The organism is Rhodopirellula maiorica SM1 (genome assembly GCF_000346295.1).
In the GTDB taxonomy this organism is placed as follows: Bacteria; Planctomycetota; Planctomycetia; order Pirellulales; family Pirellulaceae; genus Novipirellula; species Novipirellula maiorica.
Map to the genome: position 1 here is coordinate 1 of NZ_ANOG01000261.1, position 42,758 is coordinate 42,758.

The following is a 42,758-nucleotide window of genomic DNA, read 5'->3' on the forward strand; positions in this document are numbered from 1 at the left end:
TAGCCACGGTTCCGACATCTAACCGGGGCTAGCGCCCAAACGGCTAACGTTGCCTATTGTGAAAACGAAAAAAGCGGCGATGTGCGTGTTGCACATCGCCGCTTTTTCGAAATCAGTAGGGCTGACAGGAATCGAACCTGCACTCCAGTAAAGGAACTGGATCCTAAATCCAGCGCGTCTGCCAGTTCCGCCACAGCCCCGACGTGATTGGGTGATGATAGTAAACAAGACGGCGATGCCGAAAGCCCGCCGTCGTGATTTTATCAAGCAAAAATTAGACTTCTTCGGTCACGACGGTAGGAACGACCCAAACCTTCAATGCCGCGTCGACTTCGCTGTGCAAGTGCACCTTGACCGTGTACAGACCCAATTCCTTCAGTGGACCTTCCAAACGGATTTGGTCTTGAGCCAAAGTGAATCCGGCACCCTTGAGGGCATCGACGATCTCGTGGGCACCGACGCTGCCGTACAAATGGCCTTCGTCGTTGGCGTTGGCTTCGATCGTGATCGATTGCTTGCCGAGCTCGTCCGCCATGTCGCGGTAGCTCTTGAGCTTTTCGAGTTCGATCGCACGCAATTTCTCGCGATGCTTCTCAACCATTCGCTTGTGATGGTCGGTGGCAACGGTGGCGAGTCCTTGGGGAAGTAAGTAGTTCAACGCGTAGCCGGATTTGACTTCGACGATGTCGCCTTGCTTGCCGAGGTGTTCGACATTGTGGATCAATAGTAGCTGAATGCCACCGTTAGCGCCTTTGGGCAAACGTTTAAATGGTCGCTTGAACGATCGACCGGTGCTTGTCTTTGGTTTCGGCATCACAAAACTCGAGTGAACAAATAGGTGGTGTGTATGGGTGGATTGATGGGTTCTTAGGGGCCGTTCGTTTTAGAACGGGATGTCGGGATCGTCGTAACCAGGCCCGTTGCCGGTCGGTTGTGCTTCTCGCTGGCCTGCGGGATTGCCCGCTGGTCGGGATTGGGTGTCGCGAGAGGTGTGTGAATCTTGGTAGTCGTGCGAGTCGTAGCTGTTTTCCTGGACCGTATCACGTCGTTGCGGTTGGCTTCGTTGACGCGATTCACCACCGCCTCCTCCACCGCCGCCGCTCAGCATTTGCATCCGTTCGCCGATCACCCGCAGCTTGCTGCGTTTTTGGCCATCGGTTTCCCACATGTCAAGTTTTAGTCGGCCTTCGACAAGGATTGGTGAGCCCTTGCTCAGGTATTCGCTTGCGACTTCTGCGGTCCGGCCCCAAAGTGTCACATCGACGAATGTTGTTTCCTCGACCCATTCTCCGCTAGCTGACTTTCGGCGATCGTTCACGGCAATCGTGATCTCGGTGACGGCGGTACCCCCTTGGGTGTACTTCAGTTCGATGTCACGCGTGATATTGCCTACAAGAACGACGCGGTTGTAGCTTGCCATGATATTCCCCGAAACATTTTAAAAGTCGAAATGTTTTGCTCAGTCATTTGCGTCGCGATGCTGACAACGTGTCCGATGACGCTCTAGATGCAAAAGATGCCCTATTCGCCATCCTACCGCTGCAGCCGTACGCAAGCAAATGCTAGGCTTCGGAGCTGACGACCGAATCGTCTTCGGCTTTGGCGTCATCCGAGCTGTTGTTGTCGGAATCGTCCTGCTCGTCTTCGCCGTGGCTGGAAACGCTGAAGGATTCGCCGCGAGCGTTTGCAAGCATTGGCTCAACCAAACGGTGGTCCAACTTGAGTGTCAATTCACGCAAGACAGGTTCGCAGAGTTGGAATGCTCGCTCGATCTTGACGAGGTTCTCGCCTTCGATCTCGAAATAAGTCAACCAATAGGTACCCTTTTGGTGCTTATCGATTGGGTAGGCGAGTCGTTGTTCCATCCACATCCGGCTAACGAGCACGTTGCCTTCGTTTTCGGTGATGATTTGTTCGATCTGCTTGCTGACGCCGCCTGGATCGCGAGCGTATTGGTTGCTATCGAGGATGAATAGCGTTTCGTAAGTGTTTTTCGCCACGGTTTTATCGTCTCTCTACGGTCTGATGGGTGCGTTGAACGCAGCGCTGTTTCGGAAAATGCTTCTATTTTTAAGCGGTATGTTATCGAGGTGGTGTGATTTTGCCCAGCACCGTATCGCATTCCGCATTGGGGTCCGCAGCGTTGGGTTCGGACCGTCGTTTCGCAACGTCAGTCGTGTTAACGCATTGGGGTTAACTTCTTACTCACTTACTGAGTCGTGCAACACTTAGGGGCTTGCAACGTTAGGGCGAGGGTTTGGTTTTGCCTTTAGGCTTTGCCGAAACCTTGCTGTTGTACTCAGTCATGGTTTGCGTAATCCCGTTGGTTGCCCAGTCCATTGCGGCATAGGCAGCTTGGGTTGTCGCTTCATCGATCGTTTGCTGTTCGCTTTTGTTGAACCTTCCCAGCACATAATCGACCACTTCCCATCCCTCGGGAGGACGGTCGATCCCGATCTTCAGTCGTGGAAACGACTCGGATCCAAGATGCCGGATAATGTCCGCCAACCCCTTCTGGCCTCCTGATGACCCTGAGGCTTTTAGCCTCAGACGCCCGCAGGGAAGATTGAGATCGTCGCAGATCACAACGATTTCTTCGGGGGTTAGTTTGAAAAAATCAATCGCCTTTCTCACGCTCTTGCCGCTGGCGTTCATGAACGTCTGAGGCCATAGAATCGCGAGTTTTTCGCCGCGGTGATTTCCTTCGGCCCAAAGTCCTTCGAAGCGAACTTTCGAAGGGCTGGCCGAAATCAATCCCGCAATTTTGTCCGCCGCCATGAAGCCGACATTGTGTCGTGTTTGTTCGTATTTCTGCCCAGGATTCCCCAGGCCGACGATCAATTTCATGGCAGTAGATCGAAAGATCAGTGTGTGCTGACCTTACTAGTCTTCCTCGTCCTTCGGTCCGCCCTTGGCAATCACGTCAGGCTCGGAAGCCGCTTCATCCGAGTCGCTCTCGGCCTTCATCGCACGTGGCTCTTCGACATGAGCGACGACGGTGTCGGCAGGCGTGACAAGTTCCACGCCGGCAGGCAGTTCCAAGTCGCCTGCGGTCAGCGATTGACCGAGGTGAAGCTCTGAAACGTTCAGCCCGATGTTCTCTGGAATATCGCCAGCCGAGCAGCGGATGTCGACTTCGTGATGGTTTTCCAACAGGATGCCGCCTTCGCGAACGCCCACGGGATCGCCGTGAACGTGGATGGAAACGGTCACGTCCACTTTTTCGGACAAATTGACCCGCATCAAGTCAAGGTGCAGTACTTCGATCCCCAACGGATCCCACTGCATCGCGCAAACCATCGCGGTTTCTTTGATTGCACCGGCGAGCTCGACCGTCTTGCCGTGATGGCGCAAGAGGGCTTTGACTTCGTCCGATGGGACCGATAGCGACTCAGTCGCTTCGCCGTGTCCGTACAATACAGCGGGGATTCGACCGCTCTGACGCAAACGCCGAGTGGCAGCGGAGCCTGTTCGCTCACGCTTCTCGACCTGCAATACGTCTGTCATGGCTGGATCAACCTTCCAGTCAAATTGTGATTCATCAATAAATTTCGGTAAACGCCGAACGCCGGCTCCACAGCCTCCGAGGCCGGGTCGTATCAAAACGGACGCGGCCGGAGGAAGCGCGTAAGTATGCGGGTTTCGCTTCCTCACGCAAGCCCAAAGAGGGCGTTTGGCACAAGCATTTCTTGTTGAATCTTCACATTCATCAGCGGATAGGCCTGTCGCAACGATTTTTGCAGCCGATTGCGACCGCAAAAACCGCACCACTCACGCCACGGTTCCGGTTTTATCACACGGTGTTCGAGCGGTTGTGTCCGATTCTCTGTCCAATGGGCATTAATGAAGGCCTGCGTCCCGCTAATGCGTAAATGCCGCAAAAACGCCCTTTTCTGCCCTGCCGATCCACAATCCGATCGGAGTTTCACCACAGGGACGTAGCCGTTTGCGGAGGACGGCCGGGTCGTGTCCGGTGCCTCGGACCTTAATCCGGTCAGCATAGTGTTTGCGTTGCCGGAGTTCGCGGCGAAGTTTTCGTTCGTCGCAGCTGCCCGACCAAATTACTTCGCCGACCGCCGCGATCGCTTGGATTTTTTCCATACTGGCGTCGTCAATTTCGCCGTCGCTGGTCAAAAATCCGGTCGGGCCTCCGAGTGTTTTCAGTCCGTAGGTGCGAGCAAAAAACTCGGTCAGCCCCGCGGCGCGAACCGCCGCATCAGGATCGATGATCCACTGCCCTGGCTTCTTGGCCGAAGCGACGCGAATCGAATCGATTTGACTTGCCGGCGTCGCTCCCGCGTCGAACCGCCGAAAGCTTCCATCGCTGCGAACCGCAAATGCGGATACCGAACCCGGCTGCAATTCGGCTCGCTGCAATGCGTCGCCGAAGATCAACGATTGTTCTCGGACACCGCCCGAAAGTGAAATCCAAGATCGATGAGTGTGTTCACCGAGGTCGATCTTGGCTGCCGGGGCTAATTTGATGATCGCCGCCGGAGCCGCTTCAATCCGTGGCAAGATTTGTGGCAGCGAAGGTTGATAGTCGTCGGGACGCGTGGTTCGTTTGCCGTCGGCGCGTCGATCGGGATCGATGTGGATCGCGGCATTCGCAGGAATGTCGATCTTCAGCACGTCTTCGCAAACGGTTTGGAGGATTCCTGCGGTCCCCGAAGTGCCGGACATCGCAGGATCGGATGTACCGGACATTGTTTTGCGAAGATTCGCCGTTTTGCGAAGATTCGCCGCCGTGTACTGCTGGATCACCGGATCCATGTCGACTGCGACCACACCGCCGTTGGGGGCACTGCGGCGTGCCAGTTCGAGAGCGTCACCACCGATGCCGCAGCACAGGTCGTACACCAAGTGATCGCCGAACCAGCTCGACTTTAGCTTCGCCACCTGCCATGCAGTCGCTTGTTGCAGTGCACGGTCGGTGGCCCACCACACGCCGTCGCCCAGTTTTTGCCGAGCTTTGCGTTGTAGCCGTGCGATCGCAATCAATTCGTAAAACGCGTCGCTGCCGAATTGGTGGCGAAGTCGTTTTACGACCTTGGCGTCCGAGCCCGCTGGCGTTGACGACGCAAGTTCCGCTATCGCCGCTTCGAAAGCGGCAATCTGTTCCTCAGGAAGACAATCGTGCATCGGCATTGGGTCACAGCAGACGCAGGATGTCGTTGGCGAACACCACCACCATCAACAGCAAGATCATCAATACACCTGCCATTGTCAGCCGCATTTCGAGCTGTTCGTTAAGCTTTTTGCCTCGAATCGCTTCGGCGATCAAGAACATCATGTGACCGCCATCGAGCGCGGGAATCGGCAGAAAGTTCAGGATGGCAAGGTTCATGCTCAACATCGTCAAGAACAACAATTGAGGCGAGATGCCTCGCTCGGCTTCCTGTTTGGCCAGGTCCATGATCGCCAACGGCCCACCGACGTGACGCATCTTCACACGTCCTTGTGTTGCCATTCGCAAGAAACGAAAGACGTCACGCAATCGTCGCTCGGCCTCGCGAAGTCCTAGTGACAAAGCATCCGTCACCGAACTGGCTCGTTGAATCGATTCGCTGGCGGTGAGCCCAAGTCCACGTTCGAACCAGACTCGATCGTCTTGCTGCACAGTGACTTGCGTTTCAACCACACGTCCTTTGGGGGATCGCGTCGCCAACACTTGCAACTGGGTGCCTTCGGGCAGGTATTGAATCGTTTCGATCAGCGACCCCCACGGTGTTGGGCCGTCTTTTTCCCAGCCTTCGCGTAACTGAGCGACCAAAGGCTCGAATTCCGCGTCCTGCAGCGGTGGCATCAGTTCGGCATCGGGCGTGATCAAGCGAACCTCTTGGATTTCGTCACCGGGTTGCAGTTCAAGCATCGGATCCGAGCCATCGCCGGCCAACAAATCGGGCAACACGCTCGCCACGACGGGCAGTGGACGATACGAGAACCCGAACCGGTTGATCGCGATTTCACCCGAAATTTGCGAGTCTGGGGCGTGAGTTTGCAGTGCGGCCTGCGGGGCGAGCTCGACTTCGATCGTGCGTGCTTCGCTGCCTTCGCCACGCCGCAGCGTCATCGTGACCGGTTCGTTCGACGAAATCAGTTCCAGCGGCAACTTGTAGGCATCAATCTCGGTGTCGCCGTTAATCGCCGTGATCACATCGCCGACTTCGATCCCTGCCTTCGCCGCTACCCCTTCATCGACTAGCCCGGTAATCGGGCTGATCGCCCAGCGCGCGCCGAGCATTTTGGCTTGTTGTGGCGGCAAGTCGACTTGGTGCTCGCTGCCGTCGACCCGCTCGAGCGTCAACGAGATGGTCTTGGTTGGATTGGAGTACAAGTAGTTGAAAAACGGTGTCGAGGGGACGATCAAATCGTTATTAATTTTCTTTCCGTCATAGGCAACGATTTTTGACCCCGCATCCTCACCGCTCAGCACGGTGGCGGCGATACTGCCAGGCATCGCGACGGTCTTTGAGCTGAATTCAAGCGAGGTGGGGCTGACGATCCCGATCATTCGCACGTCGGCGTTTTCGGGGTGAGACGCTGTTTTTAGGTTGTATTTTCGAATCCCCTCGTCATAGCGAATCGCCAAACTGATTGGCTTCTCGGGGTTGTCCAAGCCTTCGGTCAAAATCGCCATTCGCATTTCGCGAAAATGCATCTGGTCATCGCTCAAACCGCCCACCGAAACGACTTGCCCGCCCGGTTCGATGCCGGCCTGCCACGCCGGGCCGCCGGGGGTCACCCCACCGATGATCGACGGGTTGTAGGTGACGCCATAGCCATAGGCGATCGCCGCAAACAACACGCCGGTGATCAAATTCATCACGACGCCGGCGCTGATAATGATCATCCGTTGCCAAACTGCTTTGGCGGGGAAGCTGCGTGGATCTAGTTTTTCGGGGGCGGTGTCGTCGCCCTCTTCGTCCGCTTCGGCGGCGTCCTCTTTCATCCGAATCCGCTTCGCTTCCTCTTCGGCTTTCCGCGGATCGTCATCCTGGCCAAGCATTTTGACGTAACCGCCCAGCGGGATAATCCCGATGCCGTATTCCGTCTCGCCGTATTGGAATTTGCCCAGCGTTCGCGGGAATTTGATCGGGCCGATTTGAATGGGAACATCAAATCCGACGTAAAACTTTTCGCATTTCACGCCAAACGATTTGGCCGCGACAAAGTGCCCGAGTTCGTGAACGAAAATCACTAGCCCAATGCCCAGTGCGACCAATCCCCATTGCCAGGTCTGGGTCGCCAAAGAGGTAAGTACGCCAGCTTCGTCAGTGGCAGCCAACGGCAAAAATTGGGCAAGTAAATCGATAAACATATTTAATTAGGGTTTAGGTTGCATATTGTTTGCGAACTTCGGCACGGGCCCATCGATCCAGCTCCAATAACCGGGTTAACGACGGTTGAGGCTCGAAGTGATGATGTTCCAAAGTCCGGCGGCACGCGGGCACGATGTCAGTAAAGCGAATTTTTCCTTCCAGGAACAGGCCGACCGCTTCTTCGTTAGCGGCATTGACCACCGAACCGGCGGTTCCGCCCACACGGGCGACCTCGAAACCGAGCTCTAACGCCGGAAATCGCTCACGATCGACCGGCTGTAGCGTCAGATCCCATTGTCGCGTTCGGTCCAGTGCCGGCGTCTCGCACGCCAGCCGTCGGGGATAGGTCAACGCGTACTGAATCGGCAGCCGCATGTCTGGTGGACTCATTTGAGCAATCACCGACCCGTCCTCGAATTCCACCATCGAATGGATGATCGATTGAGGGTGAACCACCACTTCGATCGATTCCGCGGGAATATCGAACAACCAACGAGCCTCGATGACCTCGAGCGCCTTGTTCATCATCGTTGCCGAATCGATCGTAATTTTAGGACCCATATCCCAAGTCGGATGGTTCAGTGCCAATTCGGGCGTCGCGTCATGCATCTGTTGAATTGACGCATTGCGAAACGGGCCGCCGCTTGCCGTCAGGATCAATTTGCGAGGCTTGCACGTCTTTTCGCTGCCGGAACTGCTTTCTTTGTCTCCCAAGCACTGGAAAATCGCAGAATGTTCGCTGTCGACCGGCAACACCTCCGCACGCGGCACACCGGACGACTTTTTTGCTAGCGTTGATTGTACGAGCGAGCCGGCAACGACCAGTGTTTCCTTGTTGGCTAGCGCGACCCGTTTGCCGCTTTCGATCGCCGCTAACGTGCTTTCCAGGCCAGCGCGACCGACGATGGCGGCGACGACGACGTCGACTTCGGGGGCCGAGGCAATCTCGACGAGCCCGTCAGCTCCGGTTTTAATTTGCGACTTCGCAAGCGACGTGCCCGCCGCAAATTCAGCTGCAGACTCGAGATCTGACAGCACAATTTGCCGGGGGGGACGTTTGAATTGTCCCGCTAATTCACCAAGCAGTCGGACGTTGCGGTGACCCGATGCGGCCCACAAATTCCACGTCTTTGTTTCGTCGATCCGGTCCAGATGGTGCAAAACGTCAATCGTCGCAGTGCCAATGCTGCCGGTCGCACCGAGAACAGCCACATTGATGGCCGGCGGCGACGGTGATTCCGAGGTGTCCTGTTGGTCCAAGGTAGCGGGTCCCGAACCAGAATTGGCGAGTGGGCGGGGAAAGGAAGCTTCGTCAGAGTTCGCTGGCACGAGAATTTTTTTGGCGGAGAAGGATGATTTCAGTGCAAGACGAGTGAACGATTGCGGCGGTGGTGGTGTAGTCAAAAGACGGAAACGAAGGGATCGCCGGACTTCCGGAACCTTCGTTACGATCGATCACCCCATCTGGTTCCGCCCAACATAGGCTTGCCGTTGGACGTGGGCAATCAAACAATACGTAATAAAATACTGTTCAACGCATCATCTCGTCTGTTTTTTGGGGGCAAGCGACCCGGCAGCTTGATCGATTTATCTCGATCTCCCGCGTCGGCGTCAGCTTGCAAGCAGAAAGCTTACCCCACATTTTCGGCCGGATGACATACGAAATCTCTATAATCGAGCCCCCTCTTTGGTAACGCAATGACCGACGATAAGCGAAAGAAATCGAGCAACAACGAACCACGAAGCGGCGGAAATATGTGGTTGGTGCTCGCGGCGATCGTCTCCGCCGTACTGTTGAGTACGTTTTTGTTCAGTAATAACAGTCACCGTTTGCGTTATCCGGACCTCTTGGTCCTGTTGCAAAAGGAGGCAGATGCTCGCAATTCCGAGACTGCGTCGGCAAACCCGGACGAAACGGCCGAGCAGGCTGGTACCCCGTCAGCAGCGTCGCAGTCCGATGCGGACTCGGCTGATTCCGCCGACGCCGAATCCTCCGACGCGGATGTAGCCCAATCCGGCGACGATGATCAAACGGCGCCATCCGATTCGGCCGCGAACGATCCTCGGACGCTGGTGGTTTCGTCGATTAGCGATCCAACGAAGAAAGTTGAATACAGTCGCCCTCAGTACATCAAGGTGTCCGAAGAAAAGATTACCGGCACGGTGATGTACCGTCCGCTCGGGGCAAAGCCAGCTGTCAAACCAGAGCCGATTCAATTTGAAACCATTCACGCCTCAGGAAACGAAACCGAGGATCGTCGCCTCGCCGAATTGTTGACCGCATCGGGAGTGGTTTGGGACAACGATCGTCCAAGTCGCTTTTTCGAGCAACATTGGCCTGAGTTGCTGATGATTGGCGTGTTGGTGATGCTTGGCATCATGATGCTTCGCCGAATTGGTGGTGTCGGGTCGCCGATGTCCTTTTCGCGAAGCCGTGGAAAATTGTATGGGCAAGAAGAATTGCCACTCACGTTTGCCGACGTGGCGGGAATCGAAGAAGCGGTGGACGAGGTTCGCGAAGTCGTCGACTTTCTGAAAAACAGCGACAAATATCAAGCACTCGGCGGCCGCATCCCCAAGGGAGTCTTGTTGGTCGGACCTCCGGGGACCGGCAAAACGCTACTGGCCAAAGCGATTGCGGGCGAAGCAGGAGTGCCATTTTTTAGTCTTTCGGGTAGCGACTTTGTTGAAATGTTCGTCGGCGTCGGAGCGGCTCGCGTCCGTGACATGTTCCAGCAAGCGACTAGTCGGGCGCCTTGCATCATCTTTATCGACGAGCTGGACGCTTTGGGAAAAAGCCGTAGTGGCAGCGTGGTCGGTGGGCACGATGAACGCGAACAAACGCTCAATGCGTTGTTGGTCGAAATGGATGGATTTGATTCCAATTCGGGCGTGATCATTGTCGCGGCCACCAACCGCCCGGAAACACTGGATCCTGCGCTGTTGCGTCCGGGACGATTCGATCGCCACGTCTTGGTCGATCGCCCTGATGTCGCCGGTCGCGAGGAAATTTTGAAAGTCCATGTCAAAAATGTGCGGCTGGACGAGAAGGTGGAACTACACGACATCGCGTCGATTACACCCGGTTTTGTCGGAGCCGATTTGGCCAACCTCGTTAACGAGGCGGCGTTGTTGGCCGCGCGTGCGGAAAAACAAACCGTGGGAATCGAGCAGTTCAATGAAGCGGTCGAGCGTGTGACAGCGGGTTTAGAGAAAAAGAACCGCGTCATGAACGAAGACGAAAAAATTCGAGTGGCGTATCACGAAGCCGGACACGCAATCGTCGCAGCAGCTCTGCCCAATACCGATCCCGTTCATAAGGTCAGCATCATTCCTCGCGGGTTGGCGGCACTCGGTTACACCATGCAGCGTCCTGAGTCGGATCGCTATCTGATGACCAAAACGGAACTGGAAAGCAACATGAAAGTGTTGTTGGCCGGGACGTTGACCGAGGAAATGACGTTCCAAGACATCAGCACCGGAGCCCAGAATGATCTCGAGCGTTGTACCGAGATTGCACGTAGCATGGTGATGGATTACGGAATGAGCCGGATGGGGCGAATCAATTTTCGCCGTAGTTCGCGATCCGCGTTTCTGGCCAGCAGTGGTGGCGACGGCTATCAGATGAACCACAGCGAAGAAATGGCCAAGATGATCGACAAAGAAGTCGCGCGGATCATCGAGGATGCACTGGTGCAAACTCGCGAAATCCTGGAACAACGCCGCGAAGTGCTCGAGGCGGTCACGCAGCGATTGTTGGATGTCGAAGCAATCGACAGCGACGAACTGATGCGGTTGATCAAAGAAAATTCGCGTGGCCCTTGGTTGGTGCCCGGAACTGTTACCGAGAAACCCAAGGCGGTGATGCCATCGGTCGAAGGCGACAAGGCGAAAGCCGAGGCCCCGTAATCCTCTGCCAACCAATCTATGTCACAGTCATACAATGTCACTGTCATACAATGTTTTTACATTGTTTTGATTTGCTGCGAACCATTGATTGTGAGGAGCATGGTTAGATGATCTTCGTAAGCAATCGCGAAGCAGGTTGCGATTGCATCGTGTTCTTACTGAAGGAGATCTCGTCATGTTCGCTCAAGTTCGTGTTTTGTGGGTGTTGGCCGCCGTAGCCGCGGCCAGCCTTTTCGCCGCCCCAGTCGCCTCGTCAGCCCAAGTCGGATTGGATGTCGGTGTGTCCAGTCCGACGATGCAAGCGGGCGAGAAATCGATTAACTATATCCGCATCGCCTTGAGCGGTGCCGAGCTTCCGCAAACCGAGAAACGGCCTCCGGTAAACGTCGCCATCGTGATCGATACCAGTGGATCGATGAGTGGCCAGAAGATCATTCAGGCTCGCAACGCGGCGATCGCCGCGATCAATCGACTGCAAGACAGCGATATCGTTTCGGTCGTCCTGTACAACTCGTCGACCGAGGTGTTGGTGCCAGCGACCAAGGCAACCGATCGCAAATCGATCATCGCCAAAATCCGCGGAATCCGTGCCGATGGCAATACGGCACTCTTTGCCGGTGTCAGCAAAGGAGCCGCCGAAGTCCGCAAGTTTCTTGGACCCGATTCGGTCAATCGTGTGATCTTGTTGTCCGATGGGATCGCCAACGTCGGCCCCAAAAGTCCTCGTGAATTGGAACGACTCGGCGCGTCGCTGGTCAAAGAAGGGATCAGCGTCAGCACGTTGGGGTTGGGGCTTGGATACAACGAGGACCTGATGAGCAAATTGGCTAGCGCGGGAAGCGGAAATCATATCTTCGTGGAATCGGCCGATGATCTTATCGCGGTGTTCAACAGCGAATTCAAAGATCTGATGAGCGTTGTGGCGTGTGACTTCGAGATCGTAGCGACCGTGGCCTCGGGCGTCCGTCCAGTTCGCGTTCTGGGCACCCAGGCCGACATCACTGGCAACACAATTCACATTCCGCTGGCGCAGTTGTATTCAAGGCAAGAACGCTACTTTGTTTTGGAGGTCGAAGTGGATGCGGGCGAATCAGGCGAATCACGCCCGCTGGTGGATGTCTCGGTGAAGTACCAAAACATGACATCTGAAACGATGGACAAATTAACGAGTAGTATCGCGGTGCGTTTCAGCGACGAGAGTGCGGATGTCCAGCGTGATCGGGATCTGGAAACGTACGCTTATTGTGCGGTTCAAATCGCGAATGAAAACAACATCCGAGCGACAGCGCTGCGAGATGCCGGACAGGTCGATGATGCTAAAAAATTGCTCAACCACAATGCAAAAATGCTGCTGCAGTGTGCGAAGGAGTGCAAAACAAACAACGTCGAATTGGTCGTGCCCGAATTGGAAAAGAACATCGAGGTGAACCGATATCAGGCGTTGAATGTCGATAACAACCGCGACTGGGCTCGAAACCGCAAAGTCATGCGAGGGTATCAAAACGAAATCCAGGCCCAGCAATCCTATTCGATCGAGGTGCCCAAGAAATAGTGCCACCAAAGCGAGTCAAGAATCGAGGCGGTGGCGTTTCGACTAGAATCGAATTCGGCATGCCACATTCTCGTTCCCGACTTCACGCTCACCATTTCCGCCTCTTGCCATGACGCACCGGCTACTGATTGCATTGATCGTTTTGATCGCCGCGCCGCTGGTGCTGCTGGGGTGGGGGGCCTCGTCATTACTCCGCCGGCAACGTGAAACCGCGCAGCAGCAATTGAACACCGTGCTGCAATCTCGCTTGCTCGAAATTGATCAATCGCTTGCTGAAGTGCTCGCAGGACACGCGCGACGGATCAGCGAAAAACTCGATCGGCCTGGAAATCCAATCGACAAGTTCGAACAGATCACGCGGCACGATCCGGTCGTTCGCCAGTGCTTTTTTGCCAATGCAAGAGGCGTGATCGTCTATCCGCCCAAACCGGTGGCCGAGGATCCCGAGGCGATTGCAATCTACGCCGCCTTGCCGGCAATCATCGCCAGCAACCCGGATCTGGAAATCAGTGAAGAATCTCGGTCCAAAGCCGATACGCCGTCCACGAAACTGCAAACGCAAGTTCAAGCCGCAGTGGCGAAGCCCGGCGGCAAATCCACCAGCAAAAACGCTGCGACGACGACGCGGTGGCAGGTTTGGTACATGGACGAAGGCAGCCAATTGATTTTGTGGCTACTGAAAAGCAACGGCGATTCAATCGGCGTGTTGTTAGAACGCGCCCGTTGGGTGTCCGAGCTGATTGCGGCGCTGCCGGACGCCAAGTTGGTTGCGATGCCCGAATCACATATGAAAACGCAGTTTTCGAAACAATCGGATTCAATCAGTTGTACTTCGCTTGTCGACGAGGCGGGGCAGATCGTCTATCGCTGGGGGAACGATTTGGAAACGACGGATGATCCGATCGTAGCTGTCCCGCTGTCGCCACCGCTATCGAGTTGGCAACTTCAGTACAACAATGCCGCTCCGTTGGTGGTTCAATCCAGTTCACTTGCGACGATCTTGTCACTCTCGGGATTGGCGGTGATGTTGTTGGCTCTGGGGACGTACGTGATGACCAGTGTCCAGCGACAGATGCACGTTGCACGCAGTCGCGTCAGTTTTGCGGGGCAAGTGTCACACGAGCTGCGGACGCCATTGACCAATATCCGCTTGTATGCCGAGTTGGCCGAATCCGATTTAGAGAACTTGCCCGACGATGACACTCGAGAAACGATTCTGCGACGATTGCGTGTGATCGATAGCGAGAGCCGACGGTTGGGGCGATTGGTTTCAGGGGTTTTAGAAATGGTGCGTGATGAACGAAATGTTCGCGCACCGTCGCGTACTACGACTGATGTCGACGACGTGATCGACCAAACGTTGGCCCAGTTTTCGCCTCGTTTCGACACGTTGGGAATCGAAGTTCAACGTGATGCCCGCGTTGCGAAACGTCTTTACGTCGATCCCGATATATTAGAGATGGTGCTGGTCAATCTGCTCAGCAACGTCGAAAAGTATGCTGCTGCGGGCAAGTTTGTCCGCGTGGCTTCGTGGATCGAGGAAAACGAATTGGTGGTCACGGTCGCCGATCGCGGCCCTGGCATCCCACGGCGTTATCATCGCAAGATCTTTCGTCCGTTCTTTCGCTTGGATGATTCGATTCATGCGCCGAGCGGGACCGGGATTGGGTTGGCGATCGCCAAGCTTGCCGCTCAGCGGCATGGCGGACGATTGTTGATCACCAACGTCGACGTTGGAACCGAATTCGAATTGAGGGTTACGGCTGATCAAAGTTACTCCGATCACACTTGAGCTTGATCCTTCCAATGCCTCTAACGCACCAAAGTCAGCAATCCGATGCAACTGAAAATCTTGATCGCCGAGGATGATCCTCATACCCGTGCCGCGCTCGCGGAAATCTTGCGGTCCGAAGGCCACTCGGTCGCCGAAGCCGCCGATGGGCATCAAGCAAAATGGTTGTTCGATCGCGATCGACCGCAATTCGCCTGTTTGGATGTGATGATGCCAGGGCTTAGTGGGTATGATCTTTGCCGTCACTTCCGCAGCCTCGATCCGGCGATGCCGATCTTGTTTATCACCGCCAAGGCCGAAGAGATCGACAAGGTCGTGGGGCTCGAATTAGGCGCAGATGACTACATCGCCAAACCGTTCGGCGCAAAAGAAGTGGTGGCACGAATCCGAGCGATTGCGCGGCGAAGTATTCGCGACTGTGAAATGACCACGGATCCTATCTCGCTTGCCGAACATGATTTTGACATGGGGGCGCTTCGCGTGATGCCCAAGAAACTGCGGGCGATGCGGGCGGATGAGATGATCGAGTTGACTGTTCGCGAGCTGCGAATTCTTCAGCTGCTTGCCAGCAAGCCTGGGGAAGTGGTCGATCGCGACGAGCTCTTCCGCATCGCTTGGCAAGAGATGCATCCGCTCAATACAAGAACGCTCGATCAAACGATCAGCCAATTGCGAAAGCGAATCGAAGCGGATCCCAAACATCCTCGAATCATTCAAACTGTCTATGGTGTCGGCTATCGATTCGAACCCGAAACCACCGCCCCAAAATAACTCCGGCGCTTTACGTGCCGCCGAACAGAAGCGAACCGTCCTTCCTGCCCCCATCATCTTCCTGCCAAAACAATCACCGGCGTTGCTCTCGTGACACGTCGCCGCTGCTCCGATGAGTATTGGTTTAGCCACATGGAATCAGCGCCGCGAAGGCGGCGGGCAGGAAATATTTGGTGTTTTCCTGTTGGCCGTTTGGGCGCTAGCCCCGGTTGAATGTCGGAACCGTGGCTAGCGGGCTGTTGATTTAATGAGCCGCTCGCACGTCAGCGGCCGGGTTCCACGCATTACCCGGTGCCTTACGGCCCTCGGCTCACTAATGCAATTTGCATTTCGACTAAATCAACAAGTCGCTAGCACCAAAGTGGCTAATTTGCTGAAAGACTCTCTTCTGCGTACTTAGTGATCGATGTCGCGGGAAAATAATTCGAGTAGGTTTCAGCTAATTATACTAGAATAAACCACGCGGCACTCGCTGTGGCTCGCATGACGGCGTGGTAGGACCGTTACAATCCGAATAAGGTCGCAGGCAATGATGTTAATACCGTTTTTTGCCTCCGCCCAGCTGAGTTCTTGGTCACAAGATCACAATTGATCTGAAAGGGTTTGAAGTATAAGGAACCGCCTTCTGGAGAGTTTGCTATGTCCGGTCCAAGTGTCTTTTGCCGTCTTCAGGTTACCGGTCTATTGGCGATTCCTCTCGTTTGCATGTCGGTTTGTCTCTCGTTGTTTGTCCAAGACGCAAGCGTTTGGGGTGTCGAAATCGCACCCAAGTCGACCGCGACGGTTGACCATGTTCCCGATGCGAATGTGCCGGATGCGAATAGGCCGGATGCGACTGCGATTGGCTCGATGCATCCGGTTGATGCTTCGCTTGCGACCACCACGTTTGAGTCGCTGGATCAAGCGATCCAAATTGATAGTGATTTTTGCGGCGGACGCTTGAGCGAGTGCTTCGAAATTACCCCCACTCGATTTCAGTTGGTGGTGCGTCCCGAACGCAAACCGATCAATAATAGTGCTTGGTATGCCTTTCGTGTTCGTTCTAACACGGAGCGTCGCATTAAACTGCATCTGAGTTACCAAGGTGGGACGCATCGCTACACGCCGCGGATCAGCAATGATGGTCGTGTTTGGCGAGATGGTCAGCACTTGGTGTCGTCGGTGCATCCGAGTGGATCCGAGGTGGTGTTGCAGTTGGACGTGGGGCCCAAGGAATTATGGGTGTCGGCGCAAGAATTGATCTCTAACGAAGACACCGAGCGTTGGACCGAAGAACTGGCGATGCTGCCGCACGTGAACCGATCGGTGTGTGGACGCAGTGTCCAGGGGCGACCGATTTCCAAACTGGTCATTGGGGACCCGCAAGCCGAATCGCCTGGCTACGTGTTTATCATGGGGCGGCTTCATCCGCCGGAAACCACCGGAGCGATCGGGGTGATGCGGTTTGCCGAGGCGATTGCTGCGGATACCGAACTGACTCAGCGATTTCGCCGCTCGTTCCATGTGGTGGTCGTGCCCAATGCGAATCCCGACGGAGTCGACCAGGGGCGATGGCGATGCAACGCCAATAGTGTCGATTTGAATCGCGACTGGGGACTGTTCAGGCAACCGGAAACGCAGGTACTGCGGCGTGAGTTGTTGGATCTGAAACGACGCGGACGCAATTCGCTGTATCTGGTCCTTGATTTTCATTCCACGTATGAAGACGTGTTTTATTTGACCGAAGACGTCGACGATGCGTTTCCCAAGAATTTCACCGCGACCTGGTTAAATCGATTCGATGAACGATTGCCCTCGTATTCGGTGAACCTCGACAAGACTCATAATTCAAAACGAACGACCTCGAAAGCTTGGGTCGATCGTGTGCTGAATGTGGCCGCGGTCACCTATGAATTTGGTGACAATACCGATCGCGATTCGATCGCCCACCTGTCTCGTGTCAGCGCCGAAGAAATGATGCGAACGCTGCTAAGGTATCGCGAGTAAATCGTGTCGGTCGTCGCTTCGTTAGCGGCCTTCACGCAATCGGTAACCGAGAAAATTGTCCAGCTCGGGTTCCGCTTCGATCTCTTTGACCGTTTCTTCGATGTCGTATTCGACGCGGCGAAATTCAACCACTTGTTCGTCGTACACCACGTAGCAGCTTCGTGGGTCACCGTCACGTGGTTGCCCGACACTGCCGACGTTGATCATCAAACGCTGCGTTTTGTCGGAAACCGAATAACCGCCCGCCAATTCCATCGGCCGGATGAAACGCATGTCAGGCGTAAAAATCCCCGGTACGTGCGTATGCCCTTGGAAACAGAGGTGCGGGATCATGGAAAACAGCTTTTCCATTTTTTTGCCATTTTGAGTGTCTTCGGGAAAGACGTACTCGTTGGTGGGGCTGCGCGGCGATCCGTGCACGAACAACACTCCCCCTCGCGGACGGTGCGAGGCAATTTGCACAGGAATTCCATTCGCCGCCGGCTTGCCTCCGGTCCGTCACGGCCGCATTCCAGTTGAGCGCGGGTCCAAAAGATCGCCTGTTCGGCGGCAACATTAAACCCCTCGGGGTCGAACAACGCACTGCTGTCGTGGTTGCCCAACACGCAAAAGTCGAACTCGATCGCTTGGTCCAAACAGGCACATGGCTGAGGGCCATATCCGACGACGTCGCCGAGACACACGATGCGATCCACGTTTAGGGATTCAACGTCTGCTAGGACCGCTCGCAAAGCGGCAAGATTACCGTGGATGTCACTAAGAATGGCGGTCCGGGTCAATTTAAAAACTCAGGTTGAAAACGAAGGAACGGTCTGTCCAGCCAAGAATAATCGTAATCTTAACCCTAAAACCGTTTTCGCGTCACCTAGAACGGTTTCTATCGCCCGTGCTTCAACCGATCTCCCAATGCGTCGGACAATTCCGCCACCGCGTAAATCTTGTTCGCAGTGCTCTCGCGGTCGTAATCGACACGCCGGTAGGTCACCGTTTTCGCCTCGCTATCTAGGATCGCGTAACACGCTCGGTTGTCCTCGTCGCGTGGTTGGCCGACACTGCCCACGTTGACCAACGCTTTGTTCGGGCCGATGTGGTAAACGTGCTCGCATTCGTCGGGCGAAATGAACTCGCATTCGGTCGTAAAGACGCCTGGCAGATGGGTGTGCCCCATAAAACAGACGTGTTCGATCTTGGCGAACAGCATCTCCATTTTGCGTTGGTTGAAGATGTCTTCCGGAAAAACATATTCGTTGGTGGGGTCGCGGGGCGATCCATGGACAAAGCGAAATTCGCCCTCATCGATTTGTCGCGGCAATTCGCCCAAAAAGTCCCATCGCGTGTTGATCTGCTGAGCCGAACCAGGGCCGTTGTCCAATTGGTCTCGCGTCCAATAGATCGCCTGCAGTGCCATCGGGTTAAAACCCTCGGGATCAAATAATGCCGCCTGATCGTGATTGCCAAGGATCGTCGAGTGACAGCTCTTCATGACGAGATCGAGACATTCGCAGGGATTGGGGCCGTAGCCGATGATATCGCCAAGACAGTAAATCTCGTCGACAGGAATCGTCTTGATATCAGCCAACACTGCGTTCAGTGCTTCAAGATTTCCGTGAATGTCACTGATCAACGCGCGTTTCACTAAATGACTCGGTGGTGGAAAGCAATGGAATTGGAAAGACGCTTGAGTGGACGAAAATTCAGTGATTCAAGATCTCGCCGCGGAGATCGGATCACCCTTCCTCTCACATTCGCCCCTTTGTGCAACAATTGGGATGCGAAGGCCAAGCCCGAAGTGTAGTTTAATGCGTTTTTTTGGGCAATCCCATCAAATTTGCTTCTCGCGAATTTTCCTCGCCTCGAAGCCGTTCGGTCCGGCATTATCAAGTTTACCGAATCGGCTACATTGTGGGGATGATAGGCTTTGATGCGGCATGCGATTGCGTCGATCGCTGCTTCCGATTTGCCCATTATCCGCAATCTCACTCGCTTCTCGAACGTATCGCAACCCATGACAGCTGGAAATCCTCGTGAATTGCCGATTCAATTGGCTATCGAAACCACGGGGCGGACCGGCTCGGCAGTCTTAATGTGCGGCGACCGTGTGTTGCGAAATGGTCAAATGGGTGAGCAAATACGCACGGCAGCAGCCATCGGCCCCTGTCTCGACGAAATGCTGGCGTGGTGCCGCAGCGAGAAAAAAACGATCGATTTTATTTCCGCTGCTGCTGGGCCCGGCTCCTTTACCGGGCTTCGCATCGGGGTCACGGCGGCAAAGATGTTCAGTTATGCGTTGGATTTGCCATTGGTGGCGGTCGATTCGTTGGCGTCGGTAGCGGCGGTCGTGTTTTCTGAAAACCCCGATCTGCAGACGCTACGGGTCGGTTTGGATGCCTATCGAGGCCAAGTCTTCACCGGACACTTCCGTCGTGATCAGGTTTTACCACCGCTCGGCAAGATCCCCGCCTTATGGACCCCCTTGCCGCCGGCGGTCGAAATCGTCAGTGGCGACGAGTGGGCATCTATCCTGGCGTCGGCGCAGCAATCGCAAGAAGCCGTTGCCGGAGACGTCAAGCCGTTTGCAAAGTTCACTGGGCCGTTATTGCCTCGCTCGGCAGCCGACGCGTTCGGAGTGGGATTGGTCGCACTTCGAGCCGCCGAACAGTCGATCTTTACCGACCCAATGGCCTTGGTGCCCCGCTACCTCCGGCCCAGTGCCGCTGAAGAAAAGGCGGAGACCCAGGTAAAAGGTTGACCCAGGGAAAAGGTTGACGTCAGCGGCGGGGTGCTAAGCCGGCGATCTCGGCTGGCACAGTTAGGGGGGCAATTTTCTCTATTGCGTTGCCAGCGGGATCCTGCCTAATCTCCAAAACGACCTTCATAGTCTGAACCCAACCGTTTCCCATCCTGAGATGATGAATTGCCATGGAAGGCTACTCTAAATCGTTCGAGCGATCCTGTCTTTTACGGATTGCAACGACCCTGTTTGTCGTGCTCAGCTGCGGCTCGAGTGCGACGCTTTCGGCGGCTGAGGCTCAATGGATTTGGGCGGCCAACACCACCATCGACACCCCGATTGCGGTCGGTGAGACGTGCTTGTTTCGCAAACCACTGAACTTAAAAGTTCCCGCCAAGGGCCAGATCGAGATCGCCGCGGATGACGAGTACGACCTGTACGTCAACGGGCGCAAAATCGGCAGCGGTCAATCCGCACGCCAGATTGATGAGTATGACATCACCGACCATTTAGAAGTCGGTCGCAACATCATCGCGATTCGTGTCGTCAACACGCATGGCGACAAAGCGGCCTTGGCGGCTCGCGTGTCCGTTTTGCCGGACGGCACCGACAAGTGGTATACCTTCAGCAGCGATGCATCTTGGCGAACCAGCAGCGAAGAAGTGGCCACTTGGGAAACCGTTTTGCATAACGACCGATTGTGGGGCAACGCATCCTCGTTTGGTGAACTTGGCCGATACCGTGCCTTGGGATCAAGACGAAGATGTTCAGGTCGCCGAACAAACCGATCAACGCGAACGGTTTCAAATCCAACGTGGCTTTGGCGTCCAACGCGTTTTGGATGACGAACAAGTCGGATCCGTGATCGCGATGACCTTTAACGAGTTTGGTCATATCATTGTTTCGCAAGAAAACGGACCTCTGCTGCTCGTCTTTGATCGCGATGAAGACGGGGTTCCCGAGTTCGTGCGGACTTATTGTGACAAGGTCAAATCATGTCAGGGAATCCTGGCACTCAACGGCGAAGTTTTTGTCACCGGGGATGGCCCCGACGGACATGCGCTTTATCGACTAACCGATGTGGACCGCAATGGTTCATTGGAAAAAGTCCGTGCGATTGTCAAATTCAAAGGATCCGCCGGAGAACACGGTGCCCACGGATTGCAGCTCGGTCCCGATGGAATGATCTACGTTTCTTTGGGCAGCCACACGCATGCGATTGGCAAAACGGGGCCTGGTGAAACGTACAACGATACTTACGAAGGCGACATTCTGCCACGCTACGAAGACCCCAGCGGTCATGCCGTCGGCGTCAAGGCACCCGGCGGAACCATCATTCGTACCAATATCGATGGTTCGATCGTCGAACGTGTCGCTGGCGGAACTCGCAATGTTTACGACTTGGCCTTTCACTCCTCAGGCCACATGTTTGTTCATGATTCGGACATGGAAGCTGACATCGGTACGGCTTGGTACCGTCCGACGGCGCTGTTTGATGTAACCGAAGGCGCGGAATTCGGCTGGCGTACGGGATGGGCGAAATGGCCCGAACACTTCGTCGACCGATTGCCCAATTTGTTGGACACTGGACGAGGCAGCCCGACCGGAGCGATCAGCTACGAACACTACATGTATCCGGTCCGTTATCAAAACACATTGTTCCTGGCGGATTGGTCCGAAGGCCGGATTTTGAATGTGCGGCTTAAAAAACGCGGCTCCGGCTTTATCGCCGATAGCGAGGTGTTCCTCAAAGGCCAACCGCTGAACGTGACCGATTTGGATGTCGGACCCGACGGTGGGCTGTATTTCAGCACTGGCGGCCGTGGCACCTCGGGCGGCGTGTACCGAGTCGTCTACAAAGGCCAGATTCCTGAACGCATGAAGCATCTCGGCAGCGGGATTGCCGCCGCCGTGCGACAACCTCAGATCGGATCGGCATGGGCGCGTCAAGAAATCGCGTCGATCAAACGCGAACTGGGCAGCGAATGGGGACAATTGGTCGCCGGAGTTGCCTACAGCGACGACAACCCGCCGCACTATCGTGTGCGTGCACTCGATTTGATGGAACTGTTTGGTCCCGTTCCCAACGAAGAACTGATAATGGAACTGAGTCGTTCTCCTAATGAAGCGGTGCGTGCTCGTGCCGCCGCAGTGATGGGAATGCACCCGAGTGCCAAAACCGGCCCACGGCTTAGCGAGATGTTGAGCGATCCCGATCCAGGCGTCCAGCGAGCGGTGTGCGAAGCCATGCTGCGTAGCGACAAAATGCCTGAAACGGTCGATCCCATTTTTGAATTGCTGGCGTCGGATGATCGCACTTTAGCGTTCACCGCACGTCGCGTGCTCGAACAAATGCATTTAGGACTGTGGCGTGACGAAGTGCTCGCCAACGACGATACGCGAATTTCGGTGCTTGGCATGTTGGCGTTGATCAACGCCGATCCGACCGAAGCGAATGCCATCGAGGTGTTGGCACGGATTAGCGAAATGATGACCGGATTTTTGAGTGATGCCGATTTCGCCGATGCACTACGTGTCGCCGAAGTGGCACTGCACCGTGGGAAAGTTCCCCCCGCAAAGGTCACGGCGTTCCGCGACCAGATTGCCGAAGAATTCCCGGCGGGCGACAACCGGATGAATCACTCGCTGATTCGTTTGGCCAGCTACTTAGAGGCAGAACAAGTTGCCGATCGCGCGTTGGCATTTATTGAATCCGATGCGCCCAACGAAGACCGTTCGTTGGTGGCGATGTGTCTGCAATTTTTGGCAAAGAATTGGGATGCCGAGCAACGCTTCCGAATTTTGAAGTATTACGAGAACGCCGCTGGCCAAGCGACCGCCGGGTCATTGTCGATGTATCTGGCAAACGTGACCAAAGATTTCGCTCAATCGCTGTCGGATGAAGACGTCGCGGCGATTTTGGAACAGGGCAGCGTTTGGCGCAACGCCGCGCTCGCTGCTATCTTCAAATTGCCTCGCCCGATCGACAAAGACACCGCGAACACGTTGATCGAACTTGATCGCAAACTCGTTCAAGAGCCTCAGCACGGGGACGTCGAGCGGCGGCTTCGAACCGGCATCACCGCGATGTTGGCGACCTGCAAAGACCAAAGTGCGGGTGACTACCTGCGATCGGTTTGGCGGAGCGAACCCGATCGACGCAGCGTGGTTGCAATGGCGCTTGCCCAAGATCCTGACGGCGAAAACTGGGACTACCTCGTTCGCAGCTTAAACATCTTGGACGATCAAACCTCAGGCGATGTTCTCTCGGCCCTCAAATCGGTGGCTATTGCGACCGATGACCCGATGGCGCTTCGTCAATTGATCCTGTTGGGAGTTCGTGCCCAAGAGAATGGACAAGGATTCGAACCCGTCGAGCAACTGCTTGAACATTGGACCGGGATGCAGCGACCCGAAGGAGCGAAGATGTCGATGGCTCCTTGGCAAAAATGGTTCGCCAAGACTTATCCCGATCGCCCCGAGGCTGTGTTGCCCAATGCCGATGATTCACGCTGGGATCTCGACCAACTGTTGACGTACTTGGAAAGCGATACGGGCAGCTTTGGCGATTCGGCCCACGGCCGCGAAGTGTTCGTCAAGAGCCGGTGTGATCAATGTCATCGCCAAGGCAGTACCGGCAAAGCGATTGGCCCCGACCTGACCTCGGTCGCTCGGCGGTTTACCAAGCGAGAGATTTTGGAATCGATTTTGTATCCGGCTCATATTGTCAGTGACCAATACGCCAGCAAGAAGGTGTTGACACTGGACGGCAAGATCCTTGTCGGCTTGGTGACCACGCAAAGCGACGGGACGCTGTTGGTGCGTGACAGCAACAATCGAATCTCGAGTGTCGAAGAGTCTCAGGTTGATCAGATCTTGCCAAGCACTAGCAGCATCATGCCTAGTGGTTTGCTGGACGATCTAAGTCTGAAAGAGATTGGTGATTTGATGAGTTACATGGGAGTGATCCCCGAGCTCGAAATCGCCAGCAAAGAAGACAATCTTCGCTAGCAGGTTTCATCGACACGTATCGAGGTAGCGAAACTCGCCAAGAGTTTCGGCCCAATTACTTAATCGCCGAAAGTTACTTTCGGCGATTTTTTTTCCCGACAAATCCCAACCCGACGCGTCAGCGAGGGACCGAATCATGATCGGGATTCCATCGCTTACGCGTTTCGATGTTCTTCTTCGGGCCAAAGGCCCAGCGATTTGCCTAGCCTGGCCCAACGGGCCAGGTTTTCGATGCAAAGAAACCCAAGGGCCAAAGGCCCGGCCATTTTCTAGCCGCCCTCATTATGTTCCAGCAAACGGCCGGGCCGTTGGCCCTTCCATTCATTGGTTTTCTTGGTCCCAGCCCGTTGGGCTGGGCTAGGTAAACGTCCGGGGCTTTGCCCCTAAATACAAACGCGCAGCTTCAAAAGGCGTGTCCGATTCTAATTCTGCTGTAACGCGCGGACCCGGCGGCGATAATCATCGGCTTTGGCAAAATCGATGACGTTGTCAGGAATGGGGGCAAACGCGGGCAGATTCATCGACAAACAATGCAGTTCGCCCTGCAATTCTTTTAGACTGCTCATGTCAACCGTTTTGATCGTGTGTTTCGGCAGCAAGCGAGCGTAAGTGGCGCGTGCGGCGGCTACCATCTCTGGCGGATCACTGTCAAACGTGGGAACCAGCACCAAGTTGTTGGCAAGGATCACGTTCGTGTACGCACTCCATGACGTTCCGTTTCGTGGCGGGATGTCGATGCGTATCACTTGCATCGGTTGCCCGTCCACTCGCACGCGTTGCAAGCGGGCAGCGTTGCGTTCCAGGATCGCTGCATTGATCGGATCCAATCGCGGGTCGACTCGAGCGACCACGACTTGATTCGGCGATAGAAAGGTGGCGAACATGTCGACATGTCCTGTCGCTTCGTGTTGCAAAGGTTCCAGTACCACCAATTCGGTCAGATTGCAGTGCTTGGTAAACTCGTCAATCACCATTTTTCGGCGTTCTACTTCTGGGTCCAGACCAGGCCATGGTTTGGGAAAGCTGATGCGGTTGTCTTCAAAGATCCGCTGCGTGGTTAATGCTAACCGGCGGCCATTGCTGAGCAGGTTTCCACCTTGGATGGTCCATGGAACCGACACCAATTTTGATCCGGTGCGGTCGGCCCAGACAATCGGCAATGCATCGTCTTTGGGGCGAGCGCCCTCGTAGTAGAAATCGATTGCTTCGGTACCCTGTTCGCCTTCGGCCAACAACGGACCAAAGTCACGCATCCAAATCGTGTTTAAGTCAAATTCACAAAAGTAGACGTGATCCGTGGGAACGTGTCCGTTGTCAATCCAATCGACCGCGTCAACAAGCTGTTGCGGGTTGTTACAAAGAATTAGCAGGTTGGTATGACCCGCCGTCGTTTCGACAATCTGTTGCAGTGTCGCGGCATGATGCGATTGCCAATCGCTAACGCTCAGCACGAGAGCACGCTGCGATTCAAACTCACCGGCTAATCGTGGATAAGGACGATGGAGGTTGGCTTTGCCAGCCTCCACCGCCATTTGAGCAAGCATTGTGGGAGAGAAACTCTGAGCCAACCCCGGTTCGTTTGCAACCGCAAACGCCGTGGCTAACACGGCCCCAACCGCGAACCGCAACAATGACTTGACCATAAATCTCGGTGCTCATCTCAGTGCCATTGAAGACCCCTGGCGTGTTAGGGTCGTACCGTATTTTTCCATCGGACCGTAGCGACAGCGGGTTTTCGAGCATGCCGGCACGCTCTGCAAACACCATTGTCCAGGGCATCGATGTCACCATCGACTTGCCAGTGCATGGCGACGATCCGTTTGGAATTGTAATTGCCACCAACAACACGGCTATCGGGCAAGGACAAAGAAATGCAGAAATGGGATAGGTCGAGCTCCAATCTGTTGCCTGCTTCGCAAACAGGGGAACAAACGTTCCATGGTCGCGTTTAGGTTTGTCATTGTCGCCCGCGGTTGATGCTGTGGCATAGGATTGACGATGCAGGGACGATGGCGAACACGCCGTTTGTGGAATTTTGTTGCAATCGGGTGAACGCAGCGATAGATTCATCGCAGGCTTGTCGCGGCGGTGAACGGTCGCTGAACGCGATTGGCCTCTTTCGATCCACCTTATCAGATTTAATAAGGAGCAAACGCGTGAATAATGAATACACGGCGCGATCGTTGCGCTGGTTCGAAGAGGTTTGGAATCAGCGACGGACTGAAACGATCGACGAATTTTTGACCGAAGACAGTATTGCGGAAACCGACAATGGTGTGCTTCGCGGCCCGGACGAGTTCAAGCAACAGGTGCATGCACCGATGCTTGACGCGTTTCCTGATCTGCATGTAGACGTGGAAGGCACGGTTACCGAAGACGACAGTGTGGTGATCCGCTGGATAGCCACCGGCACGCACCAAGGCGATGGCCTTGGCATCAAGGCGACCGGACGCCCCGTTCAGTTTCGCGGAGTCACATGGCACCGGTTCAAGAATGACAAACTGATCGGAGGCGGAGACTATTGGAGTCAAGACAGTCTGCGAAGACAATTGCAAGACACCCGTCAGTAGTCGTGGTTTGCACCGGAGTCGAGTTTTGTCTAGACGTTATCTCTCAATTTGGCGAAGCGAGAATGATCGACTGGGGATGCTGCCGCAAACTCGGTGCACTCGCCATCACGGCGGATCACGGTATACTGGAAGTTCGCTTTGCATGTACTTTTCCCAACGTTCCATCTCCAAGGAAATCCCATGAACCGACTTACTGTCACCCTGTTTGCCGCGTTGTTCTCGTTCTGCGTGCTGCCTGGATGCGGCGATTCGGCGCCCACCAATGTCGCCGAGGATGCGGATGCGGCCGCGATCGCTGAATACGAAGCCGCGGTTGCCGCCGAAAGCGCCGCGATGAACGAGAGCGAGCAATAGGGAAAAACGAAGCCCATGAAAAACGAAAAACCCCAGGCATTTTCATGCCTGGGGTTTTATTGTTGATACGACTAATGTCGAGGAGCGTTTTTGGGGAAGCCTAGAATTCCGAGTTGATGGTCTCCTTCGCGGCTCGTGTCCCCAGCGAACCCCACAAACCATAGGGACTCTTCGCGCCTGGTGCATTGTTGTTTGCCGCGTTGCCGCTGATGTAGACCACGGGGTTACGTTGGTTACCCGCTTCGATCGAATCGGTGATGAACTTCACTGCACCATCACCCATCAGCACATGAATACCGCCTTGGTGACGACTCGATCCGGTTGTGATTGACGGTCCGTTCGAATCGTGAGGGATACACATGGGGCTGTTGGGCGGCAAGATGGTGAACGCCATTGATTGCACATTTTGGTCGTCGGCCCATCGGTAACCGCGTCCCTTCGTCGACCCCTCGGTATTGCCAGCGGTCCAGAATTGAGGACGCTGAGGATCCAGCATCCCCGCTTCGATGCACAGGCTTGGGTTGTCCCGTATGTCCGTCTGGGCCGGTTGACCACTGGGGTGACGTTTGCCGATGGTACGGGCATCGTTGTCACCCAAATCAGTAGCGATTTCCATCATTGCAATGGTGTTGGAAAGACCGTCGAGAACGTCGCGAAACTTCATCGACTTGTGACGAACAAACATGCCTCGATTGGCCGCGCGAGATTCCTCGGCATAAGAGCTGTTGGTTGGCCCACTATCGGGATCAAAGTCCCCATGTTGGGCACGCCAATGCGAATCCCCCATGCACGATGCATAGTTGGTTCGGCCCAGCGATGGCAATCCAGTGCCTGGATCGCTCGGGCAGCGAAGCGTGGGAATTTGTGTGGCCCAAGGCACATATTGGATGTTCTCGGGAGTCGGTCCCATGGCGGGCCATGGAGGCGATTGTTGTGCCCCATCGGTGCGTTCGGTACTGGGATTGGTGATCTTCTCCCATAACGCTTGTTGCTCGACAAACGGAGTCATCCCCACCAACGAACTCAATCGCCAATGGTTGTTTGTGCTGTAACTGCTCCACCAGTTCTGACCGTTGTCGCTTCCGTCGTCGGTGCCGGTGCCATGAACGGGCATCTGACCATACGCGCTGTGATAGTTGTGAAGCCCCAAGCCAAGCTGTTTGACATTGTTGCTGCAACTCATTCTACGGGCCGCTTCGCGGGCCGCCTGTACTGCCGGCAGGAGCAATCCTACCAGCACGCCGATGATGGCGATCACCACCAGCAGTTCCACCAAGGTGAAACCTCTTGAGTGTTCAGAACGGTTCATTGATGAACTCCAATGAAGAAGAAATTAATTCCACAGCGGGAAGGGACCTACAGTCCGCCGCTGCAGGGACGACATCTTGCCGTCGGGAAAGGAACAGCCACTAATTGTACCCCAACGGCAATCTGTTGATCCATAACTCTTTAGAAGGGGGCAGTCAAGATTTGCCTGAATGCGAAGAGCCGTGTCGCTGCGGTTTCGTAAATGCGAACGGCAAATTGTCTGCGTACAACAAGTCGCCTTTTCTGCGAGGGGGCAGGCAAAAAGTGCGCATTCCGAAATTGAGTGCGGTTCAATTTTCGCAAACAGGAAGTGTTGAACCGCAGGGGATCGAAAATAGAAGCGAATAAACCTATAGCCGCCAATGGAGTCGTTATGCAATTGCTCCTCGGTGACTTGGGGAGGGGCTTTGCGGACACGACGGCGGGGGGCGGCGTAGCAAACGAGCTGATCATTTAGATCAAGACGCTATCCGTCGACCCCACATATTCGATGAGATATGTTTTCCATTGATCGTGACAGCCAGGACAATAGTCGCGTCCATGGCACGCGAAATCAGTAGCGTCGCGGAGAGAATTCCGCCACAGATCGGGGGGCAAACGTCAGGTTCGTGACCGATGTAAAAAAGAAAACCCCCGAGCTAAGGCAAGCTCGGGGGTTTCGTCGAAACTTTAAGCATCACAGTGAATCGATCGTTGGCTTAGAAATCTGCGTCGATGGTCTCTTTCGAGGCTCGTGTTCCTAACGCCCCCCACAATCCATAGGGGCTCTTCGCACCAGCGACATTTTTGTTGGCAACAGTTCCTCCATTGTGGACCACTGGGTTGCGTTGGTTGCCTGCTTCGATCGAATCGGTGATGAATTTGACCGCTCCATCACCCATCAACACATGGATACCGCCCTGGTGACGACTCGATCCAGTCGTGATCGATGGCCCATTGGAATCGTGTGGAATACAAACCGGGCTGTTCGGTGGCAGAGTCGTAAAGGACATCGAATGCATGTTTTGGGAATCAGCCCAGCGATACCCGCGTCCTTTGCTGACCGACTCGAATTCCGTTGTAGCACCCGGGAGCCAGAATTGTGGACGTTCTGGATCAATCATATTCGATTCCAAACACGAGCTTGGATTGTCGCGGATATCGTTTTGGCCCGATTGGCCGTTTGGATGTTTCTTGCCAAAGGTACGGGCATCTTGATCGCCCAAGTCTGTGGCGATTTCCATCATCGCGATGGTATTGGAGAGTCCATCGAGAGCGTCGCGAAATTTTGTCGCTTTATGACGAACAAACATGCCGCGATTGGCTGCGCGTGATTCCTGCGCGTATCCGCTGTTGGTGGGGCCCACGTCGGGGTCAAATTCGCCGTGCTGCGCCCTCCAGTGAGAATCGCCCATGCACGAGGCATAGTTGGTTCGCCCCAGTGCGGGCAGTCCGGTGCCAGGGTCACTTGGGCAGCGAAGACCGGGCAGCTCGGTTGCCCAAGGGATGTACTGAATTTGTTGGGGAGTAGGCCCCATAGCCGGCCACGGGTTCGTCGTGGTCTCAATGCCGGCACCATTGTTGCCGTCGGGGGTTTGTTTTGACCCGGAGGTGCTGCGTGGGGGAGTCACGCTATGGCAAAAACTCTAGACACGGTGGGCTATAGAGTTCAAGCCGAGTGGCTTCAAGGCATTGAAAATGCTTCCGGAGCATCCTGGACGAGCAGCCAGTTCCGTTTTGTGGCTACATTCGACCAAGTCTGTTGAGATTGGTTAGGCCAAGTGACCGTGATATCGCAGTTCTCGGTGGTGTCGCCCAAGCCGATCCGCATGATGCGTTCGTTGCTGCACAAATAACCGTCGCCCGACGTCAATGTGGCCACCCAGCGGTCGTCACCGCACTGAATTTCGATCTTTGCTCCGATCGCGTCCCGCGCCCCGACAGTTCCCGTCAATTCAAACTCGATCCAGGTTCCCGTTGCATGGTTTCGGTTGATCAGCAATGCGATGGGTTCGGTTTGATGCGTGACGGCAATGTCGGTTTGATGATCCCGATTGGCATCGAGCGTCCACAACGCTCGACCGACGTGCGGCAGAGCCAAATATTCACTGGCGAATTGATGCTCGAGCGACGCAAAACGATGGTTGGGGTCGACACCAAAAATCTGCATGGGATGCGCGTAAACTGATTTCTTTCCCTCACGCGAGAACATATCGACATGACCGTTGGAGACGATCAGTTCCGCTTGTCCGTTGTGATCTAAATCCACCGTCGCAGTGCCGAATCCAACCAATGGAAGCGTCGGTTGAATCAGATCGTGCATCGCAGTTCGGTCTTGCCACTGACCTGGAATCACCTGTTCGTAGAGCGTGTTGTATTCGCGATCGAAATTGGTCACATAGAAATCAAGGTCGCCATCGCGATCGAAATCGGACGTGGCAATCCCCATCGAACCTTGCGCGGTCGAGCGATCATCACCCGCCAAGCCGAACGCGATCGCGGACTCCGAAAGTTTGAATTTGTTTGTCTCTGCATTGCCACGCCAATAATGGTTTTGCGTCATGTCGTTGGCAACAAGGATGTCCAACCCACGGGTATCATCCAACGCACCCACGACCACGCCGAGTCCTCGGCCCAGTACGGATGGGGCGTTGCTCCATTGGTCGGTCGCGTCGACGAAGCTTCCATCACCGACCCCGCGGTAAAAACGGTCTCGCTCGGCGGGGAATTTCATGGGTGAACATGAACGTGGTATTTCTTGTTTGTCGTTGCCACAGGGCTGCGTCGACGGTTCAAGACCGGCGCAGTAATGCAGGATCACCAGGTCGGAAATCCCGTCGTTGTCCAGGTCGGCGATCGCACCACTTGTCGACCAGGACTGCGAAGTGGATTCACTTGGTAAACGAAGCGTTGCGTCAGAAAAGGAGCCGTCACCGTTATTGATCAACAAGGTGTTCGGGCCGTAGTTGAGTATAAACAAATCGGGAAAACCATCCTCGTTGACATCGCCCACGGCAACCCCTTGGCCAAAACCCGTGTCACCGGTCCCCGATGCCATCGTGACCGCGGAAAAGGAACCTCCGAGATTGCGATACAACGCATTGGCATCCGAATCTCGCTCAGGCGGTTTCCCACCCGCCGCGACGAGATACAGGTCGCTCCAGCCGTCGAGGTCAAAGTCGAGTGTCCCGCCACCGCAACCAAGCGTTTCATGCAACATGATGCCGGGAAGGTCCAGGTCGTCGGCGGTGGCACCGTGGAAACGTAAATTGCGAAGTGAGGCTTCGTTGACGAGATGTAGCTTGGGCGTCGTCGCCCCGATTGGATCGGCGTCGGACGTCTCTCGCTGCGAATCGAGGTTGGCTGAAGTGTCGATTCCAGACGAACCCACAATCGCAGGCAAGGGAAGGTATGACAAATCAAGCGTCAATTCGAGGTGTTGCTGTGTCGATTGCCATGGCGTGTTTTTCCGCAGCAGCGAGATAATCTCGTTGCGTGTCTCTTCCACCGGGACAGCATCGTCGGCCGGCAGCGTCGTTGCCATGGCGGCCCACGCTTCGGCTTCCCATAGTCGGCCGAGTTCACGTAACGTGCCGGCAATATCGGTGGCGATTTCGCGTGAGATTTCTCCAGTTCGCTCAAACCGACTCTTCTGCTGGTTGAACTTGCTGAGCAGCGTCGCTCGGCGGTCCACGGATTCAATCGCTTGTGTCGGAATTTCGCTGCCGCTTTGCACAAGTTGTTTGAGCGAAACGCCCAACTTTGTCCATGATTCGGCAATATCGGCATCGACCTGGGTTGCCTGCCAATACGCCCGAGCGGCCTGCGGAACATGCTGCTGCGTTCTTGCCCAGTCCCCGATCGCCAACCAGTAGTTGGCGTGCTGCTGGATTCCGGCAACGTGCGTCTCAGCCCACTGCTTCAGTTCGGTAGTACGTCCCGCCGAGGACAACGATCGGGCCAGCAGGGCATGCGCGGGTACGAAATTGGGATGCGTTTCAATTATCTCTCGCAACAGTTCGATGGCGTCCTCGTAATCGCCTTCGTCAAATTGGATGCGCGCTCTGCCGATCATCGGTCGCCGATCATCCGGGTTTCTTGACGCAACTTCTTCCAAGGGCTTCGGATCCAACGAGCGGCGAACGGTGTTCCCGAGCGACTTCAGCAGTTCGAGATCGAATTGGCGTTTTCGCACCAGCATGCGGCCATGCTCTAAGCTTGCCGCCCGATTTTCGGTTCCCACGTACAAATCAAATAACGTCCGCCGCATCTCGTGGTGATTCGGTTGAGCCTGGACCGCTTCGGACAACAAATCGATTGCGTCGAACAGACGTCCTGCGGAGATCAGGGCCACCATCGCTTGATGCACCCGTGGCTCTTTTTCAAAGGATTCGACTCGGCATGCTTGGATCAATATGTCCGCCGCTCGCGATGGCTGCTCGTTGACATGCGCGACTTTGGCAAGATCGATTAGGACGTCGATGTCATTGGGATAGCGACGCAGCACAGCATCGGTGTACTGGTAGGCTCGTTGCCAATCGTCGTCGTCGATCGCCCGTTTCATCGTCCGCAGTGGAGTCGGGTCGGTTTTCGGATCGGGCCACTGCGTCGAAGGATCGCTGCAACCGACAACGCTGGCCAGCAAAAGCGAAAGACAAGAAATCAGTGACCAAGATCGGGATTGATTTATTGAGTGGAAGGTGATCGTTGACAGCATGCGTACCTGGAATCCTCGGCCGTCCGAAAAACCTCCGTCGGTTTGAACGGGGACACCGTTACCAATGGGTCCGTTACCAATGGGTGATGAGCAAACGGTTCCTGTGCGGAGATGATCGATTGATTCTAGCGAGTCCCCCGCTGACTCACAACGTTGCAGGATCGCTGGCGATGGCGACGACTGCTGCCAAATCAATCGTAGGTGATGCTGGATTCAGTGGTTCGTGTTAAACTTGGCAAAGTGGTCGATTCGCCTCATTCATGTCCTTATCCGTGCGTTCCATGTCTTTCATTTTTCGCTGTGCCACGTTGTTTTTGCTTGGTTTGTTGTTGATCAGCATCGGCTGCAATGATGTCGCCGATGTCCAAGCACGCCCCGAATCATCGGCGGTGCCGGGTGTCGAAGAACCGCACGCGGATCCGGTAACCGAGGCGACGGACCACCCGAAGTTGAGTGAGCAGGAGAAGCTAACGCTTGTCAATCGAATGCGTCCCGCAGTTGACAAGTTCTGTGGCGATTGTCACTCGACGTCGCCTCCTGAGAGTTCGACGATCGAGGAATGGATCGACGAAGTGGACCAAGGGTTTATGTTGTACCAAACCTCGGGACGTACCGATTTGGAGGTTCCGGATCGTGATGATGTTTTGAAGTTTTTTCAGTATCAGGCTCCCGAGAAACTCATTCTCACCAACGGAATTGCGGGCTATCCGCAATCGCCTGTTCCTTTTGAACGTATCACGGCTGACTATCCTGATAATCGCCCGCCGGGCATCACCCATATCCAGTGGATCGATTTGGGAATCAAGCCGACATCGGCGTTGGTGTATTGTGACATCGGTACCGGGGCGGTGAAGGCTCATTGGCCATCGGAATCCGGCCGTCCGACCGTTCGGCTCGGAACCGTTTTGCAACCGGTGCACGTGGCGCCGTGCGATCTCGATCGAGATGGGAAGATGGATCTGGTCATCGCAGATATTGGCGAATTCAACGCTAACGAGAGCGACCTTGGACAAATCGTGTGGCTGCATCGTAGTTCGAAGTCATCTACGGAGTCAGCGAACGCACAGAACGACGATAAATTTGAAAAGACAGTGTTGCTCGATGGTCTCAGCCGACTCGCCGACGTGCGTCCAGCCGACTTCGATGGCGACGGCGACATCGATCTACTAGTCGCTGCATTTGGATGGCGAACGACTGGCAAGATTTTTTTAATGCGAAACGAGAACCGCTTCGACGAGGGAGTGCCGCAGTTTACGGTCGAAACCGTCGATGATCGTCATGGGCCGATTCATGTGCCGCCGATTGATCTAAACAACGATGGGCATCTCGATTTCATCGCCTTGTTTGGGCAAGAACACGAGCGAGTGGAAGCGTTCCTGAACGACGGCGATGGAAATTTCAATAGCGAGCTGCTGTGGGCAGCGCCCAATCCAGCGTACGGTTCAAGTGGGATTCAGTTGGCCGATCTCGATGGCGATGGCGACGTGGATGTGCTGTACACCAATGGCGATTCGTTTGACCGGGGGGCCAAACCGCATCACTCGGTCCAGTGGCTCGAAAACGAAGGTTCCTACCCCTGGAAACATCACCCGCTGATCAATATGCCTGGGGCGATGGCTGCACAGGCGGCTGACTTTGACGGCGATGGAGATCTAGATGTGATCGCCACCTCGTTGTTGGTAGGTGACAGTCAGAAACAAGTGGACGCAGTGGATTCGTCGTCAATCGTACTGTTACTGCAAACATCGAAAGGCGAGTTTACGCCAACCAAGATCGAAGCAAAATCGCATCAACATTTAGCACTCCGAACGGCCGATTTTGACGGAGATGGCAAGTTGGATGTGGCGGTCGGAAATTTCCTTCGCAACGGCCCCAAGGATCAACCCGATTTGATCCTGCTATATAACGCTGGTGAGTGACCCGAAAGCTCACCATTGTCGCTCACCATTGTTGCTCACCAGAGAACCTACCGACAAGCTCCTACCAAACTGCTTATCACGCTGGATAGTGGAGAATAAGGGCCATGCGTTTGGTGCATGGCCGGTATTCGTGAAATGCATTGGATGCATGTGTCGTTCTTGCCAATACTAGGGAGGTGTTGACTTGCCAGCCCGGCATAGTTCTGTGTCGCCGGTTCGCTCGTCCGCACGTCAAATATCTTTCCCTAAGTCAGGACCGATCATGAATTACAAAACAAGCTTCGCTCGGACATGGACGAGCATCGCGGTGCTCTGCATCGCCACCCCTGGGTTTGCCCAGGTCGAAGAGTCTGCCATCCCGCTGGGAGAAATGAACACAGAGAAAGAGGCGGCGTCAAAGGATGCGCCGGCTTCGAAATGTCCCGTGATGGGCTCCTTCACCGACGCCAGTCGTCGACACACCGCCGCGGGCGTCTACCAAAACGGCGATTGGTGGCCGAATCAGTTGAACCTGCAGATCTTGCATCAGAACTCGAGCAAAAGCAATCCGATGGGATCGGATTTCGATTATGCCGAAGCCTTCCAGGAACTTGATTTGGATGCAGTCAAGAAAGACATCCACGAGTTGATGACCACGTCGCAAGATTGGTGGCCCGCCGATTATGGGCACTACGGACCGTTCTTTATTCGTATGGCGTGGCACAGTGCGGGGACCTATCGCGTGGCCGATGGCCGCGGGGGGGCAGGCTATGGAACCCAACGTTTTGCGCCGCTGAACAGTTGGCCGGACAACGGCAATCTTGACAAGGCACGTCGGTTGTTGTGGCCTATCAAACAGAAGTACGGCAAGAATATTTCTTGGGCCGACTTGATGGTGTTGACCGGAAACTGTGCACTCGAATCGATGGGGTTTGAAACGTTTGGCTTCGCCGGAGGCCGCGAGGACGTGTGGGAACCTCAGCAAGACATCTATTGGGGGCCAGAGACGGAGTGGTTGGGTGACGAACGCTACAGCGGTGATCGCGAACTCGAAAATCCGTTAGCCGCGGTGCAAATGGGGTTGATCTACGTCAATCCCGAAGGCCCCAACGGCAATCCGGATCCGCTTGCTGCGGCAAAGGACATTCGCGATACGTTCGGCCGCATGGCAATGAATGATGAAGAGACGGTGGCATTAATCGCTGGCGGTCATACATTCGGAAAAGCGCATGGTGCGGCGGATCCAAGCAAGTACGTCGGTGCCGCGCCCGAAGGTGCCAGTATCGAAGAACAAGGGCTCGGTTGGAAAAATTCGTATGGCAGCGGCAACGCAGGTGATACGATCACCAGCGGTTTGGAAGGCGCTTGGTCAGCCACTCCGGCGGAATGGTCGCATGAGTACTTTGAAAATTTGTTCGCCTATGAATGGGTTTTGACCAAGAGTCCCGCGGGGGCTCACCAGTGGACTCCAAAAGACGAATCAGCAAAGGGAACCGTACCGGATGCTCATGATCCATCGAAATCTCATGCTCCGATGATGTTCACCACCGATTTGGCGTTGAAGGTCGACCCGATCTATGGCCCGATCTCCAAGCGATTTTACGAGAACCCCGACGAGTTTGAACAGGCGTTCGCCAAGGCTTGGTACAAGTTGACGCATCGCGATATGGGGCCCTACTCGCGGTTGCTCGGTTCCGAAGTGCCTGAGCCGCAATTGTGGCAAGACCCGGTTCCCGCGGTGGATCATGAATTGATTGACGACCAAGATATCGCCCAGTTAAAAACCAAGATCTTGGCGTCGGATTTGTCGGTTTCGCAGTTGGTAGAAACCGCCTGGGCATCGGCATCGACGTTTCGTGGTAGCGACAAGCGGGGCGGAGCCAACGGAGCACGAATTCGCTTGGCACCGCAAAAGGATTGGGCCGTGAATCAGCCCGCTGAATTGGCGAACGTGTTACAGCAACTCGAGAAAATCCAGAAGGATTTCAATGGATCGCAAACCGGTGACAAGCGGGTCTCGATGGCCGATGTGATTGTTTTGGCTGGAGTCGCCGCAGTGGAGCAGGCTGCGAAAAATGGCGGCCACGACGTGGAGGTTCCTTTCGCTCCGGGTCGCACTGATGCGTCACAGGAACAAACCGATGTCGAGGCGTTTGAAGTGCTCGAACCGACTGCCGATGGCTTTCGCAACTACGTCGGTCATGGCAAATTGGACCGACCGGCCGCAGAGTTGTTGGTCGATCGAGCCAACCTGTTGACGTTGACCGCACCAGAGATGACGGTGTTGATCGGAGGCATGCGTGTTTTGAATGCGAATGCCGACAACATGAAATTGGGAGTGTTCACGGAACAGACCGAAACGCTTTCGAATGACTTTTTCGTCAACTTGTTGGACATCAACACGGTCTGGAAAAAGTCGGAGGTGTGCGAACACTTCTACGAAGGACGTGACCGCGAGACAGACGAGGTGAAATGGCGTGCCAGTTCCGTCGATCTCGTGTTTGGATCCAATTCGCAGCTGCGGGCAATCGCCGAGGTCTATGCTTCGGATGACTCGCAGTCCAAGTTCGTCAACGACTTCGTTGCAGCTTGGAGCAAAGTGATGCAGCTCGATCGCTTTGACCTCGATCAGAACGTTCAAACGGAGACGCAGTACGCGGCGACGTCGGGACATTAACCGGCCCGCAGGGTTGCCCGTGCGAGAGATGATTGCCCATGGGGCGGTCGATATCTCGTTCGGGCGACCACCGACGGCTGGTCCGTCGACTCGATGCACGTGGAAATCGGAGTGTGGAAATCGGAATGTGGGAGAGGGTTCTAAGTTGTCGCGGGTAGATCGACAAGCTGGAATTCGATCCCACATTTTTTCGTTCGGCGTACACCGCGGGGCCACGTTCCGGTGGAATTTTTGTGTCTTGATATCCACTGGAATTGAGCTTTTTTCCCGTAATTGTTTGATTGCATCACGGGTGGGCCCGATATAAGGGACAGGTTGGTACAGTCGTAGGGGTTAGGAACGCCTCGATTTGAATGGGCAAGCAAATTCGAGGATACAGGTGCAGAACTGGAAGCTGCAACTATCGCTGCAGGCGGTCATGCTGTTTGCGACGTTTGCACCGTTGCACGCCGAATCTGCCGAAGTGCAACCTCCGGTCGCCCCATCCGCCGATTTCGCGGCTGCGGATCCGCCGGCACCCTCACCGCCGCTGCGACAGGATCATTCGTTTTCTACGAGGATCCAAAGCGATCCCTATCGGGCCTATGCCGCATTCACCGGACGCGGCGATGAGCAAAGCCGGCTGCATACCGATCTCTTTGTCCCGTTGGTTTCCGATCGCCAGAATCTGCTTTTTTCGGATATTCGCGGTCAATTTCTCAGCGGTGGTGGTGCCGAAGGCAACGTGGGGTTGGTGTATCGGCACATGGTCGCCAGCGACTATATCGTTGGTGCCTATGGATTTTATGACATCAAGCGATCTGCCAATGAGAATACGTTCCACCAGGCAACATTTGGTGCCGAGCTACTAACCGACATCTGGGATATCCGCTGGAACGGTTATTTGCCCGAGGGCGGTTCGACGCAAGCGGTCGCAGCCACCGCAGTGATTTCCAACGGCAACCTCGTTGTGCAAAACAACGAAGAGCGTGCTTACGCGGGGACGGACGCCGAGGTCGGCTTGCTGCTGTGGCGAATCCCCAAATGTTTTGACAGCGAGCTACGCGGCTTTGTCGGCGCCTATCACTTTGACACCAACTCGCCCACGGCCGAATCGATCCAGGGGCCGAGGGTACGTGCCGAATTGCGATCGTTTGATTTGCCGTTTTTGTCGCTAGATTCTCGTCTGACGTTGGGGGTGCAATATCAGCACGACAGCGTTCGTGATTCACAGACCTCGGCCACGGTTGGTGTACGAATGCCGTTTGGGCCCGATCGCCGCCGTCATCGCCGCATGTCACGAATTGAACGTAGGATGACGGATGTGGTCGTTCGCGATGTCGACGTGGTGACGCATTCCACGCCCACACCGGGTGGCCAGGAAGATGCCGTACACGCTATCTATGAATTCGAGATCGGATCGGTAACGGTGCTCGACGCAAGCACGCCCAATCTTCAGGCCGCAGTCGCCGGCGCCACCACCGATTCGGTGATCATCGATGGCGGTCGGGGCAATATCTATTTGTCCCAGCCGATCGAAGTCCAAGACGGACAGCAACTTCTCGGCGGTGGGTTGCAGGTCAAAGGGGCCGATACTGGGATCCACGCCTATTATGGATCTCCGGTGAATTTGTACGGCACGGATGAAACGCAAGCGGTGATCTTGACAGCCGACAATAGCGTCATTTCAGGTTTCAATATCTTTGGCGGTCTACACGGGATTTCCAGCGATTTACCGGGCGGTCTGGATGACCTCGTCGACGTGCTTATTTTTAGCAACAATGTAACCGGGGCTGCCGACAGCGGATTCCGATTCGGCACACTCGATGCCGACAGTGTTATTGCTCACAATCGAGCCACCGAAAATGGAGCTCATGGTTTTGACATCGAACAAAACGAAGGATTGTTCGTTCAGAACAATGCTTTGGGGAATGCCAAAAACGGATTCGACTTGTTTGACAACGACGGCGAGGTTTCATTTAACCGCTCACTCCGCAACGAAGGTTTTGGATTCTTCGCCGACGACAATTCAGGAAATATTGACGAGAACGAGTCTTACGAAAACGGACTGAGCGGTTTCGATTTCTTAGACAACACCGGGTCGATCGCAGGAAACTTGTCAGCGGACAATGGGTTGCAAGGCTTTACGTTCGCTCGCAACAACGGCGTCATCGAAAACAACTTGGCGTTTGACAATGGCGGTTTTGGTTTCGACTTTGCCGACAACGACGGCACCGTTCAAGGAAACTTGGCGTTTGACAATGGCGATGTTGGGTTTGATTTTGCCGACAACTTTGGCCTGTTCCAAGAAAACATCGCGACGGGGAATGACGGCGTCGGGTTTGACTTTATCAACAACTCGGGACAATTCCTAGCGAACGAAGCGATCGACAACAGCGGCAGCGGCTTTGACTTTGTTGAAAATACCGCTGGCGGCACCTTCTCGAACAACGTCGCCGAGAACAATGGCGAATTCGGATACGACGGAACCAATAACGGAACTGCGGTGAACAACACCGGTGCGGACAACGAGGACGGAAATGATACGTTTCCTTAGTGCGACGTTGTCACACCAATCTCGCCGGATGTCTCGGACTTCCGGCGACCGCTAACACAATCCGGCGCCAAAGACGTCGGGCGACAAAGGGCCAAGCTGGGGTGGGGAAAGTCTTCGGCGACTCTCGTTACCGCGAGAGGTCATGAAACGCAGCAGCAAAATCAATACGTTCTACTATCGAACGGCAGCAACATGGACGGGAGTCGCGAGCACCGATGCCGCATCCAAGAATGATCATTACTTCGAATTCAATGCGATCGATCACCGCACTGAGCGTGCTGATCCTGTTCGTCGTGGATTCATCGTCGCTGTTTTCGCAGCATCTCGCTGAGCCGTTGACGGATCCGGTCATGCAGCCTCCCGTGATGCAAGCTCCGCAAATGCAGGCCCCGCAAATGCAGACGCCGGGATTGGCCGCTCCTGGACTTCTCGTTGACAACAACGCACCGCAATCCAGTGCCGCAACCGCGAAAGACAAAGCGATTGCTGCCGACGCGCGTGTCGCCAACCTGTTTGGTGAGGTCCACCAAGTGGACGAGTTACCGGCCAATCGTGAACCGCTGGCTCGATCGCCGGCCGCCGATGCGGTGTTTCGTGAAGAAGCGTTGGGGCGGCGAACGGCCGATGTCGGTGATTTGCTGAGACGTTCCAAAGGTGCCCATGGGGTGTCGATCCAAAATCGTACTCCAATCGTCAGCGACACGCGTGTGCGTGGTCAGCGAGTGGGACAAGTGCTGGCATCCGGTTCTTACTGGGCGCCGGCCCGGATGGATTTGGATACGATGATGAGCAAGATCGATTCGCGGCTGGTACAAGATTCGATTTTGATCAAAGGCCCCTACGCCAGTCGATACGGTCCCGGTTTTCGCTTTGTTGACCTCGAGTTTCTGCAATCGCCACGCTACGAAAACGGCTACGAGGGGCATGGTTCGACCAGTGGAACGTACACCTCCAATGGCGAACAATTTTATGGACGCCAATCGTTCTGGGGTGGCAGCGATGACTATGGCTTTCATATCAGCTACGGCCACCGCACCGGCAACGACTACGAGACTGGCCAAGACGGATTCTTTATTCCTGCGAGCTACAAGTCACGAGACCTGTTCGTCGCCTATGGATTCGATTTGAACGATCATGAGAAAGTTGAATTCAACGCCTTGCGATTGGATCAAACCGATCTCGAGTTTCCAGGGTTGGTTACCGACTTGAATTTTTTGATCACGGACGGTTACGAGGTTACCTACACAAATGACGCGCCGTCGTTCGCAGATCGGTTCACCAGCGAAGTTTGGTACAACCGAACGCGGTTCGAGGGCGACACGCGGCGGCCCGGCAAGGCTCGTCAGATCCCCTCGCTTGTTGATGCGTTCCAGCCATCGTTTCTCGGTGCAGCCGATGGTTCGACCACCACCGATGGCGATGCGTTGTCAGGCGGGTACCGATTCGAGTCCACGTTTTTCTCGTGTGGATCACAAACATCGATCGGGACCGATCTGATCTATTTGAACCAAGAATTAAACGAATACGATTATTACGACCCCGACCCCAACGACAACAATTTTCCGATTCCACGCAGCGATTCAATCGACGTGGGAGCCTATGCCGAACGAATTGTCCAGTGGGACGATGACGTTGTCGTGACCGCCGGCACACGGATTGATGGCGTGTTTACCGATTCACGTGATATTGTCGCCGGAGTCCCCGAACCGCTCAGCGTGCTCGAAGAAACCACGCTCGACAAAGAATTCTTTCTGGGGTCGGCCTATCTAACCGCCAACCGAGATCTGGGACGAGGATGGAACAGCAGCGCCGGAATGGGCTTTGCCATGCGTCAGCCGACGCTGACCGAAATGTATGCTGAATACACATTCATCGGTTCGCTGCAGCGAGGGTTAACATTCCTCGACGGAGATCCCGAACTCGATTCCGAGCGTTTGTATCAGTTAGACCTCGGACTGCAATACAATTCCGATGATGTCATGTTTGGTTTGCACGGACACCACGCTTGGATCCAAAACTATATCACTTACGATTTGTTCGATCCGGCGGGAACCGTCGACGGGTTCCAGCAAGGGGCTTCGTTCGTCAACACCGATCTAGCGACGTTGAGTGGGTTCGAGACCTATGGGCAAATCGAATTGACGTCGATGGTGTCTACGTTCGGCATCTTGACCTATCTCGAAGGCCGCGATCACACACGGCTCGAACCATCGCGGCACACCGGCGACACGGTTCGCAGCGGCAACAGCACGGTGGACGAGGAACCGCTTCCAGGGATCGCGCCGATGGAAGCCCGTGTCGGATTTCTGATTCATGATCCCAGCCCCGAAGATTGCTGGGGCGTCGAACTGGCTGCCCGCATCGTCGACAACCAAGACCGTGTGGCGACCACGTTGCAGGAGATTGAAACGCCTGGATTCACGGTCTACGACATCCGTGGCTACCGACGGTTTGGCAACTTGCTAGTCACCAGCGGTTTTGAAAATCTAACGAACAAGTTTTACCGCGAGCACATCGATTATCGCTCGGGACTCGGCGTTTTTCGTCCCGGATTCGCGTTCTACGTCGGCGGCGAACTGACGTATTAATGTGGGATAGGCTTCCAGCCTGTCAGTCGGGTGCAAGCCGCTGACGACTCTCTCGTC

29 protein-coding genes, 1 tRNA gene and 1 pseudogene are annotated in these 42,758 nt (G+C 55.1%); 16 read left to right on the plus strand and 15 right to left on the minus strand.

The annotated features are described in order from the left end of the window. Nucleotides 1–116: 116 nt before the first annotated feature. The 9 genes from RMSM_RS08085 to dxr form a co-directional block, all read right to left on the minus strand. Nucleotides 117–200 (minus strand) — tRNA-Leu (locus RMSM_RS08085). A 74-nt stretch (nucleotides 201–274) separates the two neighbouring features. Next, nucleotides 275–814, minus strand: coding sequence for a 50S ribosomal protein L9 (gene rplI, locus RMSM_RS08090; RefSeq protein WP_008694035.1), 540 nt, complete (start codon nucleotides 812–814; stop codon nucleotides 275–277). 69 nt (nucleotides 815–883) lie between these two features. Further along, nucleotides 884–1,420 carry a single-stranded DNA-binding protein gene (gene ssb, locus RMSM_RS08095; protein ID WP_008694037.1) on the minus strand — a complete coding sequence of 179 codons (537 nt, stop codon included), beginning with the start codon at nucleotides 1,418–1,420 and terminating at the stop codon, nucleotides 884–886. A gap of 142 nt (nucleotides 1,421–1,562) precedes the next feature. Continuing rightward, complete coding sequence (rpsF, locus tag RMSM_RS08100) at nucleotides 1,563–2,000, minus strand: 30S ribosomal protein S6 (protein WP_008694039.1); 438 nt, start codon at nucleotides 1,998–2,000, stop codon at nucleotides 1,563–1,565. 244 nt (nucleotides 2,001–2,244) lie between these two features. After that, entirely contained in the window at nucleotides 2,245–2,847 is a 603-nt protein-coding gene (pth, locus tag RMSM_RS08105; protein ID WP_008694041.1) for an aminoacyl-tRNA hydrolase, read from the minus strand. Nucleotides 2,848–2,883: 36 nt separating this feature from the next. Next, nucleotides 2,884–3,507, minus strand: a complete 624-nt coding sequence (locus RMSM_RS08110; RefSeq protein WP_008694043.1) for a 50S ribosomal protein L25 — start codon at nucleotides 3,505–3,507, stop codon at nucleotides 2,884–2,886. A gap of 354 nt (nucleotides 3,508–3,861) precedes the next feature. Next, nucleotides 3,862–5,142, minus strand: coding sequence for a class I SAM-dependent methyltransferase (locus RMSM_RS08115; RefSeq protein WP_144057475.1), 1,281 nt, complete (start codon nucleotides 5,140–5,142; stop codon nucleotides 3,862–3,864). 10 nt (nucleotides 5,143–5,152) lie between these two features. Further along, on the minus strand, nucleotides 5,153–7,321 hold the full coding sequence (locus RMSM_RS08120; RefSeq protein ID WP_008694049.1) for a site-2 protease family protein: 2,169 nt from the start codon (nucleotides 7,319–7,321) through the stop codon (nucleotides 5,153–5,155). A gap of 13 nt (nucleotides 7,322–7,334) precedes the next feature. Then, nucleotides 7,335–8,582, minus strand: coding sequence for a 1-deoxy-D-xylulose-5-phosphate reductoisomerase (gene dxr / locus RMSM_RS08125; RefSeq protein ID WP_008694050.1), 1,248 nt, complete (start codon nucleotides 8,580–8,582; stop codon nucleotides 7,335–7,337). 438 nt (nucleotides 8,583–9,020) lie between these two features. Between dxr and ftsH the strand changes: the two genes are divergently transcribed. The 5 genes from ftsH to RMSM_RS08150 all read left to right on the plus strand — a co-directional run bounded on the left by ftsH (nucleotide 9,021) and on the right by RMSM_RS08150 (nucleotide 17,332). Next, nucleotides 9,021–11,231 (plus strand): ATP-dependent zinc metalloprotease FtsH, encoded by a 2,211-nt coding sequence (ftsH, locus tag RMSM_RS08130; protein WP_008694053.1) that lies wholly within the window; start codon nucleotides 9,021–9,023, stop codon nucleotides 11,229–11,231. A gap of 175 nt (nucleotides 11,232–11,406) precedes the next feature. Then, complete coding sequence (locus RMSM_RS08135) at nucleotides 11,407–12,783, plus strand: vWA domain-containing protein (protein WP_008694054.1); 1,377 nt, start codon at nucleotides 11,407–11,409, stop codon at nucleotides 12,781–12,783. A 109-nt stretch (nucleotides 12,784–12,892) separates the two neighbouring features. Next, on the plus strand, nucleotides 12,893–14,575 hold the full coding sequence (locus RMSM_RS36595) for a sensor histidine kinase (RefSeq protein WP_008694056.1): 1,683 nt from the start codon (nucleotides 12,893–12,895) through the stop codon (nucleotides 14,573–14,575). A 45-nt stretch (nucleotides 14,576–14,620) separates the two neighbouring features. After that, entirely contained in the window at nucleotides 14,621–15,346 is a 726-nt protein-coding gene (locus tag RMSM_RS08145) for a response regulator transcription factor (RefSeq protein WP_008694057.1), read from the plus strand. Between the two features lie 639 nt (nucleotides 15,347–15,985). Continuing rightward, nucleotides 15,986–17,332 (plus strand): M14 family metallopeptidase, encoded by a 1,347-nt coding sequence (locus RMSM_RS08150; RefSeq protein ID WP_144057476.1) that lies wholly within the window; start codon nucleotides 15,986–15,988, stop codon nucleotides 17,330–17,332. 21 nt (nucleotides 17,333–17,353) lie between these two features. Here the strand turns inward: RMSM_RS08150 and RMSM_RS08155 are convergent. Together RMSM_RS08155 and RMSM_RS08160 are read right to left on the minus strand one after the other, a co-directional pair. Further along, a pseudogene (locus RMSM_RS08155) lies at nucleotides 17,354–18,111 on the minus strand (metallophosphoesterase family protein). 98 nt (nucleotides 18,112–18,209) lie between these two features. Then, the gene (locus tag RMSM_RS08160; RefSeq protein ID WP_008694063.1) at nucleotides 18,210–18,968 is read right to left on the minus strand and encodes a metallophosphoesterase family protein; all 759 of its coding nucleotides are present in this window, start codon (nucleotides 18,966–18,968) and stop codon (nucleotides 18,210–18,212) included. A gap of 369 nt (nucleotides 18,969–19,337) precedes the next feature. Here RMSM_RS08160 and tsaB point away from each other — a divergent pair, with 369 nt between their 5' ends. The 3 genes from tsaB to RMSM_RS08180 all read left to right on the plus strand — a co-directional run bounded on the left by tsaB (nucleotide 19,338) and on the right by RMSM_RS08180 (nucleotide 24,074). Further along, the gene (gene tsaB, locus RMSM_RS08170; protein WP_040764811.1) at nucleotides 19,338–20,081 is read left to right on the plus strand and encodes a tRNA (adenosine(37)-N6)-threonylcarbamoyltransferase complex dimerization subunit type 1 TsaB; all 744 of its coding nucleotides are present in this window, start codon (nucleotides 19,338–19,340) and stop codon (nucleotides 20,079–20,081) included. Between the two features lie 170 nt (nucleotides 20,082–20,251). After that, entirely contained in the window at nucleotides 20,252–20,908 is a 657-nt protein-coding gene (locus RMSM_RS42430; protein ID WP_008694066.1) for a lectin, read from the plus strand. Beyond that, nucleotides 20,805–24,074 (plus strand): PQQ-dependent sugar dehydrogenase, encoded by a 3,270-nt coding sequence (locus tag RMSM_RS08180; RefSeq protein ID WP_236622050.1) that lies wholly within the window; start codon nucleotides 20,805–20,807, stop codon nucleotides 24,072–24,074. Before RMSM_RS42430 ends, RMSM_RS08180 begins: the two co-directional genes overlap by 104 nt. A 422-nt stretch (nucleotides 24,075–24,496) precedes the next feature. Here the strand turns inward: RMSM_RS08180 and RMSM_RS08185 are convergent, their stop codons facing one another. Beyond that, entirely contained in the window at nucleotides 24,497–25,717 is a 1,221-nt protein-coding gene (locus RMSM_RS08185) for an agmatine deiminase family protein (protein WP_008694069.1), read from the minus strand. Nucleotides 25,718–25,737: 20 nt separating this feature from the next. Here RMSM_RS08185 and RMSM_RS08190 point away from each other — a divergent pair, with 20 nt between their 5' ends. From RMSM_RS08190 to RMSM_RS41760, 3 genes are all read left to right on the plus strand, one after another. Further along, nucleotides 25,738–25,962 (plus strand): hypothetical protein, encoded by a 225-nt coding sequence (locus RMSM_RS08190; RefSeq protein ID WP_144057477.1) that lies wholly within the window; start codon nucleotides 25,738–25,740, stop codon nucleotides 25,960–25,962. A 268-nt stretch (nucleotides 25,963–26,230) separates the two neighbouring features. Beyond that, complete coding sequence (locus tag RMSM_RS08195) at nucleotides 26,231–26,644, plus strand: ester cyclase (protein WP_052031549.1); 414 nt, start codon at nucleotides 26,231–26,233, stop codon at nucleotides 26,642–26,644. Between the two features lie 180 nt (nucleotides 26,645–26,824). Continuing rightward, entirely contained in the window at nucleotides 26,825–26,998 is a 174-nt protein-coding gene (locus RMSM_RS41760) for a hypothetical protein (RefSeq protein WP_008694072.1), read from the plus strand. Nucleotides 26,999–27,098: 100 nt separating this feature from the next. Here RMSM_RS41760 and RMSM_RS08200 read toward each other — a convergent pair whose 3' ends face one another. From RMSM_RS08200 to RMSM_RS08210, 3 genes are all read right to left on the minus strand, one after another. Then, nucleotides 27,099–28,307 (minus strand): DUF1559 domain-containing protein, encoded by a 1,209-nt coding sequence (locus RMSM_RS08200; protein ID WP_052031548.1) that lies wholly within the window; start codon nucleotides 28,305–28,307, stop codon nucleotides 27,099–27,101. 697 nt (nucleotides 28,308–29,004) lie between these two features. Next, entirely contained in the window at nucleotides 29,005–29,823 is an 819-nt protein-coding gene (locus RMSM_RS08205; RefSeq protein ID WP_008694074.1) for a DUF1559 family PulG-like putative transporter, read from the minus strand. Nucleotides 29,824–29,969: 146 nt separating this feature from the next. Then, the gene (locus tag RMSM_RS08210; RefSeq protein ID WP_008694075.1) at nucleotides 29,970–32,930 is read right to left on the minus strand and encodes a CRTAC1 family protein; all 2,961 of its coding nucleotides are present in this window, start codon (nucleotides 32,928–32,930) and stop codon (nucleotides 29,970–29,972) included. Between the two features lie 62 nt (nucleotides 32,931–32,992). On the opposite strand from RMSM_RS08210, the gene RMSM_RS39675 reads away from it, so the two are divergent. From RMSM_RS39675 to RMSM_RS08230, 5 genes are all read left to right on the plus strand, one after another. After that, nucleotides 32,993–33,232 carry a hypothetical protein gene (locus RMSM_RS39675; RefSeq protein ID WP_144057480.1) on the plus strand — a complete coding sequence of 80 codons (240 nt, stop codon included), beginning with the start codon at nucleotides 32,993–32,995 and terminating at the stop codon, nucleotides 33,230–33,232. 51 nt (nucleotides 33,233–33,283) lie between these two features. Next, nucleotides 33,284–34,921, plus strand: a complete 1,638-nt coding sequence (locus RMSM_RS08215; protein WP_008694077.1) for an FG-GAP repeat domain-containing protein — start codon at nucleotides 33,284–33,286, stop codon at nucleotides 34,919–34,921. Nucleotides 34,922–35,183: 262 nt separating this feature from the next. Then, nucleotides 35,184–37,577, plus strand: coding sequence for a catalase/peroxidase HPI (katG, locus tag RMSM_RS08220; RefSeq protein WP_008694078.1), 2,394 nt, complete (start codon nucleotides 35,184–35,186; stop codon nucleotides 37,575–37,577). A gap of 379 nt (nucleotides 37,578–37,956) precedes the next feature. After that, complete coding sequence (locus RMSM_RS08225; protein ID WP_008694079.1) at nucleotides 37,957–40,113, plus strand: inverse autotransporter beta-barrel domain-containing protein; 2,157 nt, start codon at nucleotides 37,957–37,959, stop codon at nucleotides 40,111–40,113. 251 nt (nucleotides 40,114–40,364) lie between these two features. Then, nucleotides 40,365–42,701 (plus strand): TonB-dependent receptor, encoded by a 2,337-nt coding sequence (locus RMSM_RS08230; protein WP_160168259.1) that lies wholly within the window; start codon nucleotides 40,365–40,367, stop codon nucleotides 42,699–42,701. Nucleotides 42,702–42,758: the final 57 nt, after the last annotated feature.

What these genes read in the sequence shown, in the direction of transcription:
- rplI (WP_008694035.1), bottom strand. Translation starts at nt 814, where the DNA reads ATGCCGAAACCAAAGACAAGCACCGGTCGATCGTTCAAGCGACCATTT.
- ssb (WP_008694037.1), bottom strand. Translation starts at nt 1,420, where the DNA reads ATGGCAAGCTACAACCGCGTCGTTCTTGTAGGCAATATCACGCGTGAC.
- pth (WP_008694041.1), bottom strand. Translation starts at nt 2,847, where the DNA reads ATGAAATTGATCGTCGGCCTGGGGAATCCTGGGCAGAAATACGAACAA.
- RMSM_RS08110 (WP_008694043.1), bottom strand. Translation starts at nt 3,507, where the DNA reads ATGACAGACGTATTGCAGGTCGAGAAGCGTGAGCGAACAGGCTCCGCT.
- RMSM_RS08115 (WP_144057475.1), bottom strand. Translation starts at nt 5,142, where the DNA reads ATGCACGATTGTCTTCCTGAGGAACAGATTGCCGCTTTCGAAGCGGCG.
- RMSM_RS08120 (WP_008694049.1), bottom strand. Translation starts at nt 7,321, where the DNA reads ATGTTTATCGATTTACTTGCCCAATTTTTGCCGTTGGCTGCCACTGAC.
- ftsH (WP_008694053.1), top strand. Translation starts at nt 9,021, where the DNA reads ATGACCGACGATAAGCGAAAGAAATCGAGCAACAACGAACCACGAAGC.
- RMSM_RS08135 (WP_008694054.1), top strand. Translation starts at nt 11,407, where the DNA reads ATGTTCGCTCAAGTTCGTGTTTTGTGGGTGTTGGCCGCCGTAGCCGCG.
- RMSM_RS36595 (WP_008694056.1), top strand. Translation starts at nt 12,893, where the DNA reads ATGACGCACCGGCTACTGATTGCATTGATCGTTTTGATCGCCGCGCCG.
- RMSM_RS08145 (WP_008694057.1), top strand. Translation starts at nt 14,621, where the DNA reads ATGCAACTGAAAATCTTGATCGCCGAGGATGATCCTCATACCCGTGCC.
- RMSM_RS08150 (WP_144057476.1), top strand. Translation starts at nt 15,986, where the DNA reads ATGTCCGGTCCAAGTGTCTTTTGCCGTCTTCAGGTTACCGGTCTATTG.
- tsaB (WP_040764811.1), top strand. Translation starts at nt 19,338, where the DNA reads ATGACAGCTGGAAATCCTCGTGAATTGCCGATTCAATTGGCTATCGAA.
- RMSM_RS42430 (WP_008694066.1), top strand. Translation starts at nt 20,252, where the DNA reads ATGGAAGGCTACTCTAAATCGTTCGAGCGATCCTGTCTTTTACGGATT.
- RMSM_RS08185 (WP_008694069.1), bottom strand. Translation starts at nt 25,717, where the DNA reads ATGGTCAAGTCATTGTTGCGGTTCGCGGTTGGGGCCGTGTTAGCCACG.
- RMSM_RS41760 (WP_008694072.1), top strand. Translation starts at nt 26,825, where the DNA reads ATGAACCGACTTACTGTCACCCTGTTTGCCGCGTTGTTCTCGTTCTGC.
- RMSM_RS08200 (WP_052031548.1), bottom strand. Translation starts at nt 28,307, where the DNA reads ATGAACCGTTCTGAACACTCAAGAGGTTTCACCTTGGTGGAACTGCTG.
- RMSM_RS08205 (WP_008694074.1), bottom strand. Translation starts at nt 29,823, where the DNA reads ATGGGGCCTACTCCCCAACAAATTCAGTACATCCCTTGGGCAACCGAG.
- RMSM_RS08215 (WP_008694077.1), top strand. Translation starts at nt 33,284, where the DNA reads ATGTCTTTCATTTTTCGCTGTGCCACGTTGTTTTTGCTTGGTTTGTTG.
- katG (WP_008694078.1), top strand. Translation starts at nt 35,184, where the DNA reads ATGAATTACAAAACAAGCTTCGCTCGGACATGGACGAGCATCGCGGTG.
- RMSM_RS08230 (WP_160168259.1), top strand. Translation starts at nt 40,365, where the DNA reads ATGCGATCGATCACCGCACTGAGCGTGCTGATCCTGTTCGTCGTGGAT.